This is a genomic window from Micromonospora sp. NPDC047465, from assembly GCF_040643125.1.
Taxonomy (GTDB): domain Bacteria; phylum Actinomycetota; class Actinomycetes; order Mycobacteriales; family Micromonosporaceae; genus Micromonospora.
The window spans coordinates 1-55,284 of sequence record NZ_JBEYTP010000037.1 but is presented as its reverse complement, the minus strand read 5'-3'; the positions used below and the strand labels follow the sequence as shown (position 1 = coordinate 55,284).

60 protein-coding genes (1 of these 60 only partly in view) are annotated in these 55,284 nt (G+C 73.7%); 35 read left to right on the top strand and 25 right to left on the bottom strand.

Translation table 11 applies throughout. The features are described from left to right. Positions 1–631 carry the 3' portion of a DUF4037 domain-containing protein gene (locus tag ABZ793_RS26920; RefSeq protein ID WP_357461993.1) on the top strand. Its footprint begins 467 nt before the window's first position, so only the last 631 of its 1,098 coding nucleotides appear in the window; its start codon lies beyond the left edge, outside the window; its stop codon occupies positions 629–631. Positions 632–647: 16 nt separating this feature from the next. Here ABZ793_RS26920 and ABZ793_RS26915 read toward each other — a convergent pair whose 3' ends face one another. Beyond that, on the bottom strand, positions 648–1,916 hold the full coding sequence (locus ABZ793_RS26915) for an MFS transporter (RefSeq protein WP_357462006.1): 1,269 nt from the start codon (positions 1,914–1,916) through the stop codon (positions 648–650). 84 nt (positions 1,917–2,000) lie between these two features. On the opposite strand from ABZ793_RS26915, the gene ABZ793_RS26910 reads away from it, so the two are divergent. From ABZ793_RS26910 to ABZ793_RS26895, 4 genes are all read left to right on the top strand, one after another. Further along, positions 2,001–2,882: a winged helix-turn-helix transcriptional regulator gene (locus ABZ793_RS26910; protein ID WP_357461992.1), complete on the top strand. Its 882-nt coding sequence runs from the start codon at positions 2,001–2,003 to the stop codon at positions 2,880–2,882. Between the two features lie 120 nt (positions 2,883–3,002). Then, on the top strand, positions 3,003–4,118 hold the full coding sequence (locus tag ABZ793_RS26905; protein ID WP_357461991.1) for a Xaa-Pro peptidase family protein: 1,116 nt from the start codon (positions 3,003–3,005) through the stop codon (positions 4,116–4,118). Beyond that, positions 4,115–5,257, top strand: coding sequence for an acyl-CoA dehydrogenase family protein (locus ABZ793_RS26900; protein ID WP_357461990.1), 1,143 nt, complete (start codon positions 4,115–4,117; stop codon positions 5,255–5,257). Before ABZ793_RS26905 ends, ABZ793_RS26900 begins: the two co-directional genes overlap by 4 nt. A 95-nt stretch (positions 5,258–5,352) precedes the next feature. After that, the gene (locus ABZ793_RS26895; RefSeq protein ID WP_357461989.1) at positions 5,353–5,859 is read left to right on the top strand and encodes an Lrp/AsnC family transcriptional regulator; all 507 of its coding nucleotides are present in this window, start codon (positions 5,353–5,355) and stop codon (positions 5,857–5,859) included. Here ABZ793_RS26895 and ABZ793_RS26890 read toward each other — a convergent pair. Then, positions 5,789–6,400 (bottom strand): histidine phosphatase family protein, encoded by a 612-nt coding sequence (locus ABZ793_RS26890; protein ID WP_357461988.1) that lies wholly within the window; start codon positions 6,398–6,400, stop codon positions 5,789–5,791. The two genes, ABZ793_RS26895 and ABZ793_RS26890, sit on opposite strands and share 71 nt — an antisense overlap. A 170-nt stretch (positions 6,401–6,570) precedes the next feature. On the opposite strand from ABZ793_RS26890, the gene ABZ793_RS26885 reads away from it, so the two are divergent. After that, entirely contained in the window at positions 6,571–6,765 is a 195-nt protein-coding gene (locus ABZ793_RS26885) for a CsbD family protein (protein WP_357461987.1), read from the top strand. Between the two features lie 225 nt (positions 6,766–6,990). Here ABZ793_RS26885 and ABZ793_RS26880 read toward each other — a convergent pair whose 3' ends face one another. The 3 genes from ABZ793_RS26880 to ABZ793_RS26870 form a co-directional block, all read right to left on the bottom strand. Next, positions 6,991–7,707, bottom strand: coding sequence for a cation transporter (locus ABZ793_RS26880; RefSeq protein ID WP_357461986.1), 717 nt, complete (start codon positions 7,705–7,707; stop codon positions 6,991–6,993). Further along, positions 7,707–8,036, bottom strand: coding sequence for a metalloregulator ArsR/SmtB family transcription factor (locus ABZ793_RS26875; RefSeq protein ID WP_357461985.1), 330 nt, complete (start codon positions 8,034–8,036; stop codon positions 7,707–7,709). Before ABZ793_RS26875 ends, ABZ793_RS26880 begins: the two co-directional genes overlap by 1 nt. 152 nt (positions 8,037–8,188) lie before the next feature. After that, positions 8,189–9,598 (bottom strand): lysine 2,3-aminomutase, encoded by a 1,410-nt coding sequence (locus tag ABZ793_RS26870; RefSeq protein ID WP_350705418.1) that lies wholly within the window; start codon positions 9,596–9,598, stop codon positions 8,189–8,191. Positions 9,599–9,752: 154 nt separating this feature from the next. On the opposite strand from ABZ793_RS26870, the gene ABZ793_RS26865 reads away from it, so the two are divergent. The 6 genes from ABZ793_RS26865 (at position 9,753) to ABZ793_RS26840 (ending at position 16,520) form a co-directional block, all read left to right on the top strand. Beyond that, complete coding sequence (locus tag ABZ793_RS26865) at positions 9,753–10,802, top strand: zinc-binding alcohol dehydrogenase (protein WP_357462005.1); 1,050 nt, start codon at positions 9,753–9,755, stop codon at positions 10,800–10,802. A 5-nt stretch (positions 10,803–10,807) separates the two neighbouring features. After that, the gene (locus tag ABZ793_RS26860) at positions 10,808–12,376 is read left to right on the top strand and encodes an amidohydrolase family protein (protein ID WP_357461984.1); all 1,569 of its coding nucleotides are present in this window, start codon (positions 10,808–10,810) and stop codon (positions 12,374–12,376) included. 67 nt (positions 12,377–12,443) lie between these two features. After that, a complete protein-coding gene (locus ABZ793_RS26855; protein ID WP_357461983.1) occupies positions 12,444–14,006 on the top strand; it encodes a lysine 5,6-aminomutase subunit alpha in 1,563 nt (520 codons plus the stop codon). Continuing rightward, complete coding sequence (locus ABZ793_RS26850) at positions 14,003–14,797, top strand: OAM dimerization domain-containing protein (protein ID WP_357461982.1); 795 nt, start codon at positions 14,003–14,005, stop codon at positions 14,795–14,797. The genes ABZ793_RS26855 and ABZ793_RS26850 overlap by 4 nt, the downstream gene beginning before the upstream one ends. Beyond that, a complete protein-coding gene (locus ABZ793_RS26845) occupies positions 14,794–15,186 on the top strand; it encodes a hotdog domain-containing protein (RefSeq protein WP_350705426.1) in 393 nt (130 codons plus the stop codon). Before ABZ793_RS26850 ends, ABZ793_RS26845 begins: the two co-directional genes overlap by 4 nt. Continuing rightward, entirely contained in the window at positions 15,183–16,520 is a 1,338-nt protein-coding gene (locus tag ABZ793_RS26840; RefSeq protein WP_357461981.1) for a glutamate mutase L, read from the top strand. Before ABZ793_RS26845 ends, ABZ793_RS26840 begins: the two co-directional genes overlap by 4 nt. Positions 16,521–17,045: 525 nt before the next feature. On the opposite strand, the gene ABZ793_RS26835 is transcribed toward ABZ793_RS26840, so the two are convergent. Beyond that, the gene (locus ABZ793_RS26835; protein WP_357461980.1) at positions 17,046–17,747 is read right to left on the bottom strand and encodes an alpha/beta fold hydrolase; all 702 of its coding nucleotides are present in this window, start codon (positions 17,745–17,747) and stop codon (positions 17,046–17,048) included. Further along, positions 17,744–17,914 carry a hypothetical protein gene (locus tag ABZ793_RS26830; protein ID WP_357461979.1) on the bottom strand — a complete coding sequence of 57 codons (171 nt, stop codon included), beginning with the start codon at positions 17,912–17,914 and terminating at the stop codon, positions 17,744–17,746. The genes ABZ793_RS26835 and ABZ793_RS26830 overlap by 4 nt, the downstream gene beginning before the upstream one ends. 78 nt (positions 17,915–17,992) lie before the next feature. Between ABZ793_RS26830 and ABZ793_RS26825 the strand changes: the two genes are divergently transcribed. The 4 genes from ABZ793_RS26825 to ABZ793_RS26810 all read left to right on the top strand — a co-directional run bounded on the left by ABZ793_RS26825 (position 17,993) and on the right by ABZ793_RS26810 (position 21,736). Then, complete coding sequence (locus ABZ793_RS26825; protein WP_357461978.1) at positions 17,993–18,667, top strand: helix-turn-helix domain-containing protein; 675 nt, start codon at positions 17,993–17,995, stop codon at positions 18,665–18,667. An 85-nt stretch (positions 18,668–18,752) separates the two neighbouring features. Beyond that, positions 18,753–20,294 (top strand): apolipoprotein N-acyltransferase, encoded by a 1,542-nt coding sequence (lnt, locus tag ABZ793_RS26820; protein ID WP_357462004.1) that lies wholly within the window; start codon positions 18,753–18,755, stop codon positions 20,292–20,294. A gap of 34 nt (positions 20,295–20,328) precedes the next feature. Beyond that, positions 20,329–21,138 (top strand): polyprenol monophosphomannose synthase, encoded by an 810-nt coding sequence (locus tag ABZ793_RS26815; protein ID WP_357461977.1) that lies wholly within the window; start codon positions 20,329–20,331, stop codon positions 21,136–21,138. Between the two features lie 70 nt (positions 21,139–21,208). Next, positions 21,209–21,736, top strand: a complete 528-nt coding sequence (locus tag ABZ793_RS26810; protein ID WP_350705435.1) for an FxsA family protein — start codon at positions 21,209–21,211, stop codon at positions 21,734–21,736. A gap of 104 nt (positions 21,737–21,840) precedes the next feature. Here ABZ793_RS26810 and ABZ793_RS26805 read toward each other — a convergent pair whose 3' ends face one another. Continuing rightward, entirely contained in the window at positions 21,841–22,182 is a 342-nt protein-coding gene (locus ABZ793_RS26805) for an RNA polymerase-binding protein RbpA (protein WP_046564157.1), read from the bottom strand. 221 nt (positions 22,183–22,403) lie between these two features. Between ABZ793_RS26805 and ABZ793_RS26800 the strand changes: the two genes are divergently transcribed. Then, complete coding sequence (locus tag ABZ793_RS26800; RefSeq protein ID WP_357461976.1) at positions 22,404–23,885, top strand: peptide MFS transporter; 1,482 nt, start codon at positions 22,404–22,406, stop codon at positions 23,883–23,885. 122 nt (positions 23,886–24,007) lie between these two features. Here ABZ793_RS26800 and ABZ793_RS26795 read toward each other — a convergent pair whose 3' ends face one another. Next, entirely contained in the window at positions 24,008–24,598 is a 591-nt protein-coding gene (locus ABZ793_RS26795; protein ID WP_357461975.1) for a pyridoxamine 5'-phosphate oxidase family protein, read from the bottom strand. A 220-nt stretch (positions 24,599–24,818) separates the two neighbouring features. Continuing rightward, positions 24,819–25,958: a hypothetical protein gene (locus tag ABZ793_RS26790; protein WP_357461974.1), complete on the bottom strand. Its 1,140-nt coding sequence runs from the start codon at positions 25,956–25,958 to the stop codon at positions 24,819–24,821. Between the two features lie 104 nt (positions 25,959–26,062). Here ABZ793_RS26790 and ABZ793_RS26785 point away from each other — a divergent pair, with 104 nt between their 5' ends. Further along, positions 26,063–26,572, top strand: a complete 510-nt coding sequence (locus tag ABZ793_RS26785) for an NUDIX domain-containing protein (RefSeq protein WP_357461973.1) — start codon at positions 26,063–26,065, stop codon at positions 26,570–26,572. A 69-nt stretch (positions 26,573–26,641) separates the two neighbouring features. On the opposite strand, the gene ABZ793_RS26780 is transcribed toward ABZ793_RS26785, so the two are convergent. After that, on the bottom strand, positions 26,642–27,292 hold the full coding sequence (locus ABZ793_RS26780; RefSeq protein ID WP_357461972.1) for a LysE family translocator: 651 nt from the start codon (positions 27,290–27,292) through the stop codon (positions 26,642–26,644). Positions 27,293–27,330: 38 nt separating this feature from the next. Continuing rightward, positions 27,331–28,320, bottom strand: coding sequence for an NAD(P)/FAD-dependent oxidoreductase (locus ABZ793_RS26775; RefSeq protein ID WP_357461971.1), 990 nt, complete (start codon positions 28,318–28,320; stop codon positions 27,331–27,333). A 218-nt stretch (positions 28,321–28,538) separates the two neighbouring features. Here ABZ793_RS26775 and ABZ793_RS26770 point away from each other — a divergent pair, with 218 nt between their 5' ends. After that, positions 28,539–29,069, top strand: coding sequence for a GNAT family protein (locus ABZ793_RS26770; protein ID WP_357461970.1), 531 nt, complete (start codon positions 28,539–28,541; stop codon positions 29,067–29,069). A gap of 94 nt (positions 29,070–29,163) precedes the next feature. Continuing rightward, the gene (locus ABZ793_RS26765) at positions 29,164–29,643 is read left to right on the top strand and encodes a DUF1992 domain-containing protein (RefSeq protein ID WP_357461969.1); all 480 of its coding nucleotides are present in this window, start codon (positions 29,164–29,166) and stop codon (positions 29,641–29,643) included. 6 nt (positions 29,644–29,649) lie between these two features. Here ABZ793_RS26765 and ABZ793_RS26760 read toward each other — a convergent pair whose 3' ends face one another. Beyond that, positions 29,650–30,216, bottom strand: a complete 567-nt coding sequence (locus ABZ793_RS26760) for a maleylpyruvate isomerase N-terminal domain-containing protein (RefSeq protein WP_357462003.1) — start codon at positions 30,214–30,216, stop codon at positions 29,650–29,652. A gap of 337 nt (positions 30,217–30,553) precedes the next feature. Between ABZ793_RS26760 and ABZ793_RS26755 the strand changes: the two genes are divergently transcribed. The 3 genes from ABZ793_RS26755 to ABZ793_RS26745 all read left to right on the top strand — a co-directional run bounded on the left by ABZ793_RS26755 (position 30,554) and on the right by ABZ793_RS26745 (position 32,488). Then, complete coding sequence (locus ABZ793_RS26755; RefSeq protein ID WP_357461968.1) at positions 30,554–31,384, top strand: nitroreductase/quinone reductase family protein; 831 nt, start codon at positions 30,554–30,556, stop codon at positions 31,382–31,384. A 167-nt stretch (positions 31,385–31,551) separates the two neighbouring features. After that, positions 31,552–32,007, top strand: coding sequence for a DUF6194 family protein (locus ABZ793_RS26750; RefSeq protein ID WP_357461967.1), 456 nt, complete (start codon positions 31,552–31,554; stop codon positions 32,005–32,007). A gap of 115 nt (positions 32,008–32,122) precedes the next feature. Continuing rightward, positions 32,123–32,488: a nuclear transport factor 2 family protein gene (locus tag ABZ793_RS26745; RefSeq protein WP_357461966.1), complete on the top strand. Its 366-nt coding sequence runs from the start codon at positions 32,123–32,125 to the stop codon at positions 32,486–32,488. 129 nt (positions 32,489–32,617) lie between these two features. Here the strand turns inward: ABZ793_RS26745 and ABZ793_RS26740 are convergent, their stop codons facing one another. Both ABZ793_RS26740 and ABZ793_RS26735 read right to left on the bottom strand, forming a co-directional pair. Beyond that, on the bottom strand, positions 32,618–33,142 hold the full coding sequence (locus ABZ793_RS26740) for a hypothetical protein (protein WP_357461965.1): 525 nt from the start codon (positions 33,140–33,142) through the stop codon (positions 32,618–32,620). A 79-nt stretch (positions 33,143–33,221) separates the two neighbouring features. Beyond that, positions 33,222–34,445, bottom strand: coding sequence for an erythromycin esterase family protein (locus ABZ793_RS26735; RefSeq protein ID WP_357461964.1), 1,224 nt, complete (start codon positions 34,443–34,445; stop codon positions 33,222–33,224). 17 nt (positions 34,446–34,462) lie between these two features. Between ABZ793_RS26735 and ABZ793_RS26730 the strand changes: the two genes are divergently transcribed. Next, positions 34,463–35,260: a TioE family transcriptional regulator gene (locus ABZ793_RS26730; RefSeq protein ID WP_357461963.1), complete on the top strand. Its 798-nt coding sequence runs from the start codon at positions 34,463–34,465 to the stop codon at positions 35,258–35,260. A 295-nt stretch (positions 35,261–35,555) separates the two neighbouring features. Here ABZ793_RS26730 and ABZ793_RS26725 read toward each other — a convergent pair whose 3' ends face one another. From ABZ793_RS26725 to ABZ793_RS26715, 3 genes are read right to left on the bottom strand one after another with little or no spacing between them, the layout of a single operon-like run. Continuing rightward, complete coding sequence (locus ABZ793_RS26725; RefSeq protein WP_357461962.1) at positions 35,556–36,791, bottom strand: DUF6596 domain-containing protein; 1,236 nt, start codon at positions 36,789–36,791, stop codon at positions 35,556–35,558. Then, positions 36,788–37,111, bottom strand: a complete 324-nt coding sequence (locus ABZ793_RS26720) for a YciI family protein (RefSeq protein ID WP_357461961.1) — start codon at positions 37,109–37,111, stop codon at positions 36,788–36,790. The genes ABZ793_RS26725 and ABZ793_RS26720 overlap by 4 nt, the downstream gene beginning before the upstream one ends. A gap of 54 nt (positions 37,112–37,165) precedes the next feature. After that, on the bottom strand, positions 37,166–37,675 hold the full coding sequence (locus ABZ793_RS26715; protein ID WP_357461960.1) for a dihydrofolate reductase family protein: 510 nt from the start codon (positions 37,673–37,675) through the stop codon (positions 37,166–37,168). Between the two features lie 386 nt (positions 37,676–38,061). Here ABZ793_RS26715 and ABZ793_RS26710 point away from each other — a divergent pair, with 386 nt between their 5' ends. Then, the gene (locus ABZ793_RS26710; RefSeq protein WP_357461959.1) at positions 38,062–38,559 is read left to right on the top strand and encodes an endonuclease domain-containing protein; all 498 of its coding nucleotides are present in this window, start codon (positions 38,062–38,064) and stop codon (positions 38,557–38,559) included. 316 nt (positions 38,560–38,875) lie between these two features. Here the strand turns inward: ABZ793_RS26710 and ABZ793_RS26705 are convergent, their stop codons facing one another. Beyond that, positions 38,876–40,915: a glycogen debranching N-terminal domain-containing protein gene (locus ABZ793_RS26705; protein WP_357461958.1), complete on the bottom strand. Its 2,040-nt coding sequence runs from the start codon at positions 40,913–40,915 to the stop codon at positions 38,876–38,878. Continuing rightward, a complete protein-coding gene (locus tag ABZ793_RS26700; RefSeq protein ID WP_357461957.1) occupies positions 40,912–41,289 on the bottom strand; it encodes an SCP2 sterol-binding domain-containing protein in 378 nt (125 codons plus the stop codon). Before ABZ793_RS26700 ends, ABZ793_RS26705 begins: the two co-directional genes overlap by 4 nt. Positions 41,290–41,498: 209 nt before the next feature. Between ABZ793_RS26700 and ABZ793_RS26695 the strand changes: the two genes are divergently transcribed. Further along, positions 41,499–41,876: an SCP2 sterol-binding domain-containing protein gene (locus ABZ793_RS26695; RefSeq protein ID WP_357461956.1), complete on the top strand. Its 378-nt coding sequence runs from the start codon at positions 41,499–41,501 to the stop codon at positions 41,874–41,876. Continuing rightward, positions 41,873–43,936: a glycogen debranching N-terminal domain-containing protein gene (locus ABZ793_RS26690; RefSeq protein ID WP_357461955.1), complete on the top strand. Its 2,064-nt coding sequence runs from the start codon at positions 41,873–41,875 to the stop codon at positions 43,934–43,936. The genes ABZ793_RS26695 and ABZ793_RS26690 overlap by 4 nt, the downstream gene beginning before the upstream one ends. A 55-nt stretch (positions 43,937–43,991) precedes the next feature. On the opposite strand, the gene ABZ793_RS26685 is transcribed toward ABZ793_RS26690, so the two are convergent. The 4 genes from ABZ793_RS26685 to ABZ793_RS26670 all read right to left on the bottom strand — a co-directional run bounded on the left by ABZ793_RS26685 (position 43,992) and on the right by ABZ793_RS26670 (position 48,969). Next, the gene (locus tag ABZ793_RS26685) at positions 43,992–45,452 is read right to left on the bottom strand and encodes a hypothetical protein (protein WP_357461954.1); all 1,461 of its coding nucleotides are present in this window, start codon (positions 45,450–45,452) and stop codon (positions 43,992–43,994) included. A 138-nt stretch (positions 45,453–45,590) separates the two neighbouring features. Further along, entirely contained in the window at positions 45,591–47,144 is a 1,554-nt protein-coding gene (locus ABZ793_RS26680; protein ID WP_357461953.1) for a glycosyltransferase family 39 protein, read from the bottom strand. Between the two features lie 77 nt (positions 47,145–47,221). Then, positions 47,222–47,902, bottom strand: coding sequence for an ABC transporter ATP-binding protein (locus ABZ793_RS26675; RefSeq protein WP_357461952.1), 681 nt, complete (start codon positions 47,900–47,902; stop codon positions 47,222–47,224). Continuing rightward, positions 47,899–48,969: an ABC transporter permease gene (locus tag ABZ793_RS26670; protein ID WP_357461951.1), complete on the bottom strand. Its 1,071-nt coding sequence runs from the start codon at positions 48,967–48,969 to the stop codon at positions 47,899–47,901. Before ABZ793_RS26670 ends, ABZ793_RS26675 begins: the two co-directional genes overlap by 4 nt. 179 nt (positions 48,970–49,148) lie before the next feature. On the opposite strand from ABZ793_RS26670, the gene ABZ793_RS26665 reads away from it, so the two are divergent. Beyond that, a complete protein-coding gene (locus ABZ793_RS26665) occupies positions 49,149–50,348 on the top strand; it encodes a sensor histidine kinase (RefSeq protein ID WP_357461950.1) in 1,200 nt (399 codons plus the stop codon). Then, positions 50,345–50,977, top strand: a complete 633-nt coding sequence (locus ABZ793_RS26660; RefSeq protein WP_350705532.1) for a response regulator transcription factor — start codon at positions 50,345–50,347, stop codon at positions 50,975–50,977. Before ABZ793_RS26665 ends, ABZ793_RS26660 begins: the two co-directional genes overlap by 4 nt. A 57-nt stretch (positions 50,978–51,034) precedes the next feature. On the opposite strand, the gene ABZ793_RS26655 is transcribed toward ABZ793_RS26660, so the two are convergent. Next, positions 51,035–52,255, bottom strand: coding sequence for an MFS transporter (locus ABZ793_RS26655; protein WP_357461949.1), 1,221 nt, complete (start codon positions 52,253–52,255; stop codon positions 51,035–51,037). 67 nt (positions 52,256–52,322) lie between these two features. Between ABZ793_RS26655 and ABZ793_RS26650 the strand changes: the two genes are divergently transcribed. The 6 genes from ABZ793_RS26650 (at position 52,323) to ABZ793_RS26625 (ending at position 55,140) form a co-directional block, all read left to right on the top strand. Then, a complete protein-coding gene (locus ABZ793_RS26650) occupies positions 52,323–52,820 on the top strand; it encodes a MarR family transcriptional regulator (protein ID WP_357461948.1) in 498 nt (165 codons plus the stop codon). A 56-nt stretch (positions 52,821–52,876) separates the two neighbouring features. Then, complete coding sequence (locus ABZ793_RS26645; protein WP_357461947.1) at positions 52,877–53,395, top strand: DUF2087 domain-containing protein; 519 nt, start codon at positions 52,877–52,879, stop codon at positions 53,393–53,395. A 52-nt stretch (positions 53,396–53,447) separates the two neighbouring features. Further along, positions 53,448–53,915 carry a MarR family winged helix-turn-helix transcriptional regulator gene (locus ABZ793_RS26640; RefSeq protein ID WP_357461946.1) on the top strand — a complete coding sequence of 156 codons (468 nt, stop codon included), beginning with the start codon at positions 53,448–53,450 and terminating at the stop codon, positions 53,913–53,915. A gap of 20 nt (positions 53,916–53,935) precedes the next feature. Continuing rightward, positions 53,936–54,043: a DUF6069 family protein gene (locus ABZ793_RS26635; RefSeq protein ID WP_357461945.1), complete on the top strand. Its 108-nt coding sequence runs from the start codon at positions 53,936–53,938 to the stop codon at positions 54,041–54,043. Positions 54,044–54,125: 82 nt separating this feature from the next. After that, entirely contained in the window at positions 54,126–54,638 is a 513-nt protein-coding gene (locus ABZ793_RS26630; RefSeq protein ID WP_357461944.1) for a GNAT family N-acetyltransferase, read from the top strand. 70 nt (positions 54,639–54,708) lie between these two features. Continuing rightward, on the top strand, positions 54,709–55,140 hold the full coding sequence (locus ABZ793_RS26625; protein ID WP_357461943.1) for an Hsp20/alpha crystallin family protein: 432 nt from the start codon (positions 54,709–54,711) through the stop codon (positions 55,138–55,140). The last annotated feature ends 144 nt before the right edge of the window (positions 55,141–55,284 follow it).

Sequence of the window (55,284 nt, the reverse complement as noted above, 5' to 3'; positions counted from 1 at the left end):
CGGCCTCGACGGGGCGCTCACCGGGGCGCGGAGGGCCCTGCGGTGGTACCCGGACGACGTGTGGCGGTACGTGCTCGCCGCCGGGTGGACCCGCGTCGCCCAGGCGGAACACCTGCCCGGCCGCTGCGCCGAGGTCGGCGACGACGTCGGCAGCCGGGTGGTCACCGCCGGGCTGGCCCGGGACGTGATGCGGCTCGGCCTGCTCCTGCGTCGCCGCTGGCCGCCGTACGACAAGTGGCTGGGCACGGTGTTCGGCCGGCTGCCCGGCGCGGGACCCGTGGTCGCGGCCCTGGCCGACGCGCTGGGCCCGGGGGACTGGCCGCGCCGGGAGGACGGGCTGGTCCGGGCGTTGGAGACCGTCGCCGCCTGGACCGACGACACCGGGCTGGCGGCGCCGGTGCGTGCCCGACCACGCCCCTTCCACCGCCGGCCCTTCCTGGTCCTGGACGCCGGCCGGGTCGCCGCCGCACTGCACGCCGCCGTTACCGACCCGGCCCTGCGCGCGCGACCGCCGGTCGGCGCGGTCGACCAGTTCGTCGACAGCGTGGACCTGCTGACCCACGCCGACCGGGCCCGCCGGCTGGCCGGCGCGCTGCCCGTCGTGCCGGACGTGCCGGACGGGCCGGACTGAGCGCGGGGTCAGGCCGTCAGCGGCCCGCCGGCACGGGGCTCGCCCGGCGGTCGCCGGCCGCCCGGTCGTGGTCGGTGAGGTCGCGCAGGCGCCGGACGGGGGACAGCAGCAGCGCCAGGGGCGCGCAGACCGCCGCGAACGCGAAGACCAGCAGGGTGGCGCGGGTCCCCGCGACGCCGGCGAGGGCGCCCGCGAGCAGGCCACCGACCGGGATGGCTCCCCAGGAGACGAACCGGACGGTCGCCATCACCCGCGAGAGCAGCTCGGGCGGGCTGGCGATCTGCCGGTAGGTCCGGGTGGTCACGCTGAGCACCACGACGCCGGCCGCGAAGACGACGTTGCCGACCGCGAAGGCGACGTACGCCGGCCAGCCGGTGCCCCAGGGGACGACGAACGCGCCGCCGACCGACACGAAGCCGGCGACGACCAGGGCCCGGGCGGTCCCGATCCGGGCAGTGATCCGGGACGTCAGCGCGGCCCCCACGAGCGAGCCGATCCCTTCGACGGCGAGCAGCAGGCCGACCAGGCCCGCCGGGGCGTGCAGCTCGCGCACCAGGTGCAGCGGGTAGAGCGCGAGCTGCGCCCCGCAGACGAAGTTCACCGCCGTCGCGGCCCACATGCCGGGGCCCATCACCGGGTGGTACGCCACGTAGCGCCAGCCCTCGCGGATCATCTCCCCGACCGGCGGCCAGCGGTCCGGCGCGTCGACGCGGCGGGCGGGCAGGGAACGGAGCAGGGCCGCCGAGACGAGGTAGCCGGCGGCGTCGGCGAGCAGGGTCGGCACCGCGCCGAGCGCCTGCACCGCGAGGCCGCCGAGCGGCGGCCCGCCGAGCTGGGTGGTGGCGTGCGTGGCGGAGGTCAGGCTGTTGTGGGACTGCAGCTGGTCCCGGTCGACGATGCTCGGCAGGAAGGTCGAGTTGGCCACGTCAAAGAGCACCGTGGCGAAGCTGACCACCAGCGCGGTGACCACCAGGTGGGCGACGGTCAACCGGTCGAACCACCACGCGACCGGCACCGACGCGACGGCCAGCGCGCGGGCCAGGTCGGCGCCCACCTGCGTCCCGCGCAGCGGCAGCCGCTGCGTGAGGACGCCGGCCGGCAACCCGATCACGAGCCAGGCGACGTAGCTGGCCGCCGCGATGAGGCCCATCTCGAACGCGGTGGCGTCGAGCACCGTCAGCGCGGTCAGCGGCAGCGCCACGGCGCCGACCGCCGACCCGACCGCGCTGGTCGTGCCGGCGGCCCACCACCGCCAGAACACCCCGGCTGCATGCCCGACGCCCATGTCGTCCGCCCCCGTCCGCGAGCCAGTGAGTTCCAATTTGAAACGGACTATAGTCGAGGGCGACGGAGCGGACGGGGGTGGGACGTGCGGCGGGCCGACCTGGCGGACGCGGACTGCGGCATCGCGCAGGCGCTGGGCGTCCTCGGCGACTGGTGGACGTTCCTCATCGTGCGCGAGGTCGCCGGCGGGACCACCCGCTTCGACGCGCTCCACCGTGAGCTGGGCGTCAGCCGGAGGGCGCTGACCGAACGCCTGGCCGGGCTCGTCACGCACGGCGTGCTGGAGCGACGGCCCTACTCGGCGCACCCGCCCCGCTTCGACTACCTGCTCACCGCCAAGGGCGAGGGCCTGTTGCCGGTGCTCATCGCCCTGCAGGACTGGGGCAACCGGTACGTGATGGGCGACGGCGACCTCACCGCGACCGCCGACGCCGCCTCCGCCGAGGCGCGCCGCGTGCACGACCTGGTCGGCCGGCGGCTGCCCGACGTCGTCCTGCCCGGGCACGACGGCCGGCCAGTCGCGCCGGCCGACGCGCGGGGCTGGAGCGTGCTCTACTTCTTCCCCGGGGCGTTCGCACCCGGGGCGCGGGCCCTTCCGCCGGGCTGGGGGGAGATCCCCGGCGCGGCCGGCTGCACGTTGGAATCCACCAGCTACGCCGCCCGACACGCGGACTTCCGGGCCGCCGGCGCGCGCGTCCTCGGAGTGAGCACCCAACGGCCCGACCAACTCGCCGACTTCGTGGCGCACGCCGAGCTGCCCTTCCCGCTGCTGTCCGACCAGGACGGCCGGCTCGCGGCAGGGCTGTCGCTGCCCACCTTCCGGGCCGGCGGCGTCGAGCGGTTCAAGCGCCTGACCCTGCTGGTCGGCTCCGACGCCGTCGTCCGCGCGGTGCAGTTCCCGGTGTCCGATCCCGCCGGCTCCGTCGACGAGATGCTCGCCCTCGTCCGGCGCCGGGCCGCCTCCTGAGCGTCCGGCCGGGAAGTGCCCGTCGGCGCGTCGGGCCGCCGCCCGCGCCTCGTCGGGGAGCGCCCGCCGGAGCGCCGGGTGGGCTGGGTCGGTGCCCGAACGACCGTTAAGCTGGCCGGTGTGGGATCCGAGAAGCTGTACCCGCCGCAGCGGCTGGCCGCCGCGCAGCGCGCCACCGCCGCCGCCGGGCTGGACGCGCTGCTGCTCACCCCCGGCTCAGACCTGCGCTACCTGACCGGCTACGACGCGCACGCCGGCGAGCGCCTGACCTGCCTGGTACTGCCCGCCGAGGGCGAGCCGACGCTGGTCGTGCCCACCCTGGAACGGCCGGCCGCCGAGGCGTCCCCGGCCCCGGCCACCGGCGTGCGGATCGTCGACCACGCCGACGGCACGGACCCGTACCCCCTCGTCACCGCCGCCCTCGGCGGGCCGGTGGCGGCGGTCGGGCTGGCCGACCGGATGTGGGCCGAGCAGGTCCTCGCCCTGCGCGCCACGCTGCCCGGCGCCACCCAGCGGCTGGCCTCCGAGGTGCTGCGCGAACTGCGCATCCGCAAGTCACCGGCGGAGGTGGCGGCGCTGGCCGAGGCGGGCGAGGCGATCGACGCGGTGCACGACCGGATGGGGGAGTGGCTGCGGCCGGGGCGCACCGAGACGGAGGTCGCCGCCGACATCGCCGCGGCGATCCGGGCCGCCGGCCACGTCACCGTCGACTTCGTGATCGTCGCCGCCGGCCCGAACGGCGCCAGCCCGCACCACGGCACCTCCGACCGGCCGATCGGCGCCGGCGAGCCGGTGGTGGTGGACATCGGCGGCACGATGCCCTCGGGCTACCGCTCCGACTGCACCCGCACCTACGTCGCCGGGGGTCCGCCGCCGGCCGAGTTCGCCGACTACTACGAGGTGCTGCGCGCCGCCCAGGCGGCGGCGGTGGCCGCGGTCCGCCCCGGGGTGACCGCCGAGGCCGTCGACGCCGCCGCGCGGGAGCCGATCGCCGCCGCCGGCCACGGCGCGGCGTTCCTGCACCGCACCGGCCACGGCATCGGCCTGGACGGCCACGAGGAGCCGTACGTGGTGGCCGGCAACGCCCGCCCGCTGGAGGCGGGGATGGCGTTCTCCGTCGAACCGGGCATCTACCTGGCGGGCCGGCACGGCGCCCGCATCGAGGACATCGTCGTCTGCACCACGGACGGCGTGCAACGGCTCAACACCACCCCCACGGAGCTCATCGCGCTATGACTGTCGACCGGATCCTCCCCACCGACGAGGCCCACGACCTGCTCGATCTCGCCACCGAACTCGCCGACCGGGAGCTCGCCCCGAAGGCGGCCGGGTTCGAGGAGCGCGCCGAGTTCCCCCGCGAGGTGCTGCGCACCCTCGGCCGGGCGGGCCTGCTCGGCCTGCCGTACGCCGAGGAGCACGGCGGTGCCGCCCAGCCGTACGAGGTCTACCTGCAGGTGCTGGAGATCCTGGCCAGCCGCTGGCTCGCGGTCGCCGAGGCGGTCAGCGTGCACACCCTGTCCTGCTACCCGCTCGCCCAGTTCGGCACCGACGAGCAGCGCAAGCTGCTGCCGGACATGGTCGGCGGGGAACTGCTCGGGGCGTACTGCCTCTCGGAGCCGCAGGGCGGGTCGGACGCGGCCAGCCTGACCACGAAGGCCGTACGCGACGGCGACTCCTACGTCGTCACCGGCACCAAGGCGTGGATCACCCACGCCCGGGTCGCGGACTTCTACAACATCTTCTGCCGCACCGGCGGGCCCGGCCCGAAGGGCATCTCCTGCCTGCTGGCCGACCGGGGCACGCCGGGCATCACCCCGCAGGCCGCCGAGCGGACGATGGGCCTGCACGCCTCGCCGGTGGCACAGGTCGCCTTCGACGACGCCCGGGTGCCGGCCGAGCGGCTCATCGGCGGGGAGGGGATGGGCTTCACCATCGCCATGTCCGCCCTCGACTCGGGGCGCCTCGGCATCGCCGCCTGCGCGGTGGGGCTGGCCCAGGCGGCGCTCGACTACGCGGTGGGCTACGCGAAGGAACGGCAGCAGTTCGGCCGGGCGATCATCGACTTCCAGGGGCTGGGCTTCACCCTCGCCGACCTGGCCACCCAGATCTCCGCCGCCCGGGCGCTGATGCTCTCCGCGGCCCGGCTGCGCGACGCCGGCCGGCCGTACTCGATCGAGGCGGCGAAGGCGAAGCTGTTCGCCACCGACGTGGCGATGCGGGTCACCACCGACGCGGTGCAGGTGCTCGGCGGCGCCGGCTACGTGACCGACCACCCGGTGGAGCGCTACATGCGCGAGGCCAAGGTGCTGCAGATCGTCGAGGGCACCAACCAGATCCAGCGGCTGGTCATCTCCCGGGCGCTCGCGAAGGGCTGACGATGCCCCGACGGGCCGGCACGACGCGTACGCCGCGTCGTGCCGGCGGGGGTGCGTCGTCGCAGCCGGGCGGTTTTCCCGGTAGGTTGCACGCCGTGGAGGAGATCGACCGCGCCATCGTCGCCGCACTGACCGCTGACGGTCGGCTGTCGTACACGGATCTGGCGGAGAAGGTGGGCCTGTCGGTGTCCGCGGTGCACCAGCGGGTGCGCCGGCTGGAGCAGCGCGGCGTGATCAAGGGGTACGCCGCCCGGGTCTCCTTCGAGGCCCTGGACCTGCCGCTGACCGCGTTCGTGGCGATCCGGCCGTTCGACCCGTCCCAGCCGGACGACGCCCCGGAACGGCTGGCCCACCTGCCGGAGATCGACTCGTGCTACTCAGTGGCGGGGGAGGACTTCTACCTGCTGCTGGTGCGGGTGGCCAGCCCGACCGACCTGGAGCGGGTGCTCCAGGAGATCCGGACGGCGGCGAACGTGACCACCCGCACGACGGTGGTGCTGTCGACCCCGTACGAGAACCGGCCGCCGAAGATCAGTGCCGAGCTCCAGGCTCGGGCGCGTTCCCGCTCGGCGGGGGAGCCGGCTGGTTCCACCGCTGGATGACCCGCCGGCCGTGCTCGTGGCCGAGCACGCTGACGGTGGCGGTGTCCAGCCGCAGCAACCCGCCGGCCGATGGCGGCAGACCGACCCAGCGGGCGCCGAGCACCCGCAGGCTGTGGCCGTGCCCGACGAGGGCCACGGTGCCCCGGTCGAGCAGCGGGTGGACCCGGGCGAGTACCCGGTCGACGCGCTCGCCGACCTCGCTGGGGGACTCCCCGCCGGGGCAGCCGTCCGTCCAGAGGTTCCAGCTCGGGTGGTCGTCGTGGATGTCGGCGGTGGTGCGGCCCTCGTAGTCGCCGTAGTGCCACTCGGCGAGGTCGTCGTCGGTTCCGGTGACGGGGAGGCCGGCGAGCTGCGCGGTGCGCAGCGCCCGGGCCCGGGGGCTGGTGAGGACGGCGGCGACGTGCCGGCCGGCGAGGAACTCGCCGAGGGCGCGGGCCTGCCGCTCGCCGTCGGGGGTGAGCGGCAGGTCGGTGTACGAGGTGTGCCGGCGGCTGGCGCTCCAGGTGGTTTCGCCGTGCCGGATCAGCAGGATCTCTCCCATTCGTCCAGTCAACCAGAAGCCCGTCACTCCCGTTCACCTAGTGTCCTAGGATGCCTTAGGGGGTATGCACCCTACCACCACACGGCACAGCCCAGGTTTCCACCCGCCGGGTCCGGGCACGCAGTCGGACGAGGGCACGGAAGGCCCGGCGCAGGAGCAGGGGAGGCGACATGAGCTTCACCGACAAGGCGAAGAACAAGGTCGAGCAGCTGACCGGCGCGGCCAAGGAGCGAATCGGCGACGTCACCGACAACGAACGGATGCGGGGCGAGGGCGCCACGCAGCAGAGCGACGCGCGTGCCCGGCAGGCCGGCGAGCGCATCAAGGAAGCCGGCCGCGACGCGAAGGACGCCTTCACCCGGTGACCCGTGCGCGATGACGGCCCCCGGCGCACACGCCGGGGGCCGTCGTCTCGTCCGGGGGGAACGGGCCCGGCCACAGCTTCCAGCCCAGAGCAAGGCTGAGAACCGCGGCCTTGCTCTAGGTGGTGTCCGGCCCGGAGCGTGCCGTCCGTCTGCTGACGGTCGATGGCTGGGCGGTCGCGCGTGGGCGTCGCTGCGACGCCACCGAGGCGAGTGCCAGGCCGGCCGTCACCGCGAGTCGGCGCAGCAACCGTCCACGCAGCCATCCGTGTGGCTGCCGGCCGCCGGTCCGGCCGGGGTGAGCCCGGGTGTGCAGCAGGTGTCACCGCGCCACGCTTCGCGGCCTTCCTTGACCGCCACGGCGGCGATGACCAGCGCGGCGATCGGGTCGGCCCAGGACCAGCCGAACAGGCTGTTCAGCCCCAGGCCCACGAGCAGGACGGCGGACAGGTAGGTGCACAACAGGGTCTGCTTGGAGTCCGCGACGGCCGAACGCGAACCCAGTTCCCGGCCGGCGCGGCGCTGCGCGTACGACAGCAGCGGCATGATCGCCAGCGACAGTGCCGCCAGCACCAAACCGGTGCGGGAGTGCTCGGCCTCGGCGCCGCCGACCAGGGCCCGCACCGACTCCACCGTCACGTAGGCGGCGAGAGCGAAGAACGAGAACGCGATGATCCGCAGCGCCACCTTTTCCCGAGACTCCGGGTCGCGGCCGGCGAACTGCCACGCCACCGCCGCCGCCGACGACACCTCGATCACCGAGTCGAGGCCGAAGCCGATCAGCGCGGTCGACGACGCGATCGTGCCGGCGGTGATCGCCACGACCGCCTCGATGGCGTTGTAGGTGATCGTCGCAGCGACCAGCAGCCGCACCCGGCGGGCGAGCACCGCGCGGCGCGCCGGCGACGGCTCCGCCGGTGTCAGGTTGATCAGGGGCAGGCTCATCAGCAGCAGCCCTGCTCGTCGGAATCGGGGCAGGCGGCCGGATCTACTGCCAGTACGAGGCCGAGCAGGTCCGCGAGGGCGTGCGCCAGCCGGGCGTCGGCCAGTTCGTACCGGGTGCGGCGGCCCTGCGGCACCGCGACCACCAGGCCGCAGCCGCGCAGGCACGACAGGTGGTTCGACAGGTTCTGCCGGGTCGTGCCCAGCAGTTCGGCCAGTTCCGCTGGATAGCCTGGCCCGTCGCGCAGCGCCAGCAGCAGCCGCGCCCGGGTGGGGTCCGACAGGGCATGACCGAAGCGGGCCAAGACCTGCCCGTGCGTCAACGTCTCCACATCGCAGATAGTACAGCAGGCGGTGTACTAATCGAGGTGACGCCGCCTACGGCACAGCGGGGTGAACCGCCGTGCGGAGGTGTCGTCGTGGGTCGGAGACGCGCCACCCCCGGAGCCGGTGGTCGGCGCCGGGGGTGGCGGGTGCGGGTGGGTCAGTCGTCGACGCGGTGGTCGGCCCACCACTTCTGCCCGGTCTCGGGCAGGGTGTCGATCGGGTCGTAGTAGGCGTAGCGCTTGTTGAGCGCCTCGGTGTCGGCGGACTCGATCGAGGTGCGGTAGTTCTTGGTCCAGTAGGAGATGCCGCGCTCGCGGTCGTACTCGGTGAGCATGTGCACCCAGCGCTTGCCGACGAAGGGGACGTCGCAGACGATGCGCGGGGTGGCGTAGCCGGGCAGGTAGCCCATGATGTCGTGCTGGAGCTGCTGGGCGTGCCAGACCGGGACCCGCCAGTGCTCGGCGTTGGGGATCATGTCGCACATGTAGAAGTAGTACGGCAGGATGCCCGCCTCGCCCTGGAGGGCGAAGCAGAGGTCGAGCAGGTCGGGGGCGGTGGCGTTGACGCCGCGCATGAGCACGCCCTGGTTGCGGACGTCGCGGACGCCGACGTCGAGGGCGGTCTGGGCGGCCCTGGCGACCAGCGGGGTGAGCGACTGGGCGTGGTTGACGTGGGTGTGGATGGCCAGGTTGACGCCGCGGCGGGCGGCGGTGCGGGCGACGCGTTCGAGGCCCTCGACGACGTCGGGCTGGAGCCAGTGCTGGGGCAGGCCCATGAGCGCCTTGGTGGCGAGCCGGATGTCGCGGATGGTCTCGATCTCGAGCAGCCGCATCAGGTAGGACTCGAGGTTCTTCCAGGGCACGTTGGCCACGTCGCCGCCGGAGACGACGACGTCGCGGACGCCGGGGTGGGCCTTGAGGTAGCTGATGTGGGCGTCGTAGCGGTCGACGGGCTTGAGGGTGAGCTTGAGCTTGTCGACGGTGGGGGTGGAGTTGCCGACGAGGTCCATGCGGGTGCAGTGGCCGCAGTACTGCGGGCAGGTGGAGAGCAGCTCGGCGAGAACCTTGGTGGGGTAGCGGTGGGTGAGGCCCTCGGCGACCCACATGTCGTGTTCGTGCAGGGAGTCGCGGCTGGCGTACGGGTGGGAGGGCCAGTCGGTGCGCCGGTCGGAGGCGACGGGGATCATGTAGCGCCGGATGGGATCGGCGAGGAGCGCCTCGGTGGTCATCGGGGCGAACGGGACCATGGTGTTGAGCATCTGCGGCGGCACCAGCATGGACATGGTGGCCAGGGCCTTCTGGTCGGCCTCGAGGTCGGCGTAGAAGGTCTCGTCGACGAGGTCGCCGAGCACGGTGCGTAGCTGCTTGATGTTCTTGACGCAGTTGACGCGCTGCCACTGCGCGTTCTCCCACTGGTCGCGGGTGACGTGGCGCCAGCCGGGGAAGCGGGTCCAGTCGGGTTCGACGAGGGGTGCGCGGCGGTATTCGTAGGGCTGTCCGGCGGTGGGGACCGCGACCGGCGCGGGGCGGGACGCTGGGATGGTCTCCACCGGTTGTGTCTGGGTCACGGCCCCTCCTCGGGTGGTGCGGTTGATCAGCGATTCCGAAGGCTACTGGAAAATATCCGGTGAAGAAATTAGTCTGCCGGAAGTTTTCCCGCTACGCGAGCCCTGGCCGGGGCTTCGGGCGGCTTGACAGGGGGTGGTCTGCGTGACGTCACCGGTGGGTCTGCACCGCGTTGTCGAACCGGCGGGGGTGCTGCCGCAGGCGGCGTGGCGGCTCGACGCGCGCCCGGAGATCGCGGCGAACGAGGTCCGCATCCGGGTGGAGCGGTTGAACCTCGACGCGGCGAGCTTCCGGCAGTTGTGGGAGAAGCACGGCGGTGACGGCGACGCGGTCCGCGCCGAGGTGCTGGAGATCGTGTCGACCCGGGGGAAGATGCAGAACCCGGTGACCGGTTCCGGCGGGATGCTGATCGGCACGGTGGAGGAGGCGGGGCGGCGTTCCCCGCTGGGGTTGAAGGCGGGGGAGCGGGTGGCGACGCTGGTGTCGCTGACGCTGACGCCGCTGACGATCCTCGACGGTCTGGCGCGGTGGGACGGGCGCAGCGAGCAGGTGCCGTGCGACGGGTACGCGATCCTGTTCGCCCGGTCGATCGCGGCGGTGCTGCCGGCGGACCTGGACCCGCAGCTGTCCCTGGCGGTGCTGGACGTGTGCGGGGCGCCGGCGCTGACCTCGCGGGTGGTGGCGCGGCACGTGGCGGACCGGGAGCGGGCGGGGGACACGTCGCCGGTGCGGGTGGCGGTGATCGGCGGCGCGGGCAAGAGCGGGTCGTTGTCCCTCGCGGCGGCGCGGCGGGCAGGCGCCGGCCGTACGGTCGGGGTGGTGCCGGTGGCGGCGGAGCGGGACGCGCTGACGGCGGCGGGTCTGGCGGACGCGGTGGCGTTGGCGGACGCGCGGGATCCGGTGGCGTTGTCGTCGGCGGTGACCACGGCGCTGGGTGCGCCGGCCGACGTGACGGTGGTCTGCGTGGACGTGCCGGGTTGTGAGCACGGGGCGGTGCTGGCGACCGCGGACGGCGGCACGGTGATCTTCTTCTCGATGGCGACGAGTTTCGCGGCGGCGGCGTTGGGCGCGGAGGGTCTGGCGGCGGACGTGACGATGCTGGTGGGCAACGGCTACGTGCCGGGGCACGCGGAGCTGGCGTTGGGGTTGTTGCGGTCGGAGCCGGGGGTCCGGGCGCTGTTCGAGTCGCGGTTGGCGGCAGACTGATTGTCATGACGAACCCCTCGACTCTGTACCGCGGCGGCGTGCTGCACTGTCCGGCCGATCCGAGTGCGACGGCCCTGTTGGTGACCGACGGCAGGATCTCGTGGTTGGGGGCGGACGCGGACGCGCCGGCGGCCGACCGGGTGGTGGACCTGGACGGGGCGTTGGTGACGCCGGCGTTCGTGGATTCGCACGTCCACGCCACCGACACGGGGTTGGCGTTGTCGGGGCTGGACCTGTCGGCGGTGCGGTCGGCGGGGGAGCTGCTGGACGCGGTGGCGGCGTTCGCGGCGGGGTTGCCGTCGGACGCGGTGGTGCTGGGGCACGGGTGGGACGAGTCGAGTTGGCCGGTGCCGGAGCTGCCGGATGCGGCGACGCTGGATCGGGCAGCCGGGGGCCGGCGGGCGTACCTGTCGCAGGCGTCGATCCATTCGGCGTTGGTGTCGGCGGCGCTGCTGGCGGTGTGCCCGCAGGCGGCGTCGGCGGTGGGGTTCGACCCGTCGGGGTGGTTGCGGCGTGACGCGCACCACGTGGTGCGGGCGGCGGCGTTCGCGTCGGTGACGCGTGCGCAGCGGATGGCGGCGCAGCGGGCGGCGTTGGCGCACGCGGCGTCGCTGGGCATCGCGGCGGTGCACGAGTGCGGTGGTCCGGAGATCTCCGACGAGGAGGACTTCACGGGCCTGCTGGCGTTGTCCGGCGACGGCGTGGCGGAGGTGTACGGGTACTGGGGTGAGCTGCTGGGTGCGGCACGGGCCCGGGAGTTGGGCGCGGTCGGGGCGGGCGGTGACCTGTTCGCCGATGGGGCGTTGGGGTCGCGTACGGCGCATGTGTCGCGGGACTACCTGGACGGCGACGGGGGCTGCGGGCACGGGTACGTCTCGGCGGAGCAGGTGCGGGATCATCTGTTGGACTGTGCGGCGCACGGCATGCAGGGCGGCTTCCACGCGATCGGTGACGCGGCGATCTCGACGGTGCTGGAGGGTTTCGCGGGCGCGGCGGAGAAGCTGGGCACGGATCGGGTGCGGGCGGCGCGGCACCGGGTGGAACACGCGGAGATCATGAACAAGCGGCTGATCGCCGGGTTCGTGGAGTACGGCATCGTGGCGAGCATGCAGCCGGCGTTCGACCGCTTGTGGGGAGGTGCGGGCCGGATGTACGAGTCGCGGTTGGGTCTGGACCGGTCGTTGGAGTCGAACCCGATGGGGGCGATGCACGGGGTCGGGGTGGCGTTGGCGTTCGGGTCGGATTCGCCGGTGACGCCGTTGGACCCGTGGGGTTCGGTACGGGCGGCGGTGTGGCACCACAACCCGACGCAGCGGATGAGTGTGCGGGCCGCCTTCGCGGCGCACACGCGCGGCGGGTGGCGGGCCGTGCACCTGGACAACGAGGGTGTGTTGGCGTTGGGAGCGCCGGCGACGTTCGCGGTGTGGTCGACGCCGGCCGGGGTGGAGCGGGGTCTGCCGGTGTTGTTGGCCGCGGACCTCGAGGCGCGGGGTCCGGAGGATCCGACGCCGTTGCCGGTGTGCCGGCGCACGGTGCTGCGTGGTGACGTGATCTACGAGGAAGGGTCGGCGTGAACGAGCGTGGCGGGTGGTTCGGTGGGGGCGCGGGTCGCGTCGTCGCCGGCCGGAGTGAGGTGACGGTGTGACGGGCAAGCTTGACCTGGATCCGCGGTTGGTGGCGCGGGCGCGGGAGTTGGCGCGCCGTGCCGGGCAGCCGGTGGTGGATCTGGCGCGCAGCCACACGACGGTGTCGGTGGAGCGGGCGGTGCTGCGGTTGGCGGGGGTGACCGGCGCCGACCCGGACGGCATTCCGTGGGTGAACCGGCTCGTCGACGCGGTGGTCGCGGACGTGGGGCTGGGGCACGGGGTGGCGGTGCCGGTGTTCGACGCCATGGCGCGGGAGCAGATCGCCGATGTGACGTTGCTGGCGCAGAAGGCGGCGGCGGGGTCGGTGCGGTTCGCGGTGCCGTCGGGGAAGGCGGCCACGGCGGCGCGGAAGGCGGCGCGCAAGGCCGTGGCGGCCGGAATCCGGCTGGTCGACCGGCGCCGCGTCGAGCGGGACCGCCTGGTCAAGCGGTACGGGGATCCGAAGCAGCGGCCGTGGATCTACCTGATCGTGGCGACGGGGGACATCTACGAGGATATTCCGCAGGCGCAGGCGGCGGCGCGGGCGGGTGCGGACATCATCGCGGTGATCCGGTCGACGGGGCAGTCGCTGCTGGACTACGTGCCGGAGGGCGCGACCCGGGAGGGGTTCGCCGGCACGTACGCGACGCAGGAGAACTTCCGGCTGATGCGGGCGGCGTTGGACGAGTCGTCGAAGGAACTGGGCCGGTACGTGCGGCTGACGAACTACGCGTCGGGGCTGTGCATGCCGGAGATGGCGACTCTGGCGGGCCTGGAACGGCTCGACATGATGTTGAACGACTCGATGTACGGGATCCTGTTCCGCGACATCAACCCGATCCGCACGTTCGTGGACCAGCGGTTCTCGCGGCAGGTGCACGCGCGGGCGGGGATCATCATCAACACCGGTGAGGACAACTACCTGACCACCGCGGACGCGGTGGACGAGGCGCACACGGTGACGGTGTCGCAGCTGCTGAACGAGTTCTTCGCGCACGAGGCGGGGCTGCAGGACTGGCAGTTGGGCCTGGGGCACGCGTTCGAGATCAACCCGGATGTGCCGGGGTCGTTCCGGTTGGAGTTGGCGCACGCGCTGCTGGCGCGGGAGTTGTTCCCGGACGCGCCGCTGAAGTGGATGCCGCCGACGAAGCACATGACGGGGGACGTGTTCCGGGGGAACCTGCTGGACGGGTTCTTCAACCTGGTGGGCACGATGACGGGTCAGGGGATCCTGCTGGTGGGGATGATGACCGAGGCGGTGGTGACGCCGTGGTTGTCGGACCGGGACATCGCGCTGCAGAACGTGCGGTACGTGCTGGGTGCGGCCGGTGGGTTGCACGAGGATTTTGTGCCGGCGCCGGGCGGGTTCATCCAGCAGCGGGCCAACCGGGTGCTCGGTGAGGCGGTGGATCTGCTGGAGCGCATCGGGGAGCAGTCGCTGTTGACGGCGATCGCCGAGGGCACGTTCGGGATCATGAAGCGGCCGGCTGACCGGGGCAAGGGTCTGGCGGGGGTGGCCGCGCACGAGGCCGACTACTTCAACCCGGCCACGGAGATCCTGGAAGGGGATGCGGCGTGAGCGCCGTCGAGGTCGGCGCGACGGCGCCGGGCGGCGGGGCCGCCGAGAAGAAGATCGTCCGGCCGTACGGGGACACCACCGGCGACGGCATGGTGCAGGTGTCGTTCACGTTGCCGGTGCCGCACGACAAGCGGGCCGAGGGCGCGGCCGTGCAGTTGGCGAACAAGATGGGCATCGACCCGGCGATGCTGGTGCACGCCAAGCCGATGAGCGAAGGTTTCACCTTCTTCGTGGTGTACGGGCGGGTGAACCACCTGGTGGACCTGTCGGCGGTGCAGGTGGTGGAGCGTGACTTCCCGCTGCTGTCGGCCAAGGAGGTCAACGCGGTGGTGAAGCAGCGGTTGCGGCGCAAGTTGTCGGTGGTGGGGGCGTGCATCGGCACGGACGCGCACACCGTGGGCATCGACGCGATCCTCAACGTGAAGGGCATCGCGGGGGAGAAGGGCCTGGAGTACTACCGGGAGTTGAAGGTCACCAACCTGGGTGCGCAGGTGAGCGTGCCGGAGCTGGTGGAGGCGGCCCGGGTGGAGAAGGCCGACGCGGTGCTGGTGTCGCAGGTGGTGACGCAGCGCGACGCGCACCTGCACAACACGCGGGAGATGTCGGCGGCGTTCCGGGAGGCGATGCCGGCCGGGAAGCGGCCGCTGCTGATCGTGGGTGGGCCGCGGTTCGACGAGACGATGGCCGGCGAGTTGGGCGTGGACAGGATCTTCGGCCGGGGCACCACGCCGGGCGAGGTGGCGAGCTATCTGGTACACGCGTTGATCACGGAGAAGAAGGCGAAGGCATGAGTGATTCCCGGGTCGGTCTGACCGTCACCCACCGGCGGTACGTGCCCTACTCGCATGCGCACTACGCGGGCAACCTCGTCGACGGGGCGTACGCGTTGGGGTTGTTCGGCGACGTGGCGACGGAGGTGTGCATCCGCACCGACGGCGACGAGGGGTTGTTCGCGTCGTACTCGGACGTGCAGTTCCGCGGCGCCATGCGGGCCGGGGACGTGTTGGAGGTGACGGCGACGGTGACCCGGGTGGGCACCCGCAGCCGCACGATCGACTTCGAGGCGCGGGTGGTGTGCCGGGGCCGCCCGGACCGGGGCGAGTCGGCGGCGGAGGTCCTCGACGAACCGATCGTGGCGGTCACCGCGACCGGCACGGTGGTCGTCCCGCCGGCGGCGTGAGGCACGCGGTCTGCGCCGACGTCGGGTCCACGTACACGAAGGTGGCGGTGGTGGACCTCGACGGCGGCGCGCTGGTCGCGGCGGCCGCGGCGCCCACGACGGTCGGCACGGACGTGCTGCACGGCCTGGACGCCGCGGTCGGGGCGGCCACGGCCGGCCTGCCGGTGGGTGACGTGCCGTGGTACGTGTGCTCGTCGGCCGGTGGCGGGCTGCGGCTGGCCGTGGTGGGCTACGAGCACCTGGTGACCGCGCAGGCGGGCCGGCGGGTGGGTCTGTCGGCGGGCGCGAACGTGGTGCACGTGGCGGCGGGGCGGCTCGGCGCGGCGGAACTGGCGGGGCTGCGGGCGGCCCGCCCGGACGTGGTGCTGCTGGTCGGCGGCACCGACGGCGGTGACGCCGAGACGTTGACGCACAACGCGACCCGGCTGGCGAAGGCCCGCTGGCGGGTGCCGGTGGTCCTCGCGGGCAACGTCGACGTCCGCGACGACCTGCACGCCCTGCTGACCGGCGCGGGGGTGCCGGTGACGGTGGCCGACAACGTGCTGCCCCGCATCGGGGTCCTCGCGCCGGCGTCGGCGCGGGCGGCGATCCGGGAGGTGTTCCTGCGGCACGTCATCGGCGGGAAGCGGCTGTCGCGGGGGCCCCGGTTCGCGCGGCTGGTGCGGGCGGCCACGCCCGACGCGGTGCTGACCGGCGTGGAGGTGCTCGCCGACGCCCTCGGCGGTGACCTGGTGGTGGTGGACGTCGGCGGCGCCACCACCGACGTGTACTCGGTGCTGACGCCCGACGAGCGGGCCACGGGGCCGGGCCGGGAGGTGGCGGGTTCGTTGTGGCGGGCCCGGACCGTCGAGGGGGACCTGGGCATGCGGTGGAGCGCACCGGGGGTGCTGCGGGCCGCCGTCGAGGAGCGGCTGCTGAGCGACGCCGAGGGCGACGACCTGACGGCCGCGGCGGTGCTGCGCGCCGCCGACCCGGGGTTCCTGCCCGCGGGGGACGTCGACCGGGCCGTGGACGCCCGGATCGCGGCCCTGGCGGCGACGGTGGCGTTGCGGCGGCACGCCCGGGGCGCGGCGACGGGTGAGCGGGCCGGCCGGGACCTGCGGGACGTGCGGCTGCTCGTCGGCTCCGGTGGGGTGCTGCGGCACGCCGCGCCGGCCGACGCGGCGGGTGTGCTCTCCGCGGTGTTGACCGACCACGCGGGCGGGTGGCCGCTGCCGCGCGCCGCCCGGCCGGTCGTCGACACCGACTATGTGCTGGCCGCCGGTGGGTTGCTCGCCGCCGAGCATCCCGCGGCGGCGGGGGCGCTGCTGCGCCGCCACCTGGCCACGGATTGAGACTCGCCGACGCGACACGCCGTGTTGCAACACACGACAGGCCCGGGTGGGTTGACAGCGGCGGGGGTCCACGCCGTACCGTCTTTGAGTCCTACTACGGGAAGCGGCTGTTGTTCGCTTCGTCCCTTCGTCCGCTGGCCGAGCGACATGTGCAGTGCGTCGCGGCGGCCAGGTCCAGCGGGCGGGGGTCGGCGGGGCGGCGCGAACCGGCCGCGGTTACCGGTGTACGGGCAGGGTGAGGTGCACGGCCAGTAGACAACGGCCAGGCGGGGGCAGCCAGTCCGCGTCGGGTCGGTCCGAAGGTCGGCGTAGCTCGTTCTCGCCCCACCGGCCGGGAAGGGCCTGGGAGCATCGGGGCGCGGCGCAAGCCGCGCCCCGATTTTCGTCTCTGCGGCCAGGCGTCGTTCAGCGGGCGCATCCGGTGCCACCGGCCCGGTGTCGCCTGCCGGCCGGGAGAGGCTTCCCGTGGGCGATGACACGTCGAACGATGGTCGGCGTTGCCCGGCTCGGTCTGTCCACGGCGTCTCAGCGGTCGGCGGGTGGGGCCTGGGTGCGGTAGGCGTCGAGTTGGTCGGCGAGGCGTCGCGGCTGGCTCAGCGCGATCAGGTGCCCGCCGGGCAGCACGTCGACGTCGACGCCGAGGCGTTCGCGGGCCAGGCGGCGCTGGAAGTCGGCGGGAAAGAACCGGTCGTCGCGGCCGGTGACCACCCGGGTGGGCACGTCGGGCCAGCGGCGCAACGGGTTGGGGCGGGTGAACACCGCCGGTGACTCGTCGGGCGCGTCGGCGGCGGTGAGGCGCGCCACCACCGCCTCGGGGACGTCGTGGAAGAAGTCCACCGCCAGGTCGACGTGGTCGCCGGGGGTGCGGCCCTGCGCGACCGCGTGGTCGGCGCGGGCCTGCGCGTGGCCGGTGGCCGCCCACCACTGCCCGGCCGTCTCGCCGGGGGCGGGGATCATCGGGTTGACCAGGACGACCATCGTCACCCGCGGGTCGTCGGCGACCAAGGGGGCGGTGAACGCGCCGAGGGACTGCGCGACCAGCACCACCCGGCGCCGGTCGCCGATCGCGGCGCGGACGGTGGCGGCGTACTCGGGCAGGGCGGCGGCGTCGTCGGCGGCGGGCAGGTCCACGGCGACCGCCTCGCGGCCGCGGCGGCGCAGCTCGTCGACGAGCAGGTGCCAGTAGTCGGCGCTGCCGCCCGCGCCGGGGATCAGCACGTAGGTCACGACCGGCCCCCGGCGGCGACGTGGAACAGCATCGGCAGCACCCGGGGCGTGCCGTCGGGCGCGACGGAGGCGACGCGGGCCAGCTCCGTGGAGGCCAGCAGTCGCCGCGCCACCGGATGGTCGAGCAGTCGTACGGCGCCCTGCGGCAGGGCGGTGCTCTCGGTCATGGAGCCTCCCTCGAACCTTCGCTCCTACATTAGGAGTGCTCGCTTCGTTCGGGCAAGCGCCGCGGCTACGCTGGGCGGGTGCGTTCCTACGACGATCTGTGCGGGCTGGCCCGCGCGCTGGCCGTGGTCGGCGAACGCTGGGCGCTGCTGGTCGTCCGGGAGCTGCTGCTCGGCCCGAAACGCTTCTCCGACCTCAGCCGTGGCCTGCCGACCATGAGCCAGAACGTGCTGTCCGCGCGGCTGCGCGAGCTGGAACGGGCCGGCGTGGTGACCCGCCGCACCCTCGGCCCCCCGGCCAGCGCCCGCGTGTACGAACTCACCCCACGCGGCCGGGAGCTGGAGGAGAGCCTGCTGGCGCTGGGCCGGTGGGGCAGCCGGCAGCCGCTGCCCGCCACCGGTCGGTTGAGCGTCGACGCCCTGATGCTCGCCCTGCGCACCACGTACGACCCGGGCCCCGCCGGCGGGCCGGCGGCGCCGGTGGCGCTGCGGTTGGGCGCCGACCGGTTCGTCGCCGAGGCCGACCGGGCCGGGCTGCGGATCAGCCGGGGCGCCGGCGAGCGCTGCGCCGCCGTCGTCGACACCGACCCGCGCACCCTGCTGGAGGTCGTGTTCGGCTACCGGCCCCGCGACGAGGCGGAACACCACGGCGCGCTGCGCGTCACCGGCGAGCGGCGGGTCGCCGAACGATTCCTCGACTGCTTCACCCGCCCGGCGGCCACCGGCGTCGCCGGTGCCGCGCCGACCGCCGGGTAGCCTTCCGCTCTGTGATCAAGGTGAGGTGCCAGTGACGACCGTGGACAGCAGCCAGCCGCGCGCCGACGCCCCGCGCGTGCCCGACGTGGCGCCGCGGGCGCTGCCGCTGCGGCTGGCCGCGCCGATGGCGGTGGCCGCCGGGCTGGCGCTGCTGGCGGCGTTCCCCCCGTACGGGGTGTGGCCGCTCGCGCCGGTCGGCGTGGCGCTGCTGGCCGCGGCGACACACCGCCGCCGCGTCCGGGCCGGCGCCGGGCTGGGCTTCCTGACCGGGGTGGCGCTGTTCGCGCCGCTGCTGAGCTGGACGAACCTGCACACCGGTTACCTGCCGTGGACGCTGCTGTCGCTGCTGCAGGCCGCCTACCTGGCGCTGCTGGGCGCGGCGAGCGCGTACGCCTCCCCACTGGCCGACCGTCTCCGGTGGGCCTGGCCGGGGCTGACCGGCTTGCTGTGGGTGGGGCAGGAGGCGCTGCGCGACCGCACCCCGTTCGGCGGGTTCCCGTGGGGGCGGCTGGCGTTCAGCCAGGACGACTCGCCGCTGCTGCGGCTGGCCGCGCTGGGCGGCGCGCCGCTGGTGACGTTCGCGGTGGCGCTGACCGGGGGGCTGCTCGTCGCGGCGCTGTGGCGGCCGTGGGACGGACGGCGGCGGTGGGCGCCGATCGCCGGGCTGACCGCCGGCGCGGTCGCGGTGCCCGTCGCCGGGCTGCTGGTGCCGGTGGCCGCCGCCGGGGACGGCGACACCGTCACCGTGGCGATCGTGCAGGGCAACGTGCCCCGGCTGGGGCTGGACTTCAACGCCCAACGCAAGGCGGTGCTCGGCAACCACGTCGACGCCACCGTCGAGCTGGCCGAGCAGGTCGCCGCCGGCGCCCAGCGCCGCCCCGACCTGGTGGTGTGGCCGGAGAACGCCAGCGACATCGACCCGCTGCGCGACGCCGACGCCGGCGCCCTGATCTCCCGGGCCGCCGACACGATCGGCGCGCCGATCCTGGTCGGTGCGGTGCTGCGCGGCCCCGGCGACGGCGAGGTCCGCAACGCCGGCATCCTCTGGCGGCCCGGCACCGGCCCCGACCTGGAGCAGGTCTACATCAAGCGGCACCCGGTGCCGTTCGCCGAGTACGTGCCGATGCGCGACCTCGCCCGAATGGTCAGTAAGCAGGTGGACCGGGTGCGGGCCGACTTCGTGCCCGGCACCGAGCCGGGCGTGCTGCGCACCGGCCCGGCCGTGCTCGGCGACGTGATCTGCTTCGAGGTCGCCTACGACGAGGTGGTCCGCGACACTGTCACCGGCGGGGCGCAGCTGCTCGTGGTGCAGACCAACAACGCCACCTTCGACGTGGCGGAGGCGCGGCAGCAGCTGGCCATGGTGCGGCTGCGGGCGGTCGAGCACGGCCGGCCGGCGTTGATGGCCTCCACGGTCGGAGTGTCCGGGTTCGTTGCCCCCGACGGGCGGGTAAGCGACGCCACCGGGTTCAACACCCGCGCGGTCGTGGTGCGGCAGCTGCGCCTCGACGACGGGCGCACCCTGGCCACCCGGGTCGGCCTGTGGCCGGAGGCGGCGCTGGCCACCCTGGCGGTGGCGGCCCTGGTCGGCGCGGCCGTGCTGCGCCGCCGGCACCGCGCCGGATGACACCAGCCGGCAATCCGGCGGAGGGGAAGCGACGGTGGGCGAGACGACCGACACCCGAGGGCCACGCGCCGGCCACCCCGGCCTGGGTCGGGTGCTCGTGGTGATCCCGACCTACGACGAGGCCGACAACGTGGCGTCGATCGTGGCGCGCGTGCGCCGCGCCGCCCCGGCCGTGGAGATCCTCGTCGCCGACGACAACAGCCCCGACGGCACCGGCGCGGTCGCCGACGCCCTGGCCGCCGCTGACCCGCACGTGCACGTGCTGCACCGCGAGGGCAAGCAGGGCCTCGGTGCGGCGTACCTGGCGGGGTTCGCGTGGGCCCGCGAGCGTGGTTTCGACGCCGTGGTGGAGATGGACGCCGACGGCTCGCACGCCCCCGAGGACCTGCCCACGCTGCTGGCGGCCGCCCGCGACGCCGACGTGGTGATCGGCTCCCGGTGGACCACCGGCGCGCGGGTGGTGAACTGGCCGCTGCGGCGGCTGCTGCTGTCGCGCTGCGGCAACCTGTACGCGCGGCTGGCGCTGGGCATGCCGGTGTCCGACGCCACCGGCGGCTACCGGGTGTACCGGCTGTCCGCCCTGGACGAGATCGACCTGGCGTCGGTGTGTTCGCAGGGCTACTCGTTCCAGGTGGAGCTGGCGCGGCTGGCGCACCAGGCCGGGGCGCGCATCGTCGAGGTGCCGATCACGTTCGCCGAGCGGGAGCGCGGCAGCAGCAAGATGAGCCCGCTGATCGTGGCGGAGGCGCTGTGGCGGATCACCGCGTGGGGCCTGCAGGACCGGCGGCTGGCGGTACGGCGGGGCCTGCACGGCACCCCCGACGGTCAGGTGCGGTGGCCCTGAGCGTCGCCGTGTCATGCTGGACGCAGTGCCTGCGCGGACCGACCGCGCCGCGGATGGCGGATGAGGTGAGATGCGCCGAGGACTGAGGTACGTGCCGCTGGGCCTGTTGCTGGCGGTGCTGCTGGAGCTGGCGGTGTTCGTCGTGGTGGGCCGGGCGATCGGGTTCGGCTCGGCGCTGCTGGCGGTGTTCGCGGTGTCGCTGCTCGGGCTGGTGCTGCTGCGCCGGGAGGGCATGCGCGCCTGGCGTGGCTTCCGGGCCGCCGCGGAGGCCGGCCAGCCGCCGGGACGGCAGGTCACCGACGGTCTCGTCGGGCTGGTCGGCGCGCTGCTGCTGGCGACCCCCGGCCTGGTCAGTGGCCTGGTGGGGTTGTTGCTGCTGGTGCCGCCGGTACGTCGGCTGGCCCGTGGCGGGGTGCAGCGTGCCGCGGAGCGCCGGGTGTCGTCGATGGTCGCCGGTGACCTGTTCGGGCCCCGCCGGGTGCGGGTGCGCCGGGGCGCCCCGCAGCCCACGCCGCGCCCGACGGCCGAGCCGCCGCCGACCGTGGTCGACGGGGGCCGGGCCATCGAGGGCGAGATCGTCGAGCCCGGCCGCAACTGATCCGGGCGCAGGGCTCATCCCGGACACAACGGCCGCAACGGGCCCGGACACGACGGCGCCCCGGGAGCGTGGCTCCCGGGGCGCCGTGGCGTGTGCGGTGCGGGTCAGGCGCGGCCGCGGCGGGTGCGAACCTCCTGCAACCGCTCGGCGAGGATGTCCTCCAGCTCGGCGATGGAGCGCCGCTCCAGCAGCATGTCCCAGTGGGTACGCGGCGGCTTGGCCTTCTTCTGCTCCGGCTCGCTGCCGTCGACCAGCCGGGCGACGCTGCCGTCGAACTTGCACTCCCAGGTCGTGGGGACCTCGGCGTCGACGGCGAACGGCACCTCGAACTGGTGACCCTTGGCGCAGAGGTACTCGCGGGTCTGACGCGGCGCGAGCTCCGTGTTGCGGTCGGATTCGTAGCTCACCGCGCCCAGACGGCTTCCGCGCAGCATACGCTCGCCCATGATCGACTTCCCCTCGTTGGTGGTGCTGGTCTTCTCTGTGTAACGGTCCGTTCCCGCCGGGCCATTCCCGCCCGGGGCGCTGCCGCGCCGCCGGGCGAGCCTGAACCAGGGTAGCCGGCCATGCCAGCCGCCCGGCGGGGTCGTCCCCGGCCGGGTCGGTTGGGTGGAGTGTTTCCGTTGCCAACGGGGATGTTAACCGCCCGAGTGGAGCGGAGGTTGCGATGGTGGGTGACGCGCCGGTGCAGTCCCGTCCGCCCTCCGGGCGGACCTTCCTCGGGCACCCCCGGGCGTTGTCCACCCTCTTCCTCACCGAGATGTGGGAGCGGTTCAGCTTCTACGGCATGCGGGCGATCCTGGTGCTGTACCTGACCGCGTCCGTGGCCGACGACGGGCAGGCGATGGGCGAGGCCAGCGCCAGCGCCGTCTACGGCACCTACAACGCGATGGTCTACCTGATGGCGCTGCCGGGCGGCTGGGTCGCCGACCGGCTCATCGGCGCCCGCCGCAGCGTCCTGTGGGGCGGGGTCGTCATCGCCGCCGGGCACTACGTCATGGCGATCCCGACGCGGTGGAGCGTCTTCGCGGGCATGGCGCTGATCGTCGTCGGCACGGGCCTGCTCAAGCCCAACATCTCGACGATGGTCGGCGACCTCTACGACCGGGACTCCCCGCGTCGCGACGCCGGCTTCTCGATCTTCTACATGGGCATCAACATCGGGGGGTTCGCCGCCCCACTGGTCACCGGCTTCCTCGGCGAGAAGGTCAACTGGCATCTGGGCTTCGGGGCCGCCGCGGTCGGCATGACCTTCGGTGTGCTGCAGTACGTGCTGGGCCGGCGCAACCTCGGCGACGCGGGCGCGCGGCCCGCCGACCCGCTGCTCGGCGCCGACCGCCGCCGCGCGCTGACCCGCGTCGGCGCGGTCGCCACCCTGGTCGTGCTCGCGGTCGTCGTCCTCGCCGTGGCCGGGGCGTTCACCGTCGACACCGTGGTCAACCTGCTCGCCGCCGCCACCGTACTGATCACCATCGGGTACTTCGTGCGGATCATGGTGGACCGGGAGCTGAGCGCCACCGAACGCAGCCGGATGAAGGCGTACGTGTGGCTGTTCGTCTTCGCCGCCGCGTTCTGGCTGATCTACGACCAGGCCGGGTCGGTGCTGAACATCTTCGCCGCCGACAACACCGACCGCGACGTCGCCGGGTTCACCTTCCCCGCGTCGTGGCTCCAGTCGGTCAACCCGATCCTGATCATCATCGGGGCGCCGCTGTTCGCGCTGCTCTGGCTGCGGCTGGGCCACCGGGTCTCCACCCCGGTGAAGTTCGCCGTGGGTTTGGTGCTCAACGGCCTGTCGTTCGTGCTGATGGCCGCCGCCGCCCAGGCCGCCGTCGGCGGCGACCTGGTCTCGCCGTGGTGGCTCGTGGCCGTGTACGCCATCCAGGTCGCCGGCGAGCTGTCGCTGAGCCCCGTCGGCCTGTCCGCCACCACCAAGCTGGCGCCGGTCAAGTACGCCAGCCAGATGATGGGGCTGTGGTTCCTCGCCACCGCCGTCGGCGACGCGATCGGCGGGCAGGTGGCCCGGCTCGCCGACACCTGGCCCGAGCCGACGTACTTCCTCACCTTCGGCCTGGCCTCGGCGGCCCTCGGGCTCGGCGCGGTGATGTTCGCCCGGCACATCCGGGGCCTGATGGCCGGCATCCACTGACCAGGCCGGCGGGCCGTGCCCGTGCCGTCGCGGCAGGCCGTGCCCGTGCCGTTGCGGCAGGCGCGCTGGGCGCCGCCGGACGGCCGGGCCGCACGCCGGGGGCCCGGCGTGCGGCGGCCGGGTCAGGCGGCCGGGGTCGGGGGCAGCGGCAGCGGCAGGCCGGGCAGCCCGTCGATGCTGCGGGCGATGTGCTCCTTGCCGGCGAAGTAGTCGCTCAGCGAGGCGTCGTCCTCCCGGGAGAACCGCTTGCCGTGCAGGTCCCGGTCGGCGTCGTAGGTCATGAACGGCACCGCGTAGCCGCAGGTGTCGCGGATCAGTTCGGCGCGCACCACGACGATCGCCCGCAGGCCGTGCACGCTGGTGTCGACGTCCGGGAAGTGGCCCATCAGCTCGGCCCAGCGGGGGTCGTCGCGGAACACCGGCTCGCCGCGCCCGTGCACCCGGACGATGTTCGGCGGCCCCTGGAACGCGCACCACATCAGCGTGATCCGGCCGTTCTCCCGCAGGTGCGCGATCGTCTCGGCGTTGCTGCCGGCGAAGTCCAGGTACGCCACGGTGCGCGCGTCGAGCACCGCCCAGGAGCCGCGCAGTCCCTTGGGGGACAGGTTGATGGTGCCGTCGCCGGACAGCGGCGCGGTGGCGGTGAAGAACAGCGGCTGCTCCTCGATGAACGTGCGCAGCCGGCCCTCGATGCGTTCGTGTGTCTTTCCCACCCGGCCATCATCGTCCCGTCGCGACTGTCGCCGTTGCCCCGCGGTCGGTGGCGTCCCACACCCCGGACACCGTCGTCCCCGCCCGGACGACGGGCACGCCTTCACCCGGGCAGGGCGTGCCGGCCCGCCGCGCCGGGCCGGCCCGGACCGTCGGCCAGTCGGGCCGGCCCGGACCGTCGGCCAGTCGGGCCGGCGCAGACCGTCGGCTTGTCGGGCCGGTTCAGGTGGTCGGCGGGCCCGCGTCGCGGGGGCCGAGGTGGGCCAGGGCGGCGGCGAGGTGGCTGACCTGCTCGGCGAGCTGGGCCACCCGCCGGTGCGCCTCGTCGCGGTCGGTCTCGGCGGCGCGCAGCCGTACCGCCAGCTCGTCGAGCCGGCCCTGCGCGGCGGTCGCGGCGTCCCGCGCGGCGGCCAGCTCCGCGCCCAGCGTGTCGTGCCGGCCGGCGAGCGCCGCCAGGTCCGCGCGGGCGCGGTCGGCCTCCGCCCCGGCCTGCGCGTGGGCCGCCTCGGCCTCCTGCCGGGCGCGCACGGCCTCGGCGGCCGCCGTCCGGGCCGCGGCGGCCTCGGCCCGCGCCTGCTCGGCCTGCTCGCGCGCCCGGTCGGCCCGCTCGCGGGCCGCCTCGGCGTCGGCGTGCAGGCGCTGCGCCCGGTCGAGCGCCTCGGCGGCGTCGCGGGCCGCCCGGTCGGCATCGCCGCGGGCGGCGTCCCGCTCACCGCTCAGGTCGGCGGCCCGGCGGCGCTCCACGTCCAGGTCGGCGCGTAGGGCACGCAGCTCGTGGCGGGCCGCGTCGCGGTCACGTTCGGCCTGCGTCCGCAGCGCCTCCGCGGCGCTGGCCTGCCGGCGGGCCTCGTCGCGGGCCGCCTCGGCCCGGTCGGCGCGCTCGGCCGCGTTCGTGGCCTGCTCGGCGGCGCGTCGGGACTCCTCGCGCGCGGTGTCCCGCTCGGCGGCGGCCGACCGGGCCTCCTCGCGGGCCCGGACGGCCGCGGCGGCGGCGTCCTCGGCGTCGCGGCGGGCCTCGTCCCGCTCGGTCTGGGCCGCCGCCACCTGGGTCGCCGCGTCGGCGCGGGCCTGCGCCAGCTGGCGTTCCACGCCGACCGGGGACAGCTCGGCGTGCAGCGCCTCGGCGAGGGTCTCCGCGACCTGCTCCAGCCGGTCCACGGCCTCCCAGGTGCGGGCCACCTGGCCGGGCAGGCCGGGGGCGTTGCGGTGCCGCATCCGGCTGTTGCGTGAGGCCCGCTGGCAGGCGCCGTCGTTGTCGCGGCAGTAGCGGAACGGCCGGCCGGCGCCGACGCGCTGCGGCACCTCCCGACCACAGTGGGCGCAGGGGCGGGTGTCGGCGGCGGCGGCGGGGTGGGCGTCCATCGAGGGCGGAGTCTACTGCGCTGCCCGGCCCCCACCGGCGCAGCGGCCGACCCTGTGCGGGTTGGTCCGCCGGCACCGCGCCGACGCCGACTAGCGTGTCCGGTGTGGCCGTCTCCCCGTACGTCGCGAAGCTGCGCGCCCACGTCGGCGCGGACCTGCTCCTGCTGCCCGGCGTCAGCGCGGTCGTCCGTGACGACGCCGGTCGGCTGCTGCTGGCCCGCCGCGCCGACAACGGCCGCTGGTCCCTGCCCGGCGGCCTCATCGACCCCGGCGAGCAGCCCGCCGACACCCTCCTGCGGGAGGTGTACGAGGAGACCGGCGTGCACGTACGCATCGACCGGGTCGGCGGCGTCGCCACGCACCCGGTCGTCTACCCCAACGGCGACGCCTGCGAGTACCTGAACGTGTGGTTCCGGTGCCACGCCGTGGGCGGCGAACCGCGGGTCAACGACGACGAGTCCCTCGAGGTGGGCTGGTTCGACCCGGCCGACCTGCCCGACCTCGACGACTGGGCGCGGCTGCGCATCGACACCACCCTGCGCGAGGACGCCCCCACCTGGCACGCCCCGCCCGGCGAGCGGCACCCGGCGCTCGACCAGCCCGACTCGCTCTGAACGGACCGTCAGCGTCCCGGCTACCTGCCCACGGCGTCGGCGGTGGGCACGGCACGTCGGGGTGCGGCGTCAGGGCATGGCGACGGCGGCGCGGGACCGGTCGGCGGCGATGCGCACCGCCAGCGCCGCCAGGACCGTGCCCGTCAGCAGCCGCTGCACCCTCAGCCAGAGCGGCCGGCGGGCGAAGAACCCGGCGAGCGCGCCGGCGGTGAGCACGATCAGCGCGTTCACCGTGAGCGCCACCGCGATCTGGGTCAGCCCCAGCACCAGGCTCTGCGCCGCGACGTGGCCCCGGGCCGGGTCGATGAACTGCGGCAGCAGCGACACGTACAGGATCGCGATCTTCGGGTTGAGCAGGTTGGTGACCAGACCCATGGTGAACAGCCGCCGAGCCGGGTCGGGCGGCAGCGGCGCTGGCGTGAACGGCGACTGCCCGCCGGGGCGCAGCGCCTGCCAGGCCAGCCACAGCAGGTACGCCGCCCCGGCCAGCTTGACCGCCGTGTAGAGGGCGGGCACCAGCACGAACACCGTGGCGATGCCGGCGACCGCGGCGACCAGGTAGACGCCGAAGCCGGCGGCGACGCCGAGCAGCGAGACCAGCCCGGCCCGTCGGCCCTGGGCCACCGACCGGGAGACCAGGTAGACCATGTTCGGGCCGGGGGTCAGCACCAGCCCCAGCGCCACCAGCGCGATCCCCACGAGCGCACCCGTACCGACCATGTCGACCCCCGTCCCGTCCCACTCGGCTGCCGCCGACCCTACGCCCGCACCTGCGCCGGCCGGCGTCCGGCATCGGGCGCCCGGCGGGCCGCGACGGCCGCGCGGGTCTCCTCGGCGACCAGGTCGGCGTTGATCGCCGCGCCGGCCGCCGAACCGGCGGACACGGAGGTGACCACCTGGGCGCGCGGGTCGGTGACGTTGCCGGCCACCCACACGCCGGGGACCGCGGTCGCCCCCGTCGGGTCGGACGGGACGGCGCTGCCGATCACCTGGCCGCCCATCTCCTGCTCCACCGCCGCGAGGCCGAGCGACGTCAGCACGTCGGCGCGGGCGTGGAAGCGGGGAGCCACCACCAGCGCCCCGCACGGCAGCACCTCGCCGTCGGCCAGCCGCACCCCGGTGAGCGCGTCACCGGCGACCTCGAGCGCGGCGACGGGACCGTCGACCACCCGCACGCCGCGGGCCGCGAGCTGCTCGTCCTCCTCGGCGGTGAACGCGCACCCGCCGTGCCGCACAACCGTCACGTCGGCGCTCCAGTGCCGCCACAGCAGCGCCTGGTGCGCGGCCAGCGGGCCGGTGGCCAGCACCACCAGCGGCTCGTCGCGCACCTCCCATCCGTGGCAGTACGGGCAGTGCAGCACGTCGCGGCCCCACCGTTCGGCCAGTCCCGGCACGTCGGGCAGCTCGTCGACCAGGCCGGTGGTCACCAGCAGCCGCCGGGCGTCGACCGTGCGGCCGTCGGTGAGGGCCACGCGGAACCCGCCGCCGTCGCGTGGCATCGCCGAGCGGACGGCGCCGTGGACGAACTCCCCGCCGTAGCCGGCCACCTCGGCTCGGCCGGCCGCCAGCAGCTCGCCCGGTGGCGTGCCCTCGCGGGTCAGGTAGTTGTGCACGTGCCCGGCCGGCGCGTTGCGCGGCTCGCCCGCGTCCACGACCAGCACCGAGCGGCGGGCCCGGGTCAGGGCCAGCGCCCCGCTCAGCCCGGCCGCGCCGCCGCCCACGACCACCACGTCGTACGTCTCACGCACGGAAATCTCCCTCCGTCGTCGGCGGATCCCACGCCCGCCGCCGACCCGACTGTCCGCCGGAAGCGACGAAGGTGGCAAACATCGTTGCCGGAACGGCAACTCGGAGGGTGTGGCCGGGCCGAGCCCGCCGCCCGACGTCGGCGGCGCGACCGGGCCGGCCGTGCGTGGGGCCCGACCCGCGCCCCCACGGCGGCGACGGCAGCGGGGAGACTGGGCCGATGCTGCGCGCACCGGCCACCCCGACCCTGCCGGAACTGTCGTTGCGTCCCTGGCGCGACGACGACGCCGACGCCCTGGTGGCGGCGTATCGGGACCCGGTGCTGCTGCGCTGGACCCGGGCGCCGGTGACCACGACCACCGAGGCGCGCCGCTTCGTGGCGGCGGCCCGACGCGACTGGGACGACGGGTGCCGGTTCAGCTTCGCCGTGGTCGAGCCGCACCCCGCCGGCGAGACCCTGGTCGCCCAGGTGGTGCTCAAGAAAGTCGCCGCGGGGCGCGGGGACGCCGAGGTCGGCTACTGGACGGCCGCGCCCGCCCGGGGCCGCGGCATCGCCCCGCACGCCCTGGACGCGGTCACCGGCTGGGCGTTCGCCCGGTTCGCCGGCCTGCGGCGGCTGGACCTGATGCACCAGGTCGACAACCCGACGTCCTGCCGGGTCGCCGAGAAGGCCGGCTACCGCTTCCAGGAGGTGCTGGCGGCCCGCCCGCCGTTTCCCCGCGACGGCCACCGGCACGCCCGCTGGGCCTGACCGCCGGGAATGCCCGGCACCGCCACCGCGCTGTCCCTTCCGGCGGCGCCGACAGCGGTGGCCGCGTTACCGTGGGCCGGGGAGGTGTCGGCGGGTGGACAGCTGGGAAGCGACGGTCGAGGCGCGGATCCGCGCGGCCCAGGAGCAGGGCGAGTTCGACAACCTGCCCGGCGCGGGCAAGCCGATCCCCGGCCGGGGAGAGCCGTACGACGAGTCGTGGTGGATCAAGAGCTTCCTGGAACGGGAGAAGCTCCCGACGGACCTGCTGCTGCCGACCCCGCTGCAACTGCGCCGCCGCGTCGAGCAGGTGCCCGACGAGGTGCGCGACCTGCCCACCGAGGAGTCGGTGCGCGCGTTCGTCGCCGACCTGAACGCCGCGATCATCTCCTGGCTGCGCATGCCCACCGGCCCGCGGGTCACCGTGCGGCCGGTCAACGCCGACGACGTCGTACGCCGTTGGCGAGCCGAGCGGCGCCCCGCCGCCACGCCCGCACCGGAGCCCGCGCCACCCGCCCCGCCGCGCGGCAGACCCCGTCGGGCCTGGCGCCTGCCCTGGCGACGCCGGGCGGCGTAGCCCGCGTCACCCCACCGCGGCCTGCCACGACCACGAGGTGCGCCGCGGCCGGCCGGGCAGCTCACCGCGGCCGGTCAGCCACCGCAGCACCTGCGGAGCCGGCCCGGCGGGGGCGTCCGGGAAGAGCCGACGCACGACGCCGGCGCTGAGCCGCTCCGGCGGCTGCCACGGCACGCCGAGACCACGGGCGATGTCGTCGGTGTGCAGCAGCGTCTCCGCCACCCCCATCGCGGCGAAGCCCGCCGGATCGCACGGGCCGAAGTGCCAGGCGCGCGTCTGCGGCGCGGCGGCGTCGACCGCCACCCGCAGCAGCCCACCGCAGGCGGCGACGACCCGCAGCACCTCGGCCGGCCCGGCGGCGGGGGAGACGACCAGGTCGAACGGCAGGTATGCCGCCTCGGGTCGCCCGGCGACCTGACCGGCGTACGCCAACAGGTCGTGCGCCACGTGCGCGGCGGTGGTCCAGCAACTCCACTCCAACCCGCCGGCGGGCACGCTCCAGTCCCGTCCGGTGTGCGGGCCGAGGACAGCGGTCATCTCGGCCACCGCGCGGTCCACGTCGGCGCCGGTCAGTTCGATCATCCCCCGACCGTGCCAGCGTCCCACCGCCGGCGCAACCGAACATCGTTGCCCTCGGCCGCCGCAGGCCGCTAGGGTCGGACCCGTGACTGCCGGGTCGGCCATGGGCCACGAGCGGACAGGGCACCCGGCCATCCGGTGAGCCGGGGGCGGGCCCGCGGCCCGCCGATGCGCCACATCTTCCGGTGTCGACGTCGCGTCCACCGCTTCGCGCGCCCCTCCCACCGTCCACGCCGGTCGTACGCCGGCGCGACTCCACCTTCGCCGCCACCGGTCGCCAGACGGGCGATCCACTGTGGCCGCACTCCTCCTGCACAGCAGAAAGCAGAGCATGCCCAACGACTTCAACCAGCAGATCATCGACGAGTTCCGCGCCAACGCCGGCCGCGTCAGCGGCCCCTTCGGGGGCGCCCGGCTCATCCTGCTCACCACCACCGGGGCCCGCTCCGGAGCCCCGCACACCACCCCGGTCGGCTACCTGCCCGACTCGGACCGCATCCTGGTCATCGCCTCCGCCGGAGGCGGCCCGAAGCACCCGGACTGGTACCACAACCTGCGCGCCGACCCGCTCGCCACCGTGGAGGACGGCGTCTTCACCTACCAGGCGCGCGCGCAGGTGCTGACCGGGGACGAACGCGACGCGGTCTTCGCCCGGGCCGTGGAGGCCGACCCGGGCTGGGCCGCGTACCAGGCGAAGACGTCGCGGGTGATCCCGGTGCTGGCGTTGCGCCAGGTGGCGGGCGGGCCGCCGAACGCGCCGTCCTGGGGCGCGGCGCTCAAACTGGTCCACGACGCGTTCCGGCGGGAACTCGCGCTGATCCGCGACGAGGTCGACCGCTCCGGCCCGGGCCTGGGCGCGCAGCTGCGGGTGAACTGCCTGACCGTCTGCCAGGGCCTGCACCACCACCACACCAACGAGGACGACGGTATGTTCGCCGCCCTCGACGGGCAACGCCCCGGCCTCGCCCCGACCCTGGCGCGGCTGCGCGAGGAACACCAACGGATCGCGGTGCTCGTCGCACGCCTCCAGCGGGTCGTCGGCGCTCCCGACGCCGACCCTGCCGAGGTCCGCCGGGAGGTCGCGCGGCTCACCGTCGAGCTGGAGGCCCATCTGGCGTACGAGGAGGAGCAGCTCATCCCCGTCCTCGACGCGACCGGCTAGCGGCCGCCCGTGGTGCGCGCGCCCCCGGCGGCGGCCTCGCCCGCCGCCGGGGGCGCGCGGTCGCTGCGGCGCCCGGCCGGTTGCGCCCCGAGTTGAGGGTTAGCGCTTCAAAACATGGACAAATGGCACGCAGGTCTCAATAAGCATTTCAATGAAAAACTTGAGGCATGGACGTCGACGACATGAAGCGCTACATCTGCCAGACCTTCGCCGGGGTGACCGCACCCGAGGCGAACGGGGACACCTTCTTCCTCTACGACCCGCAACGGGACCTGCCGGCCGAGCGTCAGTTGCCGTTCGCGACGATCGTGACCGGCGACCACTACGACACCGCCTCCGCGTTGAGCCGGCCGGGCTTCTGGCGGCTCAACATCGGGTTGCCCCGGTCCGGGTACGCGGCCCTGTTCGGGGCACGGGGCGGGCACGGCGAGACGGACGCGCGCGTCGACCACACGGCGACGGACGTCGTGCTGCCGCATCCGGTCTACGCGGCGCAACACTGGGTGTGCGTGGTGAACCCCGGCGAGGCGACCCTGGGCACGGTGCGCACGCTGCTGGCCGACGCGTACGACTTCGCGGTCCGCAAGCACGCCAACCACCGGGCCCGCCGCACCCCGTCCTGAGCGGACGGTCTCCGGGCCGGTCGGCGCGTTCCGCCTCGGGTGCCGCACCGCGGGATTAGCTTCGGCGGGTCTGCCGTAGGGGGCAGGCCCCGGCGAGGACGAGGGGACACCGCACATGTCGCGCAACACGCAGACCATCGAGACCTACCTGGACGGGTTCCGGAAGAACGACCACGCGCAGATCCTGTCCTGTCTGACCGACGACATCGAGTGGACGGTCTTCGGCGCCTTCCACCTGAAAGGCAAGGAGGCCTACGACGCCGCGATCGAGGGCCCAGGTTTCGTGCCGCCTCCGCAACTGGAGGTGGTGCGTATGGTGGAGCAGGACGACACCCTCATGGCGGAGCTCGTCGGCTCGGTGCGGCGCGACACCGGCGAGGAGATGCGCATGTCGATGGCGGAGGTGTTCGTCATGCGCGACGGCAAGATCGCCGAGCGGCGCGCCTGGGTGGTCGAGCTGAAGGAGAACGACCACCGCTGAGCGCCGGTAGGCAAAGACGACAGTGACGGCGAGGTAGTCCGCGGCGACCACCCCGCCGTCACTGCCACCCGACTCGCCCACGACGCCGGCGGCACGGGGAGCCGGTACGCCGGGCCGACATGATGCCGGCTAGCGCAACAGCCCACGCTCATCGACGAGACGAGTCGGATTCCCCGTGAAGACGTCCACCGTCGTCGGCCCGTACGCCAGATTCAGGGTGTCCAGTCGATAGCTCCAGGCCCCACCTCGGGCCATCGGCCATGAGAAGCGGTAGTTGACCTGCCAACGCACCCACTCACCACGCCTCAACCACACTGCCGGTGGCCGGCGCCACCGGCGAGGCATACCCCAGGGCGTCACCACCAGCTCCACGTGCAGCCGGCCGTCGATCTCCATCAACAGCACGTCGGCCCGGTCCGGTTGCCCGTCCCGTGACGACTCCCGCGGCTCGAATCCGCGCGCCTCGTCCATCAACACCTCGTGGACGGCGGGGCACCTGAGCGTCGGCAGGACGAAACCCACCGGCGCCGCGTTCCGAAGCGCCGCCGCCGGCCCACCCCGGGACCGCTTGGTCCACGACGTCCGCACCCACTGCGCCGTAACATCCACAAACCGATCATGGTAGTCGCCGGGCTGGTCGCCGATGGCTGCCACGTCGGGCCGACCCCGGTGGACCGCCGAGGCGCTCCCGGACGACAGGTCGCCACCTGGACCGTTGGCGACCTGTCGACGCTCACGCCACCGGCCACCATGTCTGCCCCGCGGGGGCGTCCTTGACGAACACGATCCCGTCACTGCTTGCCAGGTGGGCCGGGTCGAGCGGGGCGTAGCCGAACCAGGGGGACACGCGGGGAGCGGGCGTCACGTCGTCGAGGGCGACGGCCAGCCGGCGGGCGTCGACGACGTATCGGTCCTCCGGGAGCGCGTACAGGAGCCCTTCGATGGTGTCCGGCGGTGGGGTGTCCACGCCGCGGTGGCGGATCGTGCCGAGGGCCGTGGCCAGGAAGGCGTACTCCTCGCCCAGTCGGGCGCTGACGATCGCCCCGGCGCTCCACCATTGCACCGGCAGGCCGCCCATCCGCATCCCGCTCCTGTTCCGCTGCAGATGCCCGTTGTGGGCGTATGCCAGCGCCGGGCCCCGCTCGGCGATGGCGAGCAGGTTGGCGGCCATCATCGAAGCCCGCGCGCCCAGCAACCGCGCCATGCGGCTCGGTGACGGGTCGGCCATCCAGAAGTGGTACCGCAGCAGCCCGGTGGCGGTACGACCGTACATGCGTGCCCGGTCCCAGTCGTCGGGTGCGGACGCCGCGATCAGGTGTGGCGTCTGCGCGTCGAGCAGGGCTACCAGGTCGTCGGCGAGCAGCCGCAACTGTTTGGCCTCGAGCGTCTGCCCCACGGACCGTGACGGGTCCATCATCGCGGCGGGATTGGTCCACCGGTCGTCGGCGCCGAGCAGGCGGTCGAGCGTTTCCGGGGTGCAGGGGAGCAGGTCGGCGTCCACCCGGGCGGTGAGGTAGGCGTGGAGTGCGGTGAGGGCCTGCCGGGGGCTCGCGGCGCCGGTGATCTCCAGCGGGCCGTCGAAACCGGCGAAGCGCAGCCGCTCGGACGCGGGCCGGCCGTCGTTGTACGCGCGCATCCAGCTCACCAGCTCGCGGTTGGCCGCGGACGCGCCGAACCCGTGGCTGAAGCCGCGCTCCATGACCTCGTCGAGGGTGCCCATGCCCGACGTGACGTAGTCGTCCACGACCAGGCCCGTCAGGCAGTCGCTCTCGATCGCGATCGTCCGGTAGCCCTCCCGCTCAACGAGGTGCCGGAAGAGATCGTTTCGCACGTCGAGCAGAACGTCCTCGCCGTGGGTGGGCTCGCCCAGGGCGAGCAGCCGCGGCCGAGCCGACAGCAGCCCCATGACAGAGGCCGCGTCAACGACATGAGCGGTGTCTTCGATACCGGTAGTCATAACCCTAAACGGTATCGTTGAACCGACGGTTGAAAGTTACGCGCGAAATCGGCAGGACAGTGCGGCGAAACCCTCAAAACAGCGGACAGCTCAGGCCGGTCGACCTGGCGCGCCGGCACGGTCTGTCCACCCAGGCGATCAGGAACTACGAGGCGGCCGGCATCCTTCCGGACGCCGAACGCACCCCGCACGGCTACCGCACCTACACGCCGCTGCACGCGCACGCCCTGCGCGCGTTCCTCGCCCTCGTGGCCGGGCACGGCCACCAGACGGCCGCGGCGATCATGCAGGCGATCAACCGGGACGCGACCGAGGACGCGCTGCGGCTCATCGACGAAAGTCACGCCCAGCTTCTCGACGACCGCCACACCCTCCAGGCCGTCGACGCCGCGCTTCACGACCTCGGTCCCGTGCCGCAGGAACGCGGCGACACGTTCGTCGGCCCCCTGGCGAGAAGGCTCGGCATACGCCCAGCCACCCTCCGCAAATGGGAACGCGCCGGCCTGGTCCAACCGCGCCGCGACCCGCAGACGGGCTACCGGGTCTACAGCGCGGCCGACGTGCGCGACGCCCTACTCATCCACCAGCTCAGGCGAGGCGGCTACCTGCTGGAGCAGATCGCCCCGCTGATCGTCCAAGTCCGCTCCGCCGGAGGCGTCGCACCCCTTGAATCGATGCTGCGCGACTGGCATGCCCGCCTCTCGGCCCGCAGCCGCGCCATGCTCACCGGTGCCGCAGCACTGGACGCCTACCTCGGCTGCCGACCGGACCCCGCCCGGAGGCAGGCCGACCTGCCACCAGTTCCGGATCGTTGAGGCGGTAGCCGTGGAGATCGGCCGGATCGAAGGATCTGACCGGCGCTCGCTCGTGACGGCCCAGTACTCCCGAAGCTACGACCGAGAGTCAGGTAGCCGAGCTGTAGCCCACTGACCTGGTGATTTGGCCGCGCCGGCGGGGGCTGGACAGGGCCTCGTGGCTTCGTGGACGGCGGCGAGGCCCGGTTTGACGTAGCGCCGCACCGACCGTAGGGATTTGTGTCCGGTCCTGGGCATGATGACGTGGCGGAGACGCCCCGGCCACCGCTTCGCGCCGGTTCGGTGGGGATCCCGGCTACCCCAACTGGTCGCGGCGGCGGGTCAGGTAGGCGGTCTCGGCGGTGTTGCCCGCCAGCTCGATGGCTTTGTCGTAGGCCGCGCGCGACTCCTGGCCGCGGCCCAGCCGGCGCAGCAGGTCGGCGCGGGTGGCGTGGTAGGCGTGATATCCGCCCAACGTGTGCTCAAGGCGGTCGACGGCCACGAGTGCCACGTCCGGGCCGTCGAGCTCGGCGACCGCGATGGCGCGGTTGAGGGTGATGATCGGGGAGGGGTCGAGGCGGACGAGCTGGTCGTAGAGGGCGAGGATCTGTGACCAGTCGGTGTCGCGGATGTCGCGGGCGGAGGTGTGCACGACGTTGATCGCGGCGAGGATCTGGTAGCGACCCGGAGCCACCCCGGCAGCGGCAGCGGCGAGGCGTTCGCGCACCAACCGATGACCTTCGGCGGTCAGCGCCTTGTCCCAGGCGCCACGGTCCTGCTCGTCGAGCGCGACCAGTTCGCCGCTGGCCGAGACGCGGGCGGTGCGGCGGGCCTCGGTGAGGAGCATCAGCGCCAGCAGCCCGGCCACCTCACCGTCGTCGGGCAGGAGGGCACGGATCAGGCGAGTGAGCCGGATCGCCTCGGCGGTCAGGTCGTGCCGTACCGGATCGGTGTCGGAGCCGGTCGCCAGGTAGCCCTCGTTGAAGACGAGAAAGAGGACGGCGAGCACGCCGGAGACGCGGGCCGGGAGATCCTCGGCGGACGGCGCCCGATAGGGGATGCGCGCCGCCTTGATCTTTGCCTTCGCGCGGGTGATCCGCTGCCCCATGGCACTCTCGGCCACCAGGAAGGCGCGGGCGATCTCGGGCACGGTCAGACCGCCGACCATGCGCAGCGTCAACGCCACGCGGGCTTCCATCGCCAGCGCCGGGTGACAGCAGGTGAAGATCAGCCGCAGCCGGTCGTCGTCGATGGCGCCGAGAGGCTCGGGTGGTGTGTTGTCGTACACCATTTGAGCCTCTTTGTGCTTGTCGTCGCGCTTGCTCTCGCGCCGGATCCGGTCGATGGCCTTGCGAACGGCGGTGGTGGTCAGCCAGGCGCCGGGGTTGGGCGGCACGCCGTCGGCCGGCCACCGCTGCACGGCGGTCGTGAACGCCTCGGCCGCTGCCTCCTCGGCGACGTCGAGGTCACCGAAGCGCCTGGTCAGAGCGGCGATCACCCGGGCCCACTCGTCGTGGTGGGCCCGGGTGATCGCCTCCTCGACGTCGCTCACCGGAACGGCCGCACCTCGATCTTCCGATCGCAGACCTTCGACGCCTCGGCGGCGAGCCTGAGCGCCACATCCAGATCGGGGGCCTCCCACACCCAGACGCCGGCGAGGTACTCCTTCGACTCCACGAAAGGCCCGTCGCTGAACACCGCCTGCTCGCCCCGGTTGTCGATGACCGTGGCCGCGTCGGTGTCCGCGAGTCCGCCCGCGAAAACCCAGTAGCCCTCGGCGATCAGTCGTTCGTTGAACGCGCTGATGGCAGGCTGCCTGTCCGTGCTGCCGGGATTGCTCTTGTCGTCGATCACGGAAACCAGGTACCGCATCTGAAGATCATCTCCTTCTGGTGTCAAGAAAGCGTGATTCGGCGGTCAGGGGCTTCAGGCCGTCGCATACCGCGGGCACCCGGCCGGCCGGTAGACCTGGATCGTCACGCCCTTCGAGTCGACCCGCGACTCGATCAGGTCGAGCGCAAGATCCGGACCGGTCTCCGGGAACAGTCTCGTGCCCTGGCCGAGGATCACCGGGATCACGATCAGAGTCATCTCGTCGACCAGATCGTTCTCCAGCAGCCACCGGGTCAGGGCGCCACTGCCGTGCACCTGCAGCTCACCCCCGGCCCTGGCCTTCAGCTCACCGATGGCCGCCGCGAGGTCACCGCGGAGAACGGTCGTGTCCTCCCAACGCGGCGCGGTGAGTGTGGTCGAGGCAACGTACTTGGGGGCCTCGTTCAAGGCCACGCCGATGGGATGTGCGCGCATCTGGTCGATTGACCCCCAGGAGTCGGCGAACAACTCGTAGGTGCGCCGGCCGAACAGGAACGCCTCGGCGCGCCGGTAGGTCTGCGTGATGAACGTCCTGGTCTGGTCGTCACCCGCCCCCGGGCCCACCCGCCGCGCTCGAATCCGTTCCTGCGGTCATCCGACGCGGCGCCGTTTCCCTGCATCACTCCATCGAGGGTGATCTGGGTCATGGTCGTCAGCCTCATGATCGCGGTTCCTCACCTCGGCGCCGCCCCCTTGCGGGCGGCCTCACCCCTGCTACGAACACCACCGCCCCGATCCGACACCGCCACCCGGAATTCTTTGGAGAACCTTCCGGATCGAGCTGCCCGGAATGCCGACTCGCTCCCGGTCGGGTTGCGCAGAGCCGTCCATGCCGATTATCGGATTACCGGTAACGACAATCCGGTAATTGGCATGGACAAAGCCGGCAAACCGGCGGCACACCATAATGACTGTTCTTGGGTAACAACAAGATGCGATATTGTTGTGACGTGTCCAAAGTGTGCAGACGCTGCGAGAAGACGCGACCGCTCGACAGCTTCATGAAGGCTGGACGCGAGCTGCTCTCGTGCGCCCCGTGCCGCGAGTACGCCCGCGCCAACAACCACAAGAACCGCAGGGCCAATCCGGACAAGGTCCGAGCCGACAACCTCTGGTCCTTCTACCGAATCAGGCCGCAGGAGTACGACGCGCGGCGCGAGGCCCAGGACCACCGGTGCGCCATCTGCGGCAAACACGAGAGCGAACTGAGGGTCAGGTCCCGAGGCCGGCCACGACTTGACGGGACGCCGAACTCCGAGCCGTTCCGCCTCGTCGTGGACCATTGCCACAACTCCCGGCGGGTGCGCGGCCTGCTCTGCGCCGAGTGCAACGTTGGCCTCGGCGCGTTCCAGGACTCGCCCGAGGTGCTCATGGCGGCTGCCCGCTACCTCCTCGCACGGGAGGACGTGCCGCTCATGCTGGAATCGGGCCCTGCGATGCAGGCGTGATCCGGCGGGACGGTATGCACTGGGGGACGGCGGCCGAGATCGCCGCCGCCCCCGGCCCCGGCATCACCTCCGGCCGTAGCCGCTACTGGTCGCAGCCAGGCGTCGCCGGGCTGGACGACCGCCGCTACGCCGTGAGGGCTGCCTGTAACCGGTGGACCGGATCCGTCCGGTTGTCGCGGTGCCAGGCCAGGGCGATGCGGTGCCGGGGCGCGTCCCGCAGGGGCCGCCAGAGCAGTTCCGCCGATCGAGGACGACGTGCGTATCACCGATGAGGGTTGGGGACTGGTCGAGGATCCCGGCGGGTGCCCGGCCGCGGTCAGGGTCGCTTCGGGTGGGCGCGTCCGAGGGCACCGGCTCTGCCCCACCGTCCGGGGATGTGAAGCAGTTCGATCCGGCCCATGCTCGGGGGCACGGCCGGTCTGGTCACCAGGTGCTCGCCGCGTGGCTCCATGCCGAGCATGGTTCGCAGCAGCAACAGGGGAGTGCCGGTGGACCACGCCTGCGGGCTGCACGCCGTGGGGTACAGCACCGGATATCTGGTCAGCGTCCGCTCGTATCCGCCGAACGCCTCGGGCAGCCGCCCGTCGAAGTGTTCCGCGGCGTCGATGATCCCCTCGGCGATGTGCCCGGCCTCCTGGTGGAATCCGTAGCGGCGCAGCCCCCAGGCGATGAACGAGTTGTCGAACGGCCACACGGTTCCGACGTGGTAGCCGATCGGGTTGTAGCGTCCCTGCCCCTGCGCGAGGGTGCGTACGCCCCAGCCGGAGAACAGTTCGGGGCCGAGCAGGTGTTGCGCGATCTTCGGTGCTCGGGATTCGTCGACGATGCCGCTCCAGAGCAGGTGGCCGATGTTCGAGGAGAGCGCGTCGACCTGGCGGCCGTCGCCGTCGAGGGCGAGGGCGTAGTACTCGCCGTCGGAAACCCAGAAGTCGCGGTTGAAGCGTTCCTTGAGGTCGGCCGCCTCCCGTTCGAGGCGGTCGGCGTACGCGGGGTCGTGCCAGAACTCGCGGGCCAGCCGCGCACCACGGATCTTGGCGTCGTACGCGTAGCCCTGCAACTCACACGTCGCCCGGGGCAGGCCGGCCAGCCGCCCGTCCCGGAACGAGATCGAGTCCCAGGAGTCCTTCCAGCACTGGTTCTCCAGCCCGTTGCGTTCGTTGCGGCGTTGGTACCAGACGTAGCCGTCGCCCATGATGTCGCCGTACTCGTCGATCCAGCGCAGGGCGGCTCTCGCGGAACGCTCGAGAGACCGCACCAGGGCGCTGTCGCCGGTCCACCGCTCGTATTCGTCGAGCAGGATCACGTAGAGAGGTGTCGCGTCGGCGCTACCGAAGTACGGCGAATGCGGCTGCTCCTCGAACGCGGTCGTCTCCCCGTACCGCATCTCGTGGAGAATCTTCCCCGGCTCCTCCTCCCGGAAGTCGTGCAGGACGACACCCTGCCTCAGGGCGAGCATGTGCAGCGTCGTGGCGGCGAGGTCAGGCGCGAACGGCAGCGCCTGGATGCTGGTGAGGATGCTGTCCCGACCGAAGATCGCCATGAACCACGGCAGGCCGGCGGCGGGGATGGCATGTGCGCCGGCGGCCAGCGGCGCGAAACGCAGCGCGGAGAGGTCAGCCAGGCTGCGCCGGTAGGTCGTCGCCAACGTGGGGGAGTCGCAGGTGAGGCGGGGCGCCTCCGCGAGCCAGTCGGCCAGGTCCTGTCGTATCTCCGCTCGAGTTCGGCCGGGTCTACCCTCCAGGCTCTCCCGAAGGTCGCGTCCGCCCAGGCCCAGCGCCTGCACGTGCAGGTTGGTGATCCACTGGCCGTGCGGTCCGAGCCGAACGTCGTACGTCAGCCCCTGCTCGTCGACGCGGGCCGGCGCGGTGGACGAGACCAGGGTCTCCCGGCAGAACCCCTCCCGCTGATAGCCGAGGCGTAGGCACCCGGCGTCGATCCGGGTGTAGTACGTCCCGGACTTGTTCCGCACGTCCTTGATCTCGAAAAGGTCGGCGAAGTCGCTCTCGACGTCGATACGGATCCGCAGGTCGACGGGCTCGGGTTCGTGGTTGATCACCGTCAGCCGCTCGGTGAAGCTTCCACCGATGGAGCGGTCGCGAACCGCCGAAACACCGACGTCGACGAGCGGACTGGGGAGGGCCGGAGCGACGACCATCCGACTCTCGAAGAATTCGATTTCCTCGACGGTGAGCGCGTTCACCCGCTCGTCGTTGATGGACAGGATCCATTTCGACAGGAATCGCGTGTCGAACGAGAAGAAACCGGTCGGGATGGTGGGGGACGCGTCGATGTCGCCCGTCTCCTCGCTGACCACGAACGTGTTGCCGTCCAGCAGCCGGACGAGGCCGTCGCTCATGCCACACGTCTCCGCTCACGGCCGAAATCCCGAGGGTGGCGGGCTCCGGGCGGCGCCGGAATGAGCCGGCCGAAGACACGGAACAGCCGGACATCACCGTCCGTTCTGATCTCGTTGCGCAACCACGCCGGGTACATCTGTGACTGGCCACCGAGGATCCGGTCGAAGGTCGCCCGGCTGCCGTAGAAGACACAGTCGGCCTCGCCCCCATCCCGGGAAACGCGGACATCGCCGCGTTCGATCTCCACGAACCAGCGGTCGACGCCCTGCTCGTGCGTGAGTTCGAACCGCATGGTCGCGGTGGCGTCCTCGACGAGGGTTTCGTGGCCGCGACGGGCGAGCGCCTGGAAGAAGCTCGTGGTGGGATCCGACACGTCCGCCTCCCTCCGGATGGGTGCCGAGCCAGGATGAGCCGCGTACCCACCCTGACCGGGAGCGAAGCGCCGCCGCACCACCCGGATCGGGTGAATTTTCCGCGTCGCTCGCGGCCGCAGCCCAGGTTCATCCGTTCCGGGTGAGGCCGGCCCACCCCGGCGCGAACGACGCTGCTCCTCGTCCGGCGGATTTCTACGGGGGTGGTGCCATGTCGGAGGCGACCAGGACGTTCTTCGAGGCGCTGGAACGACACGGCCACGAACGCCTGCTGAAGAAGACGGACGGCACCATACGCTTCGACCTCGAGCGCGGCCGCGAGGTCGACCACTGGTTCGTGGAGATCCGCGGCGGCGCCGTCCGGGTGTCACAGCAGAACCGCGATGCCGACATCGCCATCCGCTCCGACAGCGCCTTCTTCGACCGGATGGCGCGCGGCGAGGCCAAACCGCTCCCGGCGTGGCTGAGGAACGACATCACGTTCGAGGGACAATTCCGGCTCATCATCCTGCTGGAGCGGCTCTTCGCGCCGCCGCCCGGCGCGCGTCACCCGCGCATCGCCGCCCGTGACCGTGGGAGGCAGGGTTGAAGGCCGACAGCGTCAGAATTCTCGACGGCAACATCTTCGTGCTGAGTGACGGCAGTGGCGACATTGACGCGAAGCCCGCCGTCCCGTGCGGGTACTTCGCCTTCGACACCCGGTTCCTCTCGCGGTGGCTGCTGACCATCAACGGCGAACGGGTGAGCCCGTTGGCCATGGACGATTCGTCGTACTTCGAGGTGCGGTTCTTCCTGGTGCCCGGGGCTCCGACGCACTACGTGGACGCCAAGGTCTCGGTGATCCGGGAACGATCGGTCGTCGGCAGCTTCGAGGAGCGGTTGACGGTGCTCAACCATTCCGGGGAACCGGCCGAGTTCACGGTCCGGGTGGACGCGGCCTGCGACTTCATCCCGCTGAACGTCGTCGGACAGGACCGTACGCCACCCGGTCGGCTGTACCGGCGCGTCGAGGACGGGCGCCTGCACCTCGGCTACGTGCGGGAGAAGTTCCGGCGGGAGACGGTGATCTCCACGACTGAGCCGGCACAGGTCGACGAAGAGGGGCTGACCTTCCACATCCGGATCGAACCGCACGGTCGGTGGGCCACGACGTTGCATGTCCGGGGGCTGGTGCTGCGCCCCGACGGTCAGGACATTCGCGACCACGTGCATCCCAGCCGCGTGCAACGTGACCGGGCGGAACTCCAGGGCGACCTGCGGCAGTGGCTCGGCAAGGCCCCGCAACTGAGCTGCGACTGGAAGCCACTGGAACGGACGTACCGGCGCAGCCTGGTCGACCTTGCCGCGCTCCGGTTCTCGCCGCTGACGCTACCGGCCGAGCCGCTGCCCGCGGCGGGGCTGCCCTGGGACGCCACCCTCACCGGCCGCGCCCCCATCCTCACCAGCCTGCAGGTGTTGCCGTTCGTACCGGACATGGCCGTCAACACCCTGCGGATGCTCGGCATCGACCAGGGCAGCGTGCTCGACGACGTGCTGGACGAGGAGCCGGGCAAGATCCTGCGCGAGTTCCGCTACGGCGAACTGGTCGCGTTCGAGGAACGCCCGCACGCGCCGTACTTCGGTGCCGCCGACAGCACCCCCCTCTACGTGATCCTGCTCGACGAGTACGAGCGGTGGACGGGGAACGCCGCCGTGGTGCGCGAATTCGAGGACGAGGCGCGCGCGGCGCTGCACTGGATCGACGAGTACGGCGACATCATGGGCGACGGCTACGTCTGGTACCAGCGCCGCAACGAGCGGACCGGGCTGGAGAACCAGTGCTGGAAGGAAACCGCGAACGCGATCTCGTTCCGGGACGGCCGGTTGCCCAGGCTGCCCCGGGCGACGTGTGAGTTGCAGGGCTACGCGTACGACGCCAAGATCCGTGGTGCGCGGCTGGCCCGCGAGTTCTGGCACGACCCCGCGTACGCCGACCGCCTCGAACGGGAGGCGGCCGACCTCAAGGAACGCTTCAACCGCGACTTCTGGGTTTCCGACGGCGAGTACTACGCCCTCGCCCTCGACGGCGACGGCCGCCAGGTCGACGCGCTCTCCTCGAACATCGGCCACCTCCTCTGGAGCGGCATCGTCGACGAATCCCGAGCACCGAAGATCGCCGAACACCTGCTCGGCCCCGAACTGTTCTCCGGCTGGGGCGTACGCACCCTCGCGCAGGGGCAGGGACGCTACAACCCGCTCGGCTACCACGTCGGAACCGTGTGGCCGTTCGACAACTCGTTCATCGCCTGGGGGCTGCGGCGCTACGGCTTCGACGAGGAGGCCGGGCGCATCGCCGAGGGGATCATCGACGCGTCCCGGCATTTCCAGGGGCGCCTTCCGGAGGCGTTCGGCGGATACGACCGCGAGTTGACCCGGCACCCCGTCCAGTATCCCGCGGCGAACAGCCCGCAGGCCCTGGCCACCGGGGCGCCCCTGCTGCTGGTGCGTACGCTGCTCGGCCTCGAGCCGTACGGGGATGACCTGGTGGTCGCGCCGGCACTGCCCGAACGGTTCGGTCGGATCGAACTGCTCGACATTCCCGGGCGGTGGGGCCGCGTCGACGCCATCGGCAGCGTGAAATCCCCGGCGGCGAACGCGGTCGGCAGCTGAGCCGGGCGACGTCGCGTCCGGGGTTCCCGGAGCGGTGGGCCGCCGCGGGAAGCGGTCAGGCGCGCGCGCCGCCGAAGCCCAGCAGGACGGCGAGGCCCAGGGCGCTGCGCGGGGCGTACGGCACCCGCCACAGGCCGCCGTGCGCCGCGGCGTACGCCTCGTCCTGCCACGGGTGCGGCAGCGACGGCCCGCCGGTGCGCAGGGCGTGCACCAGCAGCGCGGCCATCAGCGTGTTGCTGGTCGCCGGCTCGAACACCTCGATGCCGAAGCGGTGCGCGCCCGCGTACGCGGCGGCCAGCGCGCGGTTGCGCAGCACCGAGCGGGTGCGGGTGGGCGGCGCCACCGCGAACGACACGGTGGACCCGGCGTCGCGGGCCACCGTCGCCCGCCACCGTTGCAGCCGCTTCGCCAGCGCGTAGTTGGGTCCCTGCTGCGGGACGAGACTGTCGTTGACGCCGGGGTCGACGCCCGGCGGGTAGTTGCGGTGCAGGAGCCTGCCCCCGGAGGCGACCCGCAGCGACCGGCGGACGATCCCGCGCGCCGCGTAGCCCCGTTCGGCGTGGCGTACCGCGTCGCCGGGGACGGCGAAGACGTCGGTGGGGGTGGCCAGGAAGGCGAGCGCCACGTCGTCGCGGCGGTCCTGCAGCCGCAGCGTGAGCGCGTCGACGGCGGTGGCAACCCGGACGTTGGTCGCGCCGTCGGCGTAGACGTAGTTGCCGAGCACGAGCCGGCCGTCGACGCCGAGCAACCAGTCGGCCACCTGCGGGAGGTTGTGCAGCAGGTCGGCGCCGGCGTGGGCGGCCAGCGCCTCGTCGTCGGGGCCGGTGCCGGCGGGCACGGGCAGGTGGAGCCGGCCGCCGTAGCGGCGCGTCGTGTGCAGCAGCCGCCGCCAGATCTCCGGCCGCGGCAGGTCGACGGCGACCACGTCGCCGCCCCAGCGCAGCACGGACGGCAGCGGGCCCATCTCGGCGCCCGCGCCGAGCACCACGATGCGTTGGTCGCGCAGGTCGAGCCAGTCGGGGTTCGCCATGACGGCGCGTACGGCCTCGGCGCAGGACGGCTCGACGACGCCGGCGGTGACCCAGGCGTCAAGCCGGCGGCGCAGGTCGTCGCCGCGCAGCCGCTGGCCCCGGTACGGCAGGGACAACTCGCGTTGCACCTCGCCGGTGCCGGCGACCGTCGCGGTGTGCAGCGGCGCGACGTCGGTGGCGGTGGTGAACACCTCGCCGAGGCCGATCTCGGTGCCGTCGGCGCGGACCACGGTCATCCGGCGGTGCAGCGCGGCGAGCCCGTCCCGGGCGATGGTGACCGCGGCGTCGCGGGAGAGTAGTCCGGCCTCGACGAGTCGCCGGAAGTGCCCGAGGTATCCGTGCCGCCAGTTCGTCTCGTGTTCGGCCGAGCGCGCGCCGACCGCGTCGACGGCACGCAGCGCGTCGGCGACGACGGCCCGCCCGAGCGCGGAGGTGCTGCGCCCCGCGTCGGTCTTGGGGAACACCACCCCGGTCGGACCCTCCACGGCCACCATCCTTCCGCCCGGCCCGTCGGGCCGCCCTCGGTCGTCGGGTGCCACTCTGCCGTACCCGGTTGCGCGGCGCAGAGCGGGCCCTGCGCCGCGACCGGGCCCGACGCGGGCGTACGGGCCGTGAGTCGCCGGTCAGCCGCGGTGGCGTACCTCGGTGTCCCAGATCGCGGCCCACGGACGCCGCAGGCCGCGGCAGACCCAGATCGGCCCGCCGTTCTCGTCGTTGTCGACCTCGACCCGCTGGTCCACCCGGCCGGCGAGGGTGACCTCGGCGAACCAGCTGCGCAGCCGGTCCGGCCGTGCGAACCCGACCGCGAGCACCACGTCCGCGGTTTCCAGGGGGCGGCCGAAGGCGGCCATGCTGTTGTGGCCGGAGTAGGCGGGCGGCAGGTCGCGCGCCGGGCCGTAGCGGGCCACGGCGCCGGCCTCGCCGTAGTTGGCGGTGAGGATGACGGCCCGCTGCCGCTGGTCGGCGGGCAGGCCACGGTGGACGGTGGCGAGCGAGTCGGCGAAGGCGGGCCAGCCGATGGTCTCGCCGGCGTCGTAGTTGGCGGCGACGACGAAGCCGGGCAGCCGGTCGGCGGGCAGGACGGGCAGCAGCAGCACCGCGCTGCTGACGGCGGTCAGCAGCGCGCCCACGGTCAGCAGGGCCCGGCGCGGCAGCGCGCGATCCCGGGCGGCCCAGCCGGCGGTGACGACCGCCCCGGCGGCGGTGAGCACCAGCAGCAGCGGGGCGTCGTAGTAGCCCTTGCCGCCGGCGAGCAGCACGATGGCGACCACCACGAGCCAGGCCCACCCGACGGCCCGATAAGCCCGCCAGGCCGGCCGGCGCAGCAGCGTCACCAGCCCGGCGACCCAGATCGGCACCGTGAAGGGGCTGATGATGACGACCTGGAGGACGAGCGCGTCGAGCCGGCCACTGTAGGAGCTGTCGCCGTCGGCGATCGAGGCGGCCACCGACAGCTGCGGGAAGTCGTGTGCCGCCTGCCATGTCACGGTGGGCGCGGCGAGCAGCAGGAAGAGGGCCGCGGCAGCGAGCACCCACCGGTCGCGCAGGAGGGGCCGCGGCCCGGCGATCAGGAGCCCGGCCAGCAGGCCCACGGCGAGCAGGGCCGGCAGCAGCTTGTTGAGCATGCCGACGCCGAGCGCGAGCCCGACGCCGAGCGCCCAGCGACTGTCCCCGGTGCGCAGCATCCGCACCGTGCCCAGCGCGGCCGCCAACCAGACCAGCAGGTCGACGCTGGTGGTGCTGAGCAGGTGACCGCCGGCGAGGACGATGCCGGCGGTCGCGGCGAGAAACGCGGCGTAGCTCTGCGCGCCGCGCCCGGCGCCGAACTCGCGGGCGATCGCGGCGACCAGCAGGACCGCGGCGCCGCCGATCACCGCCGACGGGGTGCGTAGCGCCACCAGGCTGCCCGGGGCGATCGTGTCCGTCAGCCGGGCCAGCGCCGGGACCAGGGGGCCCTGGTCGACGTAGCCCCAGTCGAGGTGCCGGCCGCAGAGCAGGAAGTACAGCTCGTCGCGGTGGTAGCCGTAGCGGCCGGAGAGCAGCAGGAGCACCGCCGTCGTGGCCGCCGCGACCGCCCAGGGGCCGGTGGCCCGGGGACCACGTGGGGTGGGCCGGCCGTTCGCGGACGTCGCGCGGCGGGGTGTCCGGGTGGCGACGTCGGCGACGGGATCGGCCATCCGCACATCATCGCCCCGCACGGCCGGCCCGCGCTGCCCCGATCCCGTGGGCGTCCGCGCCGGCTGCCCGCGGCGGGTCAGGTCCGCGTCGGGACGCGCAGTCGGCCGTCGACCATCTCGGCGACCTCGTCGACGCGGTCGAGGTGCCCCCGGTCGTGGGTGACCAGGACGGTGGCGGTGCCGCGCTGCCGGGTGAGTTCGGTGAGCAGGTCGATGACGGCCGCGCCGCGCTCGTGGTCCAGCGCGCTGGTGGGCTCGTCGACGAGCAGCACCGCCGGGTCGTTCATCAGGGCGCGGGCGATGTTGACCCGCTGGCGTTGCCCGCCGGAGAGCTGGTGCGGCCGGCGGTCGGCCTGCCCGGTCAGCCCTACCGCGGCCAGTAGGCGGGCGGCGCGGTCGCGTCCGGCGCGGCGGGAGCCGCCGCTGAGGTGGGCGATGACCTGCAACTGTTCGGCGGCGGTCAGCGAGGCGATGAGGTTGGGCTGCTGGAAGACGATTCCGACCTTCGCGCGTCGCAGGGCGGTCGTCTGGCCCCGGCTGAGGCCGGTGGTGTCGGTGCCGGCGATGACGATCCGACCCGAGTCGGGGTTGATCAGGGTGGCGGCCACCGCCAGCAGGCTGGACTTGCCGGACCCGGACGGGCCGATGACGGCGGTGGTGGTGCCGGCCGGCACGCTCAGGTTGACGCGGTCGAGCGCGGTCAGCCGGGTGTCCCCGTCGGGGTAGGTCAGCGTGACGTCGGACAGTTCGAGGCTCATCGGGCGCTCCCCAGGGCGGTCAGCGGGTCGACGGAGGTGATACGGCGGACGGAGAGGGCGGCGCCGGCGGCGCCGAGCGCGATCGTCACGGCGGCCGGCAGCAGGACGGATCCGGCGGTGAGCGCGAACGGCACGGCGCCGGCCGCCGCGGCGCCGATCGCGACGGCGAGCGCGGTGCCGACGGCCGTGCCGGCGAGCAACAGCGCCAGGGCCTGCCCGAGGGCGTCGCGCAGCAGGTGGCCGGTGGTGGCGCCGAGCGCCTTCAGCACGGCGATGTCAGGGCCGCGCTGGATGGTCCACACGGTGAAGAACGCGCCGATGACCAGGGCGGAGATCGCGAACAGCATGCCGCGCATGAGCTGGAGCGAGCCGTTCTCGGCGGTGTGCGAGCCGATCGCGGACAGCGCCGCCGTGCGGGTCACGGTGCGGGTGTCCAGCTGCCGGTCGGCGTCGGCCAGGTCGGCGTCGGGGGCGGTGGTCAGCGCGATGACGGTGGCGGAGTCGTCGGCGGCGCCGGGGGCCAGGTGCTGCCAGTCGGCCAGGTCGGTCCAGATGACCGGGGTGTGGCTGTGGGAGGCGTCGCCGGCGACCGCGGCGACGGTCAGTCGCCGACCGCCGACGACCACGTCCTGGCCCGGCCGGGCGGACAGGGCCTCGGCCGCCCCCTCGGACAGCACGGCCTGCCCGGCGGCGACGGCGCCGGGGGCCAGGTGCGAGTCGGCCGCGACGCCGAACGCGGACAGCGCGGCGGTACGGTCGCCGGCGCTGACCCTGGTGGTGGTGATGCCGAGTGGGGCGGCGCTGCGCACCCCCGGGACGTCCCGCCAGCGCAGCCACTGCTCCCGGGTGACGGTCGACTCGGTGAAGGAGAGCTTCTGCCCGTCGGCCGGAGCGGAGAACACCAGGTGGTCGGCGGACAGGTCGGTGATGGCCGAGGTGCTGTCCCGGCCCAGCCCGGCGGTCAGGCCGGACAGCAGCACGACCAGCAGCGTCATCAGCGTCACGACCGTTCCCATCAGGGCGAACCGGCCCTTGGCGAACCGCAGATCTCTCCACGCGACGAACACGAGCGCAGCAACCTTCCGTTGGTGGGCGGGGCCGCGGCGGCGGCCCGGCACCAACCTTCGCCCGATCCACGCCGGTTGGCATCGCGCCGCGGATCGGGCCCGTGGCGTCGAAGTGCGCACGTCAGGATCAACCCTTTGGTTGATGGCGGCGGCCGTGCACGCCCTAGCCTGGAGTCATCGTGAACCCGGAATCGCTCACCCGGCCGCTGCGCGTTCTGCGCGTCTGCCTGCACCTGCTGGTCGGGGCCCTGCTCGTGGTGGTCGCCGGACGTGCCCTGGCGGGGCAGGCCCCGCACCGCGCCGCCGTGCTCGCCGCGTCGGCGGCGCTGGCCGTCGGCTACGCCGTCGGTGCCGCGTTGCCGCCGGTCCGCCGGTCCCGTCGCGCGGCGGCGGTGTGGCTGGCGGCGCTGACCGTCGGGTGGCTGGTGCTGCTCGGCCTGACCCCGGACGGGGTGTGGCTCGCGTTCCCCCTGTTCCTGCTGCACCTGCACCTGCTGCCGGTCCGGTGGGGGATCGTCGCGGTGGCGGCGACGACGGTGGCGGCGGTGGGTGGCGTGGTCGCGCACCAGGGGGCCGTCACGCCGGGCGTGGTGCTCGGGCCGGTCCTCGGCGCCGCCGTCTCCGTCGGCACGGTGCTGGGCTACCAGGCGTTGTACCGGGAGAGCGAACACCGCCGGCGGTTGATCGAGCAGCTGACCGCCACCCGCAGCGAGCTGGCCGCCGCCGAGCACGCCGCCGGCGTCCTGGCCGAACGCGAACGCCTGGCCCGCGAGATCCACGACACCCTCGCGCAGGGGCTGTCCAGCATCCAACTGCTGCTGCGCGCCGCCCAGCGGGCCCTGCCTGAGCGGGTGGACGTCGCCGGCGACCACGTCGAGCAGGCCCGCCGGACGGCGCAGGACAACCTGGTGGAGGCCCGACGGTTCGTGCGTGCCCTGGCGCCGCCCGGTCTCGACGGCGGCTCGCTGCCGGCGGCGCTGCGGCGGCTGTGCGCCACGACCGCCGCCCGATCGGCGCTGGCGGTGGACTGTGACCTCGACGGGACGGCGGTGCGCCTGCCGACCCCGCACGAGGTGGCGCTGCTGCGCATCGCCCAGTCCGCGTTGGCCAACGCCGTGCGCCACGCCGGGGCCACCCGCGTCGGGTTGGCGCTGCGGTACCGGGAGCACAGCGTCGTCCTGGCCGTGGTCGACGACGGCAGCGGCTTCGACCCCGACGCCGTCGCCGGTCGCGGTGACGGCGGGTTCGGGCTGGCGGCGATGCGGGCACGGGCCGAGGAACTGGGTGGCACGCTGACCGTGGAGTCGACGCCCGGCCGGGGCACCGCGCTGACCGTCGCCTTCGCCCACCCGTACGACGGGGCACCGGCGGGCGCATGAGCGATCCGATCCGGCTGCTGCTAGCCGACGACCACCCGGTCGTCCGGGCCGGCCTGCGCGCCGTCCTCGCCACCGAACCCGACCTCGAGGTGGTCGCCGAGGCCGCCACCGCCGAGCAGGCCGTCGCGCTCGCCGAACGGGACCGGGTGGACGTGGTGCTGATGGACCTGCAGTTCGGTGCGGGCATGCACGGCGCCGAGGCCACCGCCGCCATCACCGCGCGCGCGGGCGGCCCGGTCGTGCTGGTGCTGACCACGTACGACACGGACGCCGACATTCTCGCCGCGGTCGAGGCCGGCGCGTCGGGGTACCTGCTCAAGGACGCCCCGCCCGAGGAACTCGCGGCGGCGGTGCGCGCCGCCGCCGCGGGCAGGTCGGCTCTCGCGCCGGCGGTCGCCCACCGGCTGATGGACCGGATGCGCGCTCCGGGCACCGCGTTGAGCCGACGCGAGACCGAGGTCCTCCAGCTCGTCGCCGACGGGCTGTCCAACCAGCAGATCAGCAGGCGGCTGCACGTCAGCCACGCCACCGTCAAGACGCACCTGGTCCACGTCTACGGCAAGCTCGGGGTCGACTCCCGCACCGCCGCCGTCGCCGCCGCCCGGGCCCGCGGGTTGATCCGCCGCTGACCGGGCGGGCGACATCGGGGTCACCGCGCCGCGGGGACGCCACGACGGGTCACCCGTTTACCGCACGGCGGCCGCGAGGGCGCCGTCGCGCGGCGCGGTGGTGAGTCGTCGTACGCCGGGCACGACGGCGGTGCCGGCGCAGGCGACGAGGACCAGCGCGCCCGCCGTGAGCAGCGGCAGGCCCTCGCCCCAGGCCCGCGCCGCGATCGGCGCGAGGGCGTAACCCAGCGGCATCGCGCCGAGGGAGACCAGCCAGTCGTACGAGGTGACGCGGGCGAGGACGTGGGGTGGGAACTGCCCCTGCACGACGGTCTCCCACACGGGGTTGAGGTAGCCGAGGGCGGTCAGCGCGACGCCGTAGGCGACGACGACCAGCGGGGCGGGGGCGGCGACGGCGAGCAGGGCCAGCGGCGCGGCGTAGCTGGCGAGGCCGAGGTTGGCCACCAGCACCGGGCGGCGGGGACGGATCCGGGCGGCGAGCAGCGAGCCGATGAGCATGCCCACCGCGCCGGCCTGGAGCATCATCACCCAGACGCCCTCGCCGCCGAGGCGTCCCACGGCGACCGCCGGGCCGAGGGTCGTCAGGACGGCGGCGGCGCCGTTCCAGACGCCGTGGCCGAGCAGGCTGGTCCAGAACCAGTCGCGGCTGCGGACCTCCCGCCAGCCGTGGGTCAGGTCGGCGAGGACGCTTCGTTTCGGCATCGGGACGTGGCGGACCCGGACGACCGCGAGCAGCAGCGCGCTGAGCGCGAACGTGGCGGCGTCGAGGACGAACGCCCAGCCGGGGCCGGCGGCCCAGATCAACGCACCCGCGAGGGCGGGCCCGGCGAGGCGGCTGGCGTTGGCGGTTACGCCCATCAGCGCGTTGGCCTGTTGCCGTTGCGTCGCGTCGACGGTGCCGGCGACCAGGGGCGAGGCGGTGGGCAGGGCGAACGCGCCGGCGGCGCCGCCGACGGCGGCGGCCACCGCGATCACGCCGAGCGAGGCCTGGCCGAGGAGTTCGAGGCCGACGACGAGTTGCGCGACGCAGCGTACGAGGTCGGCGAGGATCGCGACGCGGCGGGCGTCGAGCCGGTCGGCGAGCACGCCGCCGAGGGGCAGCAGGAGCAGGCGGGGCACCATCGCGCAGGCCAGCACGAGGGCGAGGGCACCGGTCGAGCCGGTCGCGCGGAGCACGGCCAGGGCCAGGGCGGCGGGCACGACGGCGTCGCCGACGGCGGAGACGGTGCGGCCGAGGAAGAGCAGCCGGAACGGGCGTACGCGGAGGGGATGAGTCACCGGACCAAGATACTTCGACGTCGAATCTTTTGACAACGAATATTTTGGTACGGCATAGGATGGGCCCATGACCGACCGCGACCGCGTCGACCACCACGTCGAGCGCTGGCTGCCGATCCTGCCGACCCTCGACCCCGACGTCGAAGGCGCGGTGACGCGGATGCAGTTCCTCACCCGGCACCTGCGCGAGGTCAAGGAGCGGATCCTCGTCGACCTGGACCTTCAGGGCCACGAGTACGACACCCTGCACGCCCTGGCCGGCCGAGGGGGCCGGGCCGCGCCGTCGGACCTGGCGCGTGACATGGCGATGGCTCCCGCCTCCGTCACCGCCCGCGTCGACGCGCTGGTCCGGCGCGGCTTCGTGCACCGGATCCCGTCCACCACCGACCGGCGGCGGGTCGACGTGGAGCTGACCGAGGCGGGCCGGGCCGCCTGGCGGGGGGCCATGGACGTCGGAGGCGCCGAGGAGCACCGGCTGCTGGCCGCCCTCGCCCCGGACGAGCGGCGACTGCTGTCCGACCTGCTGCGCCGGGTGGTGCTGCGCGCCGAGGCCCCGCCCGACTGACCGCCGGGCGGAAATGCCGTGGCGGCGGGCGTACGCCGGCTGGCAGGGTGACCGGCATGACAGCGCAGGCGCTGGCGGGAGCGCTCGCCGACGACGTACGACGGCGGGTCTTCGCGGCGATCGTGTTGGGCGGCGCCGACGCCCCGGCGGTGGCCGAGCGCACCGGGCTGCCCGCCCGGCAGGTGGTCACCGCGGTCCGGCGGCTCGTCGACGCGGGCCTGGTGACTGACGGCGACGGCGAGCTGCGGGTGGACGCCGAGCGGCTGCGGGAGGCCGCCCGCACGCCGGCGGAGCCCCGACCGGCGGGGGAGCCCGCGGACCGGGTGCTGCGCACGTTCCTGCGCGACGGCGTCCTGGTCGGGTTGCCGGCGCAGCGCGGCCGGCGGCGGGTGCTGCTGGCGCACGTCGCGACGTCGTTCGAGCCGGGGGTGCGCTATCCGGAGCGGGCGGTGGACGAGGTGCTGCGGCGGTGGTGCGAGGGCGGCGGTTCCGACCACGTGACGCTGCGGCGGTACCTGGTCGACGAGCAGTTGCTGGCCCGGGAGCAGGGCGTCTACTGGCGTGTCGGCGGCTGATCGTCCGCGCCGCGAACCGTCTGTCCCCGGACCACCTTGTTAGCCTCGGCGCATGACCTCGTGTGCGCCGGGCGGCACCCCCGACCTCATGTTCATGCTCTCCTGGGCCAGTCACGCGTTGATGGCGGAGCATGCCGCGGGCCTGGCCGAACTCGGCATCTCGCCCCGGGCGCACTGTGTGCTGCTGAAGGCCCGGGCGGGTGGGCTGACGCAGCGCCAGCTCGGCGAGCTGTGCGGGATCGACAAGACAACGATGGTCGTCACCCTCGACCAGTTGGAGACGGCCGGGTTGGCGCGGCGGCGCCCGTCGCCCAGCGACCGGCGGGCCCGTCTCGTCGAGGTCACCGAGGAGGGCGGGAAGGTCCTCGACCAGGCGCAGCGGATCGCCGCCCGGATCCAGGACGACGTGCTGGCGGCGCTGCCCGAGGCCGATCGCGCGGTCTTCCTGCGGTCGATCGCGAGCCTGGTGGGCGGCCGGCTCAGCGGCACCGGGGCCTGCGGCCCCGGCGGGCGCGACTGATGTTAGTTCCACGATAGAAATTGCCCCACCACCCCGAGGCCACCGCCGGGGCCAAGGTCGCCCTGGGCGCGATGCACCTGGCGGTGGCCGCGGTGCTGATCCCGCTGCTGCCGGCCCGCCGCGCCTGACCTGAACCGTCCGCCGTGACGGGGCGGCACAGGCTCCGTCGCCACCCGGATATTCCCTTGCCGGGCCCGTGATGATCGACGGGTGACGACGACAGACTGGACCGTGGCCCCGACCCATCCCGACCACCCGGACGCGGCGGTCCTGCTCGAGGCGTACTACGAGGAAATGGTCCGCCGTTACCACGGCCGCCCGGTTCGCCCGGGCGAGGTCGCGGCGGCGATGGCCGACGACCCGAGCCACGACCTGACCGCCCCCACCGGATTCCTCCTCGTCGCCCACCGCGACGGGCGCCCGGCCGCCTGCGCCGGGCTGCGGTTCCGGCCGGACTGGGCCGAGCTGACCCGGGTGTACGTGCGTCCCGCGCACCGCGGTCGCGGCGGCGGCGCGCTTCTGCTCGCCGCCGTGGAGGAACGGGCGCGCGCCGCCGGCGTCGCCCGGATCCGGTTGGACACCCGCAGCGACCTCGTCGAGGCCCGAGCCCTGTACGCCCGGCACGGCTACCGGGAGATCCCGGCGTACAACGACGACCTCTACGCCGAGCACTGGTTCGAGAAGGTCCTCCAGTTGACGACGGCCGCGCCACGCGCTAAATAGAGAAGTGGCAAGTTGAGTCACTAGGACTCAACTTAGGACCTTCGGCCAGGAGAACCGAGGAGGCAGGACCATGCTGATGCGCACCGACCCGTTCCGTGAGATCGACCGGCTCACCGAGCAGTTCTTCGGCACCGCCGCGCGCCCCGCGGTCATGCCGCTGGACGCCTACCGCGACGGTGACTGGTTCTACGCGGCGTTCGACCTGCCCGGCGTCGACCCGGACAGCATCGACTGCACGGTGGAGCGCAACGTGCTGACCGTCCGCGCGCAGCGGCAGCGGCCCACCGGCGACAGCGTCGAGCTCGTCGCCGCCGAACGCCCGATGGGCACCTTCACCCGGCGGCTGTTCCTCGGCGACACCCTCGACACCGACAGGCTCGAGGCCGGCTACGACAACGGCGTGCTGACCCTGCGGATCCCGGTGGCGGAGCGGGCCAAGCCCCGCCGAGTCACCATCACCGCCCCGGCCGACGGCAACGGCCGCAAGCAGATCAACGCCTGAACACCCGACCCGGGGGGGGGGGGGGCGGCGCGGGCGCGGGGGGGCCCCCCCACGGCCGGCATGACGGCGGACGGGAGAGCCGCCACGCAGACCGCGGTGCCGGGGGCGGGCATGGCCGCCGACGCCGGCGGCGCGTCAGCCGCC

What these genes read in the sequence shown, in the direction of transcription:
- ABZ793_RS26645 (WP_357461947.1), top strand. Translation starts at nt 52,877, where the DNA reads ATGACAGCGCAGGCGCTGGCGGGAGCGCTCGCCGACGACGTACGACGG.
- ABZ793_RS26720 (WP_357461961.1), bottom strand. Translation starts at nt 37,111, where the DNA reads ATGCGGTACCTGGTTTCCGTGATCGACGACAAGAGCAATCCCGGCAGC.
- ABZ793_RS26770 (WP_357461970.1), top strand. Translation starts at nt 28,539, where the DNA reads ATGCTGCGCGCACCGGCCACCCCGACCCTGCCGGAACTGTCGTTGCGT.
- ABZ793_RS26790 (WP_357461974.1), bottom strand. Translation starts at nt 25,958, where the DNA reads ATGGACGCCCACCCCGCCGCCGCCGCCGACACCCGCCCCTGCGCCCAC.
- ABZ793_RS26800 (WP_357461976.1), top strand. Translation starts at nt 22,404, where the DNA reads ATGGTGGGTGACGCGCCGGTGCAGTCCCGTCCGCCCTCCGGGCGGACC.
- ABZ793_RS26650 (WP_357461948.1), top strand. Translation starts at nt 52,323, where the DNA reads ATGACCGACCGCGACCGCGTCGACCACCACGTCGAGCGCTGGCTGCCG.
- ABZ793_RS26750 (WP_357461967.1), top strand. Translation starts at nt 31,552, where the DNA reads ATGGACGTCGACGACATGAAGCGCTACATCTGCCAGACCTTCGCCGGG.
- ABZ793_RS26890 (WP_357461988.1), bottom strand. Translation starts at nt 6,400, where the DNA reads ATGGGAGAGATCCTGCTGATCCGGCACGGCGAAACCACCTGGAGCGCC.
- ABZ793_RS26885 (WP_357461987.1), top strand. Translation starts at nt 6,571, where the DNA reads ATGAGCTTCACCGACAAGGCGAAGAACAAGGTCGAGCAGCTGACCGGC.
- ABZ793_RS26900 (WP_357461990.1), top strand. Translation starts at nt 4,115, where the DNA reads ATGACTGTCGACCGGATCCTCCCCACCGACGAGGCCCACGACCTGCTC.
- ABZ793_RS26880 (WP_357461986.1), bottom strand. Translation starts at nt 7,707, where the DNA reads ATGAGCCTGCCCCTGATCAACCTGACACCGGCGGAGCCGTCGCCGGCG.
- ABZ793_RS26625 (WP_357461943.1), top strand. Translation starts at nt 54,709, where the DNA reads ATGCTGATGCGCACCGACCCGTTCCGTGAGATCGACCGGCTCACCGAG.
- ABZ793_RS26680 (WP_357461953.1), bottom strand. Translation starts at nt 47,144, where the DNA reads ATGGCCGATCCCGTCGCCGACGTCGCCACCCGGACACCCCGCCGCGCG.
- ABZ793_RS26810 (WP_350705435.1), top strand. Translation starts at nt 21,209, where the DNA reads ATGCGCCGAGGACTGAGGTACGTGCCGCTGGGCCTGTTGCTGGCGGTG.
- ABZ793_RS26705 (WP_357461958.1), bottom strand. Translation starts at nt 40,915, where the DNA reads ATGAGCGACGGCCTCGTCCGGCTGCTGGACGGCAACACGTTCGTGGTC.
- ABZ793_RS26805 (WP_046564157.1), bottom strand. Translation starts at nt 22,182, where the DNA reads ATGGGCGAGCGTATGCTGCGCGGAAGCCGTCTGGGCGCGGTGAGCTAC.
- ABZ793_RS26735 (WP_357461964.1), bottom strand. Translation starts at nt 34,445, where the DNA reads ATGACTACCGGTATCGAAGACACCGCTCATGTCGTTGACGCGGCCTCT.
- ABZ793_RS26845 (WP_350705426.1), top strand. Translation starts at nt 14,794, where the DNA reads ATGAGTGATTCCCGGGTCGGTCTGACCGTCACCCACCGGCGGTACGTG.
- ABZ793_RS26660 (WP_350705532.1), top strand. Translation starts at nt 50,345, where the DNA reads ATGAGCGATCCGATCCGGCTGCTGCTAGCCGACGACCACCCGGTCGTC.
- ABZ793_RS26675 (WP_357461952.1), bottom strand. Translation starts at nt 47,902, where the DNA reads ATGAGCCTCGAACTGTCCGACGTCACGCTGACCTACCCCGACGGGGAC.
- ABZ793_RS26695 (WP_357461956.1), top strand. Translation starts at nt 41,499, where the DNA reads ATGTCGGAGGCGACCAGGACGTTCTTCGAGGCGCTGGAACGACACGGC.
- ABZ793_RS26745 (WP_357461966.1), top strand. Translation starts at nt 32,123, where the DNA reads ATGTCGCGCAACACGCAGACCATCGAGACCTACCTGGACGGGTTCCGG.
- ABZ793_RS26755 (WP_357461968.1), top strand. Translation starts at nt 30,554, where the DNA reads ATGCCCAACGACTTCAACCAGCAGATCATCGACGAGTTCCGCGCCAAC.
- ABZ793_RS26830 (WP_357461979.1), bottom strand. Translation starts at nt 17,914, where the DNA reads ATGACCGAGAGCACCGCCCTGCCGCAGGGCGCCGTACGACTGCTCGAC.
- ABZ793_RS26640 (WP_357461946.1), top strand. Translation starts at nt 53,448, where the DNA reads ATGACCTCGTGTGCGCCGGGCGGCACCCCCGACCTCATGTTCATGCTC.
- ABZ793_RS26860 (WP_357461984.1), top strand. Translation starts at nt 10,808, where the DNA reads ATGACGAACCCCTCGACTCTGTACCGCGGCGGCGTGCTGCACTGTCCG.
- ABZ793_RS26915 (WP_357462006.1), bottom strand. Translation starts at nt 1,916, where the DNA reads ATGGGCGTCGGGCATGCAGCCGGGGTGTTCTGGCGGTGGTGGGCCGCC.
- ABZ793_RS26780 (WP_357461972.1), bottom strand. Translation starts at nt 27,292, where the DNA reads ATGGTCGGTACGGGTGCGCTCGTGGGGATCGCGCTGGTGGCGCTGGGG.